Raw genomic sequence first — 56896 nt, forward strand, 5'->3', positions numbered from 1 at the left:
GGCGTGCGCGGCGATCGGACCGGCGAACACGCCACCGGCGAACGCGAGACCAGCAACAGACAGCATGCTCTTACGAATAATCGTGTTCATGAGAGATCAGCTCCTTCAGGGGGTAGACACCCACACGCCCGAGGGGAACGGCGCAAGGGTGCGAGCACCTCGTCCGGCGCTTTCAACAACACAGGGGAAAAGTCTTGGAGTTCGGCGGCCTACGGGCGGGGGCTCGTGGCGCCGGGACTCTGTGTAACGACCGCCGGGCCCGACCCATTCCAGGGGGTGGCCCATCCATCGGCACCCTGCGTGAACGGGGTGCTGGTGCGGTCGTTCGCGGGTCTGCAACGACCGGCCACCCGCGGGCATTCCAACCCGGGCCCGGCCGCCATCCCAACCCTGCGGGGGCGGGGTGCCGGGGCCGTGGTGCTGCGATCGTCAGGGGGCTGCAACGACCGCGGCCTCGCGGGCATTCCAACCCGGCGCTGGCTGCCATCCCAACCCTGCGGGGGCGGGGTGCCGGGCCGGTGGTACTGCGATCGTCAGGGTGTGTAACGACCCCCGGCCCGCCACGATTCCACCCCACGGGTGCACCCGGTCACAGGCAAGGGTCACCCGATACGGGACATTCGACGCGGGGATGGGCTCGTCCTCGCGCGCCAAACTCGGCCGGCTGGGGTTGATCGACTCGGTATCACCGATACCGGGCCATCCGGCCACCCGGGACACCCCGACATGCCGACATCGCTGACATCGAGTCGTCGACCACCGCGAACGGAGGATGAGGCGAACCTCGGGGGCGAGGTGGTCAACGAGCGGTATACCTCAGAGGCATATTTATGCCTCACAGGTATATCGCTCACAACAGCGACCGCCCCGAGAGGGCGGCGGGGCCGCGTCCACGGCAGGACAGAACGAACCGGCGAACACCACTGGGCCCCGCCAGCCCAGGCATCAGCACGAGTGGCGACCCCGCCGGGATGGGCCGCCGGACGTGGCACAGGAATCGGGCGGACGGCGATCGCCGCCGGATCGAAAGCGCGCCAAACCCCGCACGTGCAAGGCGGAACGACGACCATCGCCCACGGATAGGACTCGCCGCAAGCGCCGCAGGAATCGGGACGGCGATGACTGCCCGGATCACGGCTTGCCCAACCCGGCGCAGAGACCGGAACGAACCGACCATCCCGCCGGGGACGGGGCCTGCCCGATTCCGCGCACGGGTCGGAACGGACGGCTACCACCGACGGGGTGGCCCGCCGTGCCCGGCGCAGGGATCAAGCCTGACCGCCCGGAGCCGGGCACGGCGGGCCCCACCCCGCACCAACCCGGCACACCGGCCAACCGACCCCGCAGAACGGCAGGCCCAGCAGAGAGGCACGCCGCGGAAGGCGCACCGGCGTCAAGGCACAGGCAGGCTGGCGCCCGTCGGATACTCCGACGGACGCCAGCCTGAGGTGCTACCGGGCCCTGCCCGGGTTCGCGGTGCCGATCAGTGCGCGGCCCCACCAAAGCGCTGGCGACGACGCCACGCGAGGGTCAGCAGCAGCATGACCGCGCCGGCGCCGACCAGGCCGCCGCCGAGCTTCATGGGCGTGCTGAGGCTGCTACCAGTGACGGGCAGCGGCTGCTTCTTGTGCAGCACCCGAAGCTCCGTGCTGGCGCTCCGGTCGGACTCCCGACCGGCGGTGAAGGTCAGCAGACCCGTCACCGACGGCCGGTAGCTCTTGGTGAACCGGCCCTGGTAGTTGGTACGCGCCGTGAAGTTCAGCGGCGCGCTCGCCTGGTACGCCACCGGGGCCATCGCCACGGTGCTGCCGTCGCTGCGTCGGGCCGGCGCCTGACCGGCGGCCGGGGCCGCCAGCGGCGTGACCGACACGACGATGTTGACGGTCTCGTTCCGACCGAAGCCGGTGCCGGTCAGCACGACCGTCTCGCCGAGGTAGATCGTCGGCCGGTTGACGGTCAGCAATGGGGGTGCGGGCACGTACGGCGGCGGCTGTGGCGTGTCCGTGATCGACGGCGACGGCTGCGGCTGCGGCTGTGCCGCCCCCGCCGCGGTCGGCACGGCCACCACGGCCAGGCCGACCGTGAGCGCCATGACGATGCGGGATAGCCGCATGATTGGTTCCCTCCTACTGGTCACAGCTTGGTGCGGGATGAACTTGGGTGGTCCACGGGCTGGCGGTGGGGGTCAGCCACAGTTCGGCCTGTCCGACGCCGGTCTTCGCGGTCAACACGGTGACCTCTAAGACCCGTTCGGCGCCGGGGCTCGCCTCGACGTTGGCCGTGGCGACCTGCCGGCGTCGTTCGGTGCCGCTGCCCATGGCGATCTCCGTGCCGTCGAGGCGCGCGTCGAGCACACTTCCGCCCGCCGGACTGAAGATCGACACCAGCGTGCGGATGGTGTACGGGTCCCCTGCCATGCCGAGGCCGAGGACCGACTCACTGAGTCCGGACTTCGGCGCCGTCGAGCGCAGGGTCACCCGCAGCCGGAGCTCACGGCGGCCGTCGGGCCGGCATTCACCGACCGTGAGGTTCGCCGTCGGCCGCAGGTAGTAGCCGAGCTTCGCGCCGCTGCCGTCGTTGAGGAACACGCCGACCGTCGGCACGGTGTCCTGTTCCGGAAGCGTCCCGGCCATCCGGCTGTCGCCGAACGTCCGCTGTTCCTCCGGTCGGGCACTCCAGAACAATATCCGGCGTTCGGTGATAGCACGGTCGAAAGCGGACAACGACACCCGAGGGTTGACATTCTTCTTAAAAAAGGCGTCGAACACCGCTGCGGCGGACGCCGTGAAGAACGCGTCCTGCTCCTTGATGTCCAACCGCTGGTAGGTGTCGCTGAGCAGGGTCTGCACGACCTTTTCGCTGGCCAGCGGGACGCCGCCGGGCACCAGGACCGGGCCGGTCGCCTTGAGCAGGTAGGACAGCACCACCGGGTCGACGGCGAGCACGCCGTCGACCGTGGTGCCGGTCTTGCGGCGGATCATCTCCCGGTACAGCGCGGCGGCGGTCGGGAAGTGCGGGGTCAGATTGACGTCGGCGGGATAGATGCCGGGCAGATCGGTCCAGACCGCCTTGACCTCGGCGGGCAGCTTCAGTGCGGGGCTGAACCGGCCGAGGGAGGCGCTGCTGCCCTGCTGGCCCATCTTGACCTGGCCGTTCTCGGCCTCGATCATCGCGTACGCGCCGAACATGCCGCCGGTGGCGCGCAACTCGGCCAGGTTCTGCGAGACCAGCAGGTACCGACGCGGGCCGTTCGCGCCGAGTAGCGGCGGCAGCAGTCGTGCGCCCTGGTCGGCGGCCGTGGTGAGGCCGGCCAGCCGGTCGATCTCGCCGCGCAGGTCGGTCAACGCCTGCCGGATCTGGCTGACCAGCCGGTCGGCGGGCACCGCGGCCAGGTCGCGACGGGTGCGCTGCACCGCGCCGTCCACCCGGGACAGCTCGGCGGACGCCCCGCTGAGCCGTGCCAGATCCAGCCGACCCTCGGTCGGCACCAGGCTGGTCAGGTCCATCCGGAGCAGCGTCGGGAACGCCTGCCGGGCCAGTTCGTCGATGGCCACGGCGATCTGTCGGACCGCGCCGAGATCATCACCGGCGATCGGGGTACGTCGACCGAGCTTCCAGGCAGGGTCGGCGGTCGCGGCCCGGGCCGCGCCGGACTGCTCCTGGAGGGCGGCGAGGGTCCGCAGGGCACGATCGGTGTCCCCACCGACCACCTGGGCGCTCAGCTCGCGGGCCAAGCCAGCGGCGTTGAGCAGGTGGGCCCGGGCCTGCCAGCCGCGGAAGCCGATCCACCCGCCGGTCGCGAGCAGCAACGAGCCGACCACCAGGGCACCCAGGAGGGCCCGTCGCAGTCGGGCACGCCGGCGACGCCTGGACCGGCTTCGCCGCCGGCTCGGTCGTTCGCTCTCCTCCGTCACACCACACTCCCATTTGGTGGAATCGGACAGAAGGTCCGATATCCCTGACGTTCTTAGCATGCGTCGAGGGACTACGTACCGTTTTAGCGATTCTCGTCCTTTACGCGAGGTTCCCTCGCGGGTCGACGCGCTCGGTGACCCGGCCGGCCGCCTCGTGCAGCAGCCGCTCGATCCGGTCCACTCCGGCCGGCAACGACATCTCCCGCAGGTACGCCTCCCGGCCCCGGCGGCCCATCTCCGCGCGCGCGGACGGGGGGATGGTGGCGGCAAGCCAGAACCGGTCGGCCAGCGCGGCCCAGTCCTCCGGCGGGCAGGACAACCCGGCCCGGACGCGTTCCACCAGGTCGGCGGTGTCCCCGCCGGCCGACGCGACCACCGGCGCGGCGCAGGAGAGCGCGGCCTGCAGCTTGCCGGGCACCATGCCCCGCAGCTCCGGCAGGTCGCGCAGCATGACGAGCTGGTAGTCGGCGGCGGCGTACAGCTCGGGCATGTCCACCGGGGAGCGTCGCTCCACGAAGCGGACGTTCTCCGCGCCCAGGTCGGCGGCGAGCCCCCGCACCCGCCGCTCGTCGCTGCCCGAGCCGACCAGGACCAGCTCCATCGTGCGGTCCAGCGCCGCGGCGGCCCGTACCGCGGTCTCCAGCCCCTGCCGGGCACCGATGGTCCCGGCGTGCATCACCACGCACCGACCGTCGCGCCCGACCAGCTGGCGGGCCGCCGGCCCGGGCGTCGCCGGGTGGAAGATCCGCTCGTCGGTCCAGTTCAGCACCAGCCGGACCCGGGCCGGGTCCGCGCCGGCGGCGACCACCAGGTCCCGCATCGACGGCGCGGCCACGGCGACCCGCGCGGCGGCCCGGTAGACGCGGGCCATCGCGGCGCCCATCCGTGCCGCCCAGCGTCCGTCGCCGGCCTCGTCACCGCCGTCGCGCGCCCAGACGTCCTGCACGTGCACCACCGCCGGCACCCGGCCGAGCAGCCGGAGCACTCCGGCGGCGGCGAATGTGGTGGCCGGCAGCTGAAAGACGTAGAGCGCGTCCACGCCGCCGAGGAACCGGCGTGCGGTCAGCGTCGCGCTGCCGGCGAAGGAGAGATAGCTGGCCATCCTGCCGCCGGTGGACGCGCCGCCACCGGAGTACCGGGGCACTCGACGCACGGACAGCCGCTCGCTGTGCGTCTCGTGGTGCCAGTGCTGGCGCCAGCCCGGGTAGACGTGCCCACCCGGGTAGTCCGGGAACCCGGTGAGCACCCGAACCTCGTGCCCCCGTGCGGCCAATTCCTCGGCGAGGCTGCCGGGGATGAACGCCGGCTCGGGCGGAAAGTGGTACGACAGGATGCCGATCTTCATCGGGCCACCGCCGTCCACGATGGATCCGCCTCGGCCGGCGCGGCACCGCGACCGGCGGGGGCCCGGTCCGCGTACGATGCCGACAACCCCTCCCCGCGCGGCCACCGGCGTCGACACACCGCGCCAGCGGTGCGTCCGCCCGCGTCCGTACCGATGAAAGGGGCACCAATGGTCGACCGCGTGCTGTTCGTCTGCCACGCCAACCTGTGCCGGTCGCCGATGGCCGAGTACCTGGCCCGCCGACTGCTCGCCGACCGGCCGGTCACCGTGGCCAGCGCCGGCACCGACGCGATGGACGGACTCGCCATGCACCCGTACGCCATGGAGATCGCCGCCGAGGCCGGCGCGGACCCGGCGCCGTTCCGCAGCCGGGCGCTGCGCGCCGAGCATCTGGCGGACGCGACGCTGGTGCTGACCGCGACCCGGCGCCAGCGGTCGGTCTGCACCGCGCTGGCGCCGACCGCGCTGCACCGGACGTTCACCCTGCGCCAGTTCGGCCGGTTGGCCGCGGCGGCCGAGCCGCAGGCCGAGTCGGCCGACGACTCGCTGCGGGCCGCGATCGCCGCCGCCGCCCACGCCAGGGGGCGGCTGCAACCCGCCGCCCCCGACGCGGACGACCTACGGGACCCGATCGGCGGCACCGCCGCCGACTTCCGACGCTGCGCCGAGGAGATCGAACGATCGCTACGACCCCTCGCCGCGCTCATCGGGGCAGCCGGGTGAGTTCCTGGGTGCGGTCGCTGACGCCGTTGACCCCGGTGCTCTCGCTGTGCCGGGCGGACGTCGCCCGGTCGGTCGGGACCGACGGCGTGGCCGTGGAGGCGACCACCCGGTAGGCCTCGTACTGGTACGCCTCGGCCTTGGTCACCTTGGCCATGTTCAGCACGCAGCCGAGCAGCCGGACCGAGACCGAGTGCAGGGAGCGGGCCGCCGCGGCCACCTGGGTCCGGGAGGTCCGACCCTGCTGGGTCACCAGCAGCGCGCCGTCGGCCTGCACGGCCACCACCACGCCGTCGGTCACCGCGAGCAGCGGCGCGGTGTCGATGATCACGATGTCCGCCGACTCGCGCAGTGCCAGCAGCAGGTCCGCCATCGCCTTGGAGCCGAGCAGCTCACTCGGGTTCGGCGGGGCGGAACCGCTGGGCAGCACGAGCAGGGACTTGTCGCCCCAGCGCTGCACCACGTCGCCGACCTGGACGTCACCGACCAGTACGTCGGTGAGGCCGACCCCGGCGTCCAGGCCCAGGTACTCATCTACCTTGGGGCGGCGCAGGTCCGCGTCGACCAGCAGCACCCGCCAGCCCGCCTCGGCCAACGCGATGGCCAGGTTGCAGGAGAGCGTGGTCTTGCCCTCGCCCTGCAGAGCGCTGGTCACGGCGATGACCCGGGCCGGCTCGTGCACGTCCACGAAGCGCAGGTTGGTACGCAGCTTGCGGACCGCCTCGGCCCGCGCCGAGGTCGCGGCGTCGCCGACGATCAGCGGTGCGGAGCGGGCGCCGCTCTCGAACGGGATCTTACCGAGCAGCGGGCTGCCGGTGGCACGTTGCAGACCGGCGGCGTCGCGCAGCCGCACGTCGGCCACGCCGCGCAGGATCGCCAGGCCGACGCCGAGCAGCAGACCGGCCAGCCCGCCGAGAGTCATGTTCCGTACCGGCTGCGGCGAGACGGGGCTGGCGCTGACCCGGGGACCGTTGACCACCTCGATCTTGATCGGCGCCTTGCCCTCGGGTGGCGTCTCGACCCGCTGCACGAGCTCGACGAACTTCGCGGCGAGGGTCTCTGTCACCCGCAGTGCCCGACTCTGGTCGGTGTCGGTGATCGACGCGCGCAGCAGGACGGTGCCGGCCTCGGTGGAGGTGCTCACCCGGCGCTGCACCTCGTCCGCGGTGAGCCCGACCGGGTTCTCGGCCACCACGCTCTGCGCGAGTCGGTCGCTGCTGAGCAGGTCGGCGTACGACTTGACGCGCTGCTGAAGGAAGAGCCCACCCTGATAGGCCTCGGCGACGCCCTGGTTGGGGGTGGTGACGAAGAACGTCACCGAGGCGACGTACCGGGGTTGGGCCCGTACGGTCACGAACGCCGAGACGCCCAAGGCCACCATGACGGTGACCAGCACGACCCACCAGTGCCGACGCACGTGGCGCAGTTGGCGGAGCAGGTCCATCAGGCGCGCCTCCGTGCCGGTCCGGTTACGCCAAAGAACTTCACGAAAACCCCCAAGGTCGTTTGTAAACTCGTGAAACCATTAAAGCCGCTCATACGCCTTATGTCCGGGGTTATGCGTTTTCAGCGGTGACAAGTGCGCCCGCATGCCCAACCCGAGAAACGTCCATTCGGCAGCGGTGACATCGGGGAAAAGTCGACAGCCGATCGGCCGGCACCGGATCGCCCCTGTGGTCGCCGGCACGGACGAGCCCGGATAGGGTCGACAGCGGTGTGCCGGGAAGCCTGGTCGGCGAATGGATTCCTGCCGTCCCGACATCCCGAGGTGAGCGCCGCCGATGACCGACCGCACCCCACCGTCCGACCGGTCCCGGCCGACGCGGCTGTTCTCCCGATCGTCCTGGCCCGAGTCCCGGCACCTGGCCGACGTGCTGCGCACCGAGACCGTCGGCGGCGCGCTGCTGCTGCTCGGCGCCGTGCTCGCGCTGCTCTGGGCGAACTCCCCGTGGGCCGACTCGTACGCGCGGCTGAGCCACTGGGCGCCCTGGCCCGGCGGCGCACGCTGGCACCTCGACCTGGACCTGGCCACCTGGGCCGCGGACGGCCTGCTGGCCATCTTCTTCTTCGTGGTGGGCCTGGAGCTCAAGCGGGAGTTCGTCGCCGGTGAACTGCGCGACCCACGCCGCGCCGCGCTGCCGGTGGTGGCCGCGCTCGGCGGAATGCTGCTGCCCGCGCTGATCTACCTGGCGGTCGTCCTGACCGCGGGCGGGGAGGGGCTGCGCGGCTGGGCGATCCCGACCGCCACCGACATCGCCTTCGCGCTGGCCGTGCTCGCCGTGGTCAGCTCACACCTGCCCCAGGGCCTCCGCGCCTTCCTGCTCACCCTCGCGGTGGTCGACGACCTGTTCGCGATCACCATCATCGCGATCTTCTACACCGCCGACTTCCATCCGGCACCGCTGCTCGCCGCGCTGGCGCCGATCGCGCTCTTCGCCCTGCTGGTGCGGCGCGGGCGCACCTGGTGGTGGGCGCTGATCCCGCTCGCGGTGGCCACCTGGGCCCTGGTGCACGCCTCCGGGGTGCACGCCACGGTGGCCGGTGTCCTGCTCGGATTCACCGTGCCGGTGCTGGCCACCCGCAGCCGGGCGGGCGGCGCGCAGGCCGCCGACCGGCCGGCGGTCGGTGCGAGCGGGGATGCCGGCGGGCTCGCCGCGCACCTGGAACACCGCTGGCGACCGGTGTCGGCCGGCTTCGCGGTGCCGGTCTTCGCCCTGTTCGCCGCCGGCGTGACGCTGCGCGGCACCGACCTGGGCGCCCTGGTGACCGACCCGGTGGTGATCGCCATCGTCGCCGGCCTGGTATTCGGCAAGAGCATCGGAATCTTCGGGGCGACCTACCTGCTGGCTCGGTTCACCCGCGCCGAACTGGACGAGGACATCACCTGGTCCGACCTGCTCGGGATCGCGATGCTGGCCGGCGTCGGGTTCACCGTGTCGCTGCTCATCGGCGACCTGGCGTTCGGCGCCGGCAGCACGGCCGACGACCGGGTCAAGGCGGCCGTGCTGACCGGATCGTTGATCTCCGCCGGGTTGGCCGCCATCGTGCTGGTACGTCGCAACGCCGTGTACCGGCGGGTGGCGGAGCGGGAGCGGCTGGACGCCGACGGCGACGGCGTGCCCGACGTCTATCAGCGCAACGGCGACCGCTGACCGGGACGCCCAGCCCGGCGGCCGACCACAGCGCTTTCCCGGCGGCCGCCGTCGACCGGGGCCCGCCGCCGCCGTCCGGTCAGCGGCCGCGTTCGGCGGGCCGGCGCTCCTCGGTCTCCTCCGACAGCGCCTCGGCCGCCGGCTCGGTCAGGTCGTCGCCGGGCACCGCCACCTCCTCGGCGAGGTCCTGTTCGTCCGGCTTCCCGCCGGGCGGCGGCTCGGGAGCGGTGGCATCGCCGGCGAAGCCGTACTCGTTCGGTTCGTCGTGCCTGCTCATGTGGTCGTCCTTCCACGTGCGCCGGTTTCGCCTCGTACCGCCAACGGTAGGTGGTGACCGTCCGCGGCGCAGGGCCGCCGGAATTGTCGACGCGACCGCGGCGGGAAGGCGCCCAGCGCCACCCCGAGCAACTGGCGCAGCGCGACGATCGCCGCCGAGCCGACCAGGGAAGCCCAGCTCGGATCGCCGGCCAGCCGGAGCAGACCGGCCGCGGTCAGCAGGTCCAACAGCACCCGGACGGCGGTCCGGACGGCCCCGGTGCTGAGCAGGGTGACCACACCGGCGACCAGGGCCAGCGCGGTCACCGCGGTGACCAGCGCGCCCATCACGTGGAGCGCTCCCCCTCGGTCACCTGCCGCTGCTCCTGACGGATCTCCCGGCCCAGGAAGTAGTTCAGCGCCGTCCGGATCGTGGCGATCGCAGCGAGCTGGCCGATCTGGGTGAACGACGGCGACACCGCGGTGCGCAACACGTCGGCCGCCAGCTGGAACTCCAGGCCGAGGGTCAAAAACCGGCCCAGGGTGAGCCGGATCGGCGTGAAGACAGCGGCCGTGCGGTGTCGCAGTCCCTCGACCACGAACCGCACCGCCGCCCAGACCGCGCCGACGAAGATCACCAGAGCGCCCGCGACCTCCACCACGGCGACCAGCACCGCGTCACCCTGGCGCAGTAGCTCCCCCGCATCCACCCCGGGCCGTTACCCGCCGCATGGGCGGGTAGTCGGCGCTCAGGTCAGCTGGCTCACCGCCTCCAGGATCAGCCAAAGGCCGCAGATGGCGAAGAGCACCGCGGCGCCGTACTTGATGGCCTTCTCCGGCAGGCGGCGGCCGAGCATGCGGCCGACCAGGATGGCCAGCGCGTCCGCGGCCACCATGCCGATGGTGGAGCCCAACCAGGTGCCGAACCAGCCGTACTTGGTGGCCAGCGTGATCGTGGCGAGCATCGTCTTGTCGCCCAGTTCGGCCAGGAAGAACGCCACCGACACCGCGACGATCGCGGACTTGCTGGTCTTCTCGGCCTTGCGCTTCTCCTCGTCGGTCAGGCTGTCCCCGCGCAGGGTCCACGCGCCGAAGGCGAGGAACGCCACACCCGCCACCAGGGTGATCCACTCGGTGGGCAGCACGGAGCCGAGACCCGAGCCGATGGCGACCGACGCCAGGTGCACCACGGCCGTGGCGACGGTGATGCCGATCAGCACCGGAACCGGCCGGAACCGCGTGGCGAAGGTCAGCGCCATCAACTGGGACTTGTCCCCCAGCTCGGCGACGAAGATGACGCCGAAGCTGATGACCAGCGCGGCGAAGAATCCCTCCATGACACCCTTCCCGTTCACGCCGGGAGGAGGTGCAGGGGCGCCCTCGACCCGGCTCCAAAAGCCTGAGTCGAAGGTCTCGCCCGCCCCGGAGACCGGGGCCGCGTGGCCGGATGCGGAACGCACCAGTATGTCGACCACGACATTGGGGGCTACTCCCCTTCGCGCGACCAGCCTAGCCGATCACCATTCGGACCGGCGGGGGCGGGTGAACCAGCTCACCGCGCCCGGGCCAGGGTCACCCCGAAAAGCCCATCCGGGTCGGTCCAGAACTCCGCCGCGACAAAACCCGCCGCGGCCAGCTCGGCGGCGACCCCCGCCGGGTGGAACTTCGCCGAGACCTCCGTGCGCAGCTCCTCCCCCGCGGCGAACTCCACGGTCAGGTCCAGCACCCGGACCCGCATCGGCCGGGTCGCCCGCAGCCGCATCTCGATCCACTCATGGTCCGGATCCCAGCGGGCGACGTGCTCGAACGCCTCCGGATCGAAGTCGGCGCCCAGTTCCCGGTTGATCACGTGCAGCACGTTCCGGTTGAACTCGGCCGTCACCCCGGCCGCGTCGTCGTACGCTTGCACGATCACCGACGGGTCCTTCACCAGGTCGGTGCCGAGCAGCAGCCAGTCGCCGACCTCCAGCGCGGCGCGCATCGCGGCCAGGAACTCCGCCCGCTCGGCCGGCAGGAGGTTGCCGATGGTGCCGCCGAGGAACACCACCAACCGCCGGCCGCCGGTGGGCATCCGGTCCAACTGCCGGGTGAAGTCCCCGACGATGCCGCGGACCCGCAGCCCCGGATAGTCGGCGGCGATCTCGGCGGTGGACCCGCGCAGCGCGCTGACCGACACGTCGAGCGGGACGAACGTGCCCAGACCGCCCTGGCGGGTGAAGGCGTCCAGCAGCAGCCGGGTCTTCTCGGACGAGCCGGAGCCCAGCTCGATCAGTGTCTTGGCCCCGGTCAGCGCCGCGATGTCGGGAGCCCGCTCGGCCAGCACCGCCCGCTCGGCCCGGGTCGGGTAGTACTCGGGCAAGCGGGTGATCTCCTCGAACAGCTCGCTGCCCCGGGCGTCGTAGAACCACTTCGGCGGCAGCCACTTCTGCTCGGCGCTCAGCCCGGCGCGGACGTCCTGGCGCAGCCCCCGCTCCAGGTCCTGCTGTTCGAGGTAGATCTCCAGCGGTTCCGCCGTCATCACATCGCCTCTCTCGGATCGGTCAACCGTTGCGTGCCCCGCCGGTGCGGCTCACCGGGTCGGCAGTGGGCTCACCCGCACCTCGCTCGCAGTGGCGGTCACCAGGTGCCCCTCCGGCACCGGCCGCCAGCCGGGGTCGTCGTCGTGCGGCTCGGAGACGAGCAGCACCGAGCCGGCCCCCGCGCGTACCGACAGCGCGTGCCCGGCCACGCTGGCCACCGCCCGGCGCCCGTCGGTGAGCAGCAGGTTGAGCCGTGACCCCGGCGCCGCCGCGGCGACGTCGGCCACCGTCCGACCGACCGCCTCCACCGGATCGGCGCCGGCGCGCAGCCGCTGCCGGACCAGCGCCCAAAGCAGCGCCGAGTCGGTGGCGGCGTCCAGCGTGAGCAGGTCGCGCACCGGCAGGCCGGCGGCGAGCGGCACCACGGCGTCGGGCCAGCCGCGCACCACCCCGTTGTGGCTGAACAGCCACCGCCCCTCGGCGAACGGCGCGGCGGCGCCGTCGAGCACCGCCATACCGACGGTGGCCGAGCGGACCGCGGCGAGCACCGCACCGGCGCGGGTCACCGCCGCGAGCTGGGCGATGGTCGGGTCGCTCCAGATCGGCTGGGCACGCCGGTAGCGCACCGGGTCGCCGTCACCCGGGTACCAGCCGACGCCGAACCCGTCGGCGTTGATCGTGCCGCCGCCGCGCATGTCGCGGGGCGCCCACGACTGCCGCACCAACGAGTACGGAGGATCGAACAGCAACTCGGCCAGGGTGACCGGTGGCCCCAGGTAGGCCAGGTGGCGACACATCAGCGCCCCCGGCCGGCCGGCGTGCCGATCGCGCGGTGAATCACCGGTGCGACTCGTCCGGATGCGCGTCGCGGGCGCAGCGGAAGCCGCTGAAGATCTGCCGCCGGATCGGATAGTCCCAGTTGCGGAAGGTGCCCCGGCAGGCGGACCGGTCGGTGCCGAACGAGCCGCCGCGCAGCACCCGGTAGTCGTCGCCGAAGAAGGCCTCCGAGTATTCGCGGTACGGGAACGCGGTGAAGCCGGGATGCCCCCGGAATTCGGTCGAGGTCCACTCCCAGACGTCACCGATGAGCTGGTGCACACCCAACGGTGAGACGCCAGCCGGGTACGCGCCCACCGGCGCCGGCCGCAGGTGACGTTGGCCGAGGTTCGCGTGGGCGTCGGTCGGGTCGCCGTCGCCCCACGGGTAGCGGCGGGACCGCCCGGTCGCCGGGTCCCAACGGGCCGCCTTCTCCCACTCCGCCTCGGTCGGCAGCCGCCTGCCGGCCCACGCCGCGTACGCCTGGGCCTCGTACCAGCACACGTGCACCACCGGCTCGTCGGCGCGGACCCGGTCCCACCGGCCGAAGCGCTGGTAGGACCAGTTGTCGCCGTCGCGGCGCCAGTGCATCGGCGCGCTGAGCTCCTCCCGGAGCCGGTGGGCCCAACCCGCCGGGCTCCACCAGCGCGGATCGGTGTAGCCACCGTCGGCGATGAAGGCCTCGTACTGGCCGTTGGTGACGGGGGCGGCGTCGATGACGTACGCGGGCAGGTCGACGCGGTGCGCGGGGCGCTCGTTGTCCAGGGCCCACGGGTCGGTGTCGGTGCCCATGGTGAACGGGCCGGCCGGGACCAACACCTCCCCAGCGACCCCGGCGGGCGGCTCCGGCGGCGGCGGGGCGTGCAGCACCGCCGGCCCCGAGCGCAGCTGGTGGGTGGCGAGCATCGTCTCGTCGTGCTGCTGCTCGTGCTGGACGATCATGCCGAAGGCGAACCCGTCGGCGACCAGCGGCCGCTCCGTGAAGGTGACCGCGTCGAGCAGGTCGTGCACCTTGTCCCGGACCGTGCCCAGGTAGGCGCGCGCCTCGGCGGGTGGCAGCAGGGGCAGCGCCGGACGGTCCCGGCGGGGCTGCTTGAACGCGTCGTACAGCTCGTCGATGTCGCACCGGACCGGCTCGTGGCCCCCGACGTCGCGGACCAGCCAGAGCTCCTCCTGGTTGCCGACGTGTGCCAGGTCCCACACCAGCGGCGACATCAGCGGCGAGTGCTGGCGCATCAGGTCGGCGTCGTCGACCACCTCGGTCAGCAGCGTGGTCCGGGTCCGGGCCCGCGCCAGCTCCGCCGCGATCCGGACGCGCAACTGCTCCCCGTCGCCGCTCGCTCCCGACTGCGGGGCTCGCAACCCCGGCTCACTCCTCGCGCTCACCGCGTCGCCGTTCGTTCCCGACTGAGGGGCGCGCAACCCCGGCTCACTCCTCGCGCTCACCGGTCTCCCCTTTCTGCGGCGGACAGCCGCCGCCGTACGTCACGCTGGATCTCGTCGTGGGCGCCGGCCGGCAGGTCGAGCCGGGGCAGCGTGGTCAGGGCCAGGTCGAGAAGCGCCGCCGACGCGGCGGCCAGGGCGGGGTCGGCCAGGCCGTGCCGGGCGGCGGCCGACCAACGGTGCGCCACCGGCGTGCCGATCGCGTACGCCGCGCGCACGGTGCCCGGGTCGGCGAACAGGGCGGTCAGCACCGCCGTCGGGAGCCGCCAGTCCCGGCCGGGCTGGGCGTCCAGGTAACGCAGCTCCAGGTAGCCGCGTGGACGCACCGGCGGAAAGAGGGTGCTGACGTGGTAGTCGAGGTCGTCGGTGGTGGGTGGGTGGGGCAGCGCGCCGTCGAGCCAGTCGGCGAAGGTCACACCGGGTGGCGGGGTCCAGTCCGGGCCGTGCCGGCGCAGGCAGAGCAACGGCGCGGCGAGCACGTACCGGATCCAGGTGGCGGTCGGGTCCTCGCCGGCGCGGCCCGGCGCCCAGACCGGGCGGGTGCGGGCCGGGTCGATGGCCAGCCACGCGGCCATCCGGGCGGAGGCCCAGCCGGTGCGCCGCCCGGCGTGCCGACTGGCGGAGGCGAACGCCGCGAGCAGCGGCGGGCCGACCGCGTGGGCTGCGGACCACCGCGCGGCGACCTGGTCCGGTTCGCCGGCGTCGAGGCAGACCTGCAGGCCGGCGGTGCTGTACATCATTGTCCGGCCGGCCGGACCGCGCCGGTCGAAGGCGCCACGCATGGCGCGGTAGCGGGGAGTTTCGAGCACCGGGCGGGGCCGGCGGTGCGGGTCGATGCCGCTGCGGCCGAGGATCAGCCCGGCGGCGGCCAGCAGGTCGGTGACCTGGGCGATGTCGGCCTCAGTGGCCTGGATCAACGCGGCGATCGAGGAGCGCGGCGGGGTGGAGATCTCCAGCTGACCGCCCGGCTCAACGGTCACCGTGCCGCCGTGCCGCAGCGGCTCGGCGGGGCTGGTGGCGTCCAGTGTGACGGGGCTGTGCGGCCCCAGCGCCGCCCGCAGCCGCACCGGATCGACGGGACGGGCGGGGTCGGCGGCGTCGTGCACGGTCCATTCCAGTTCGACGCCGGTGTGGGTGGGTGGGCCGGTCTTGAAGCAGATCCGGGCGAGGTGCCGGCCTGCGGCACCGGACTCGCGCAGGATCGCGCTGCGGTCCAGCTCGGGCGACGTCACCACCGGTCGGGCTCCTCTCCCTGCGTCGGCGCCGGGACATCGTGCCACCGTAAACCCAGCCACCGACACCGTCGGGGGCCGTCCACGGCGCCACCAACCTCTGTCTAACAGACGAATTTCCCGGTGCAGGGCGGAACGAGCGGCCCCGGCCGTCGCTCGCTCACTCCGGGGCTGGCCGGCCGGTCGCCGGGTGTGACGGCTTGACCTTCGCCGATGTGGACGGCTTCGCTTCGGGCACCAGCCGCTGGCAGTACGCCTCGACCTCGCCGGCGCCGCCGGCGGCGGCCACCAGCATCTGGAAGGCCGGCGTCCGCAGCGCCTTGTCCCGCTGCTCGGGCTCCTTGGCCTGCCAGGCCTGGCACAGTCCGCGCAACTGCCCGGCGGGCGCCGCCCCTGCGGAGGGTGTGCCGATGGCGGACGGCGCGCTGGTGGCGGACGGCGTGGGAGACGTCGACCGGCTGGGCGCGGCGGTCCGCTCGACGGACGGGGTCGTGTCGACGTCGCCGGAGGTCGGTGACGGGCTGCTGCTGGGTGGCCACGGCACCGGGTCCGGCGCCCGGTCCAGGGTGACCGCCGCGAACGCGGCGCCGGCGGTGGCGGTGGCGGCCAGCGCGCCCATCCAGGCCACCGCGCTGGTGGTCAGCCGGCGGCGGTGCGGCCGGCGGACGGTCGGGGCCGGGTTGGCCCGAGCGGCCCGGAACGCGGCCAGTGCGGCATCCTCACCGGCCAGCTCGCGGGGGCGGGGCGGGGCGGCGGCCGCGGCGAGCAGCCGAGCCAGCGGGTCCGCCGCGTGCACGTCGGGATTGGCGGGGGTGGACGCGCGGATCTGGGCCGCCGCGGCGTCCGGGGCGGCGGGGCTGGAGGCATGGTCCCCGTCCGGCGCGGCTTCGGGGGTGGCCGGAGCGCCGGCGCGGGTCGCGTCGAGCAGCCGTTCGGTCTCGGCGAGCTCGGCCCGCCGGTTCGGCCGGTTCGGGTTCATCCGGAATCCCCTCACGTCAGCCGTCCGCCGGTTCAGCGTGCGACGTCCGCGGGGACCGGCCGGTGCGCGGACGGGGCGGTGGCACGCCCTCGGTGTCCACGGACGGCGCGACGCCCTCGGTGCCCACGGACGGCGCGACGCCCTCGGTGCCCACGGACGGCGCGACGCCCTCGGTGCCCACGGACGGCGCAATGCCGTCGGCGGCCAGGGACGGCGTGATGCCGGCGGCGTCCGGCGGTGTGGCCGGCTCCTGCCGTTCCATCAGGGCGGCGAGCCGCCGTAGGCCTCGGTGGGCGGCGGTCCGGACGGCGCCGGCCCGGCGGCCCAGCACACGGCCGGCGGACTCGGCGTCCAAGCCGATCACGGCCCGCAACAGGACCGCCTCGGCCTCGCGGGGCGGCAGGGTGGCGATCAGGGCCAGCGCAGCCTCGGTGCCGATCGTCTCGCCCGCCCGCTCGGCGGTGTCCGCGTCGCTGGCCAGGTCGGCGAGCGCCTGCACCGGAACGGGCAGCGACGGTCGGCGCCGCAGGCGGCGCAGGTGGTCCATCGCCCGGTTGCGGGCGATGGTGACGGTCCAGGCGCGGAACTCGCCGCCGGTGAAGCTGGGCAGGTCGCGGGATATCTGCAGCCAGGTCTCCGAGGCGACGTCCTCGGCGTCCGCGCCCACCAGGGCGGTCAGATAGCGCAGCAGGCCGGGTTGGAGGCTGCGGTAGAGAAAGCGGAAGGCGTCCTCGTCCCCGTCCTGCGCTGCGGTGACCGCCTCCGACAGCTCGCCGGTCATCCGCGGGCCACGGATCGTCCGGGACGCCCCGGCCTGATCCACCGCACCGGAGCATTCCGGGCGGCGTGGACCGTCGGCCAGACCAGCTCCCGCACCGCACCGCCCCTCCGCCGAACGTGATCGCGCCCGCGCCCTCGTTGGTCGGGGGCGGGAGGTCTGGACCAGCGCCACGGCGGTCTCTTCTCGACGCACTGCCCCCCCGGCCGGCCCGAGCCGGGCTAACGCTAGGAGGGAACCGAAGGGGGCGACAAGTCAGCACCACGTCACGGAAGAGTGACAATTATCTAGTCCCGTCGCACGGCGCGTCGTCGTAACGCCCGGCGACCAACGGACGCTCCGCACGCCAGGAGGCGTCTCCGCGCCGCCGCCGGGCAAGCGTACGCCGCCGTGTGTCGGATTTCGTCACAGGGTGTCGTCGAAGCGTCACAGACCGGGCCGGGTCCACACAGGTCAGACCGGATGGACCGGTGAGTACGGCCACCCGGCCGACCAGCCGCGGCGCGACGTTCCGCGCCTCTCTGGGTACGGTAATGCCGTGTTGTCATCGGAGGTCGTGCTCAGCGGTCGCTACCGCCTGGACGAACGTGTCGCCACTGGCGGCATGGGCGACGTTTGGCGCGCCTCTGACCTGGTCCTCGGTCGGCAGGTCGCGGTCAAGGTCCTGCTGCCAGCGCTGGTCTCCGACCCCGATTTCATCGCCCGGTTCCGGGCCGAGGCGCGGATCATGGCGGCGCTGCGGCACCCGGGCATCGTGCAGGTCTACGACTGCGGCGAGGACGACCTGCCCGACGGCGGCCGAGCCGACTACCTGGTCATGGAGTTCGTCGACGGCGAGCCGTTGTCCAGGCGGATCGAGGCGGCTGGCCGGCTCGACGTGGCCGAGACCATGTCGATCGTGGCCCAGGCGGCCCAGGCGCTGAACGCGGCACACCGCGGCGGCATCGTGCACCGCGACGTCAAGCCCAGCAACCTGCTGGTGCACGACGACGGCACGGTCGTCCTGGTCGACTTCGGCGTGGCCCGTTCCACCAACGTCACCAGCATCACCAGCACCAACGCGGTGCCAGGCACGGCTCTCTACATGGCACCCGAGCAGGCCGCCGGCCGGCCGGTCAGCGGCGCCACCGACATCTACGCCCTGGGCGCGGTCGCTTACTGCTGCCTCACCGGCGGGCCGCCGTTCACCGGCGACAACCCGCTCCAGGTCGCCGTCCGGCACCTGGACGACGAGCCGCCGGAGCTGCCGCACGACATTCCAGAGTCGGTCCGCGCGCTGGTGTCCCAGGCACTGGCCAAGGATCCGCTCGATCGGTTCAGCAGCGGCGCGGCGATGGCCGAGGCGGCCCGGTTGGCGGTGACCGGCGGCGAGCCACCCACCGCGATGGTGACGGCGGCTACCCCGCTGCGCGTCGCCGGACCGGGCACCCGCACCGACGTGCCGCTCGGCGCGGCGGTGGCCGGTCGTCGGCACCGCCGTGGTCCGCTGGTCGGCGCGGCCGCGGCCGCTCTGGTCGCGCTTGTCGGCCTGGGCGCCGCCCTGGGCGCGGCGCGAAACGCCGGCGAAGACCCGGCGATCACCGTGCCGACGACCGCGCCTGCGGTGGTGCCGACCGAGCAGGTCGATCTGCCGGTGGCGAACGACGAGGTCACCGTGGGTCCGGTCCGGCCGAACAGGCCGAACGTCCCCGCCAACAGGCCGTCGGCCTCCGTGACCGCGACGCCGAACGCCCAGCCCAGCGGGTCGGCCAGCCCACCGGCGCCGACCCCGAGCGCCACCACCGCGTCACCGACCGATCCGGCGACCACCCCGACCAGCGATCCACCGTCACCCTCGGCCGAGCCGTCCACCACCACGAGCCCGCCGCCGGCCAACCCGGAGGATCCGACCGGCTGAGCCGGCCGGCGCGGAGGGCTCGGCGAACCTCACCAGCACCGATATCCCCAAAACGGACTTACGTCGCCGAAGACTCCTCTAGGCTCTCAGCAGGTCATTTCCACCATCTGCCGCGGGAGCCGGGGTGAGCGCTGAGAAGTTGGTTGTGATCGGCCAGGGGTACGTGGGACTGCCGTTGGCCATGTGAGCCGTCGAGGCGGGGCTGGACGTGGTCGGGCTCGACGTCGACGCCGACCGGCTGGGCCGGGCGCTGGGCAGCGGCCGCTACCACCCGAGCACCGAGTACACCGACGCCGAGGGCTTCGACATCTGCGTCATCACCGTGCCCACCCCGCTGCGGGACGGCACCCCCGACCTGAGCTTCGTCGAGCAGGCCGGCATCGCAATCGGCCCGTACGTGCGGCCGGGCAGCACCGTGATCCTGGAGTCCACCACCTATCCGGGCACCACCGAGGAGCTGCTGCGACCCCTGCTGGACTCGGCCAGCGGCCTGCACAGCCCCGGCGACTTCCACCTCGGCTACAGCCCCGAGCGGATCGACCCGGGCAACCCGACCTGGCGACTGGAGAACACCCCGAAGGTGGTCTCCGGCGTGGACCAGGCGTCGCTGGACCGGGTGGACGGCTTCTACCGGCGCCTCGTGGAGCACACCGTGCCGGTGGACTCCACCCGGGTCGCCGAGCTGACCAAGCTGATCGAGAACACCTTCCGCCAGGTCAACATCGCGCTGATCAACGAGCTGACGATGCTCTCGCACCACCTGGACATCGACGTCTGGCAGGCCATCGACGCGGCAGAGACCAAGCCGTTCGGCTTCCTGCCGTTCCGGCCCGGCCCCGGCGTCGGCGGGCACTGCCTGCCGATCGACCCGTGCTACCTGTCCTGGCAGGTCAAGCGTCGCCTCGGTCGACAGTTCCGGTTCATCGAGCTGGCCAACGACGTCAACCACGAGATGCCCGAGCACGTCGCGCAGCGGATCATGGCGGGGCTGAACCGGAGTGGCCGCGCGGTCAGCGGCGCCCGGCTGCTGCTGCTCGGGCTGGCGTACAAGAAGAACACCGGCGACACGCGGGACTCCCCCGCGGTCGACGTGGCCCGGCGGTTGCAGGCCCTCGGCGCGGAGGTCCACGCGGTCGAGCCGTACGCCGAGGCGCACCACATCCCGGCCGGGGTGACCGTGGTCGGGCTGACCGAGCGTGAGGTGCGGGCGGCCGACGGGGTGGTGGTGGTCACCGACCACGATTGCTTCGACTACGACCTGGTGGTCCAGCACGCCCGCTACGTCTTCGACACCCGCAACCGGTGCGCCGGCCCGGTGGTCGAGCGCCTGTAGACCCGGCACCGCTGGCCGGTCCCGCCGCCGGGGAAGACGGCGGGGCCGGCCGGCGGATGTCCGTCCGCGTCGCCGCCGGTCACTGGTCGCCGAGCGCCTCGACGACCGGCCGGGACAACGCCCGGCGAGCCGGCAACACCGAGGCGAGCAGGGCGGCCAGCACCGCGACGCCGAGGATCAGCCCGAGCTGACCGAGCGGCAGCACCACGTGGAACTCCCCGCCGAGGCGGGCCAGCAGGGCCATCGCGGCGGCGCTGACCCCGGTGCCCAGCCCGACCCCGAGCACCGCGCCGACCAGCGCCGTCAGCACCGCCTCCAGGGCGAGCATGGCCCGCATGCGCCCCCGGGTGAGCCCGACCGCCCGCAGCACGGCGTTCTCCCGGGTGCGCTCCACCACCGACAGACTCAGCGTGTTCGCCACACCGACCAGGGCGATCACCACGGCCAGGCCGAGCATCGCGGTGACGAAGGCCAGCACCATGTCCACTGTGCCGGTGAGCATCTTCTTGTACGCGCCCTGGTCCAACAGGTTCACCGTCGGGTAGCGGCCCAGCACCGCCTCGATCGCGTCCCGGGCCTGCTCGAGGTCCACCCCGGCGGCGGGATCGATCTCGGCGAGGAAACCCCGCTTGTCGGGAAAGAGCACGGCGAAGTCCGCGTCGGCCATGTCGATGACGTGACCGGCGGGCACGCCGCTGGCGGGCGCGTCGTCGGTGACCACCGCGGCCACCCGGAACGGTCGTCCCCGGACGGTGACCGGGGAGCCGACCCGCCAGCCGCGCGCCTGCGCCAGCTCGCGACGCACCAGCACCTGCCCCGGTCCGAGCCGACCGACGTCACCGGCGAGCACACCGGTCAACGTCCGGCCGACCAGGGCCGGGTGGGCGGCGCGGAACTCGACGCCGGCGGTGACCGTGCTGAGCTGCTCGTGCACGACGCCCAGCTCGGGGCGGGCCGCCAGCTCACCGGCGAGCGGAGCGGGCAGTTCCTGGCCGATGCCACTGACCACGAAGTCAGTTCCGATCTGCGCGTCGACGCTGCGCTCGATGCCGTCCTTGGTGCTGCGCGCACCGACCACGAACGCCGACACCAGTCCGATCCCGATCACCAGGGCGGTGGCGGTCGCGGCGACCCTGCGCGGGTTGCGGACCGCGTTGGCCACCGCCAGCCCGGCGGTCGCCCCGGCCAGGCGGCGGGCCGGCCAGCCGAAGGTTCGGACCAGCGCCGGGACGAGCACCGGCCCGAACAGCACGATCCCGAAGAAGGCCAGTACGCCGCCGACGGCCACCAGCAGCAGCTGACCGGCGCTGGCGGCGCCGGCGAGTGCGGCGACCCCGGTGGCCAGCACCACCGCGCCGAGGGTCAGCCGGAGCCGACCGGCGCCCCGGCTGGGCTGCACCGCGGCGTCGGTGAGCGCCGCCACCGGGGCGACCCGGGTGCCGCGCCAGGCCGGCAGCATCGCGGCGCCGACGGTGAGCACGGTGCCGAGCAGCAGGCTGGTCAGCACGGTCGAACCGGCCACGGTGAAGCCGCCGGAGACGGGCACGTCCAGCCGGGACATCAGCAGTCGCATCCCGCCAGCGAGGGCCAACCCGAGCAGCACCCCGAGCGCGGAGGCCACCATCCCGACCACCGCCGACTCCAGCAGGGTGGACCGGAAGACCTGCCCCCGGGTGGCGCCGACCAGCCGGAGCAGCGCGGTCCGCCGGGTGCGTTGCGCCAGCACGATCGCGAAGGTGTTGGCGATCACGAAGCCGGCCACCACCACGGCGACGCCCACGAAGATCATCAGCAACATGGTGAACTGGTCCAGGTCGCGGACCGCGTCGTCGACGGCCTCGTCGAGGATCTGCGTTCTGCTCTTCACGCTGGTGTCCGCGCCCACGATGGCGCGCACCCGGTCGGCCACCGCCGTGGCGGAGGTTCCCGGCCGGGCCGCCACCATGATCCGGCCGTACCCACGCTCGCCGGTGACCGCGAGCGCGTCCGGGCCGACCAGGCCGATGAACGGCCCACCGATGTCGCGTGCGGTGTCGGCCACGTCGACGGTGCCGACGAGGGTGTACGGGCGGGCCGCGCCCCCGGTGCCGCCGATCCGGACCGGGGCGCCGAGGGTGAAGCGCTCCTCGGCGACCGTCGGCGCGTCGAGCACCACCTCCCCGGCGCGGTCGGGCAGCCGGCCGGCGACCACGTCGTACGAGCGCAGGGCGTCCTCGGTGGGGATGGCGGCGAGCACGGCGTAGCCGAGTACCGGCCGGCCGTCGGTGCCGACGACCCCGCCGGTGCCGATCAGTTCGCCGGCGGCGGCGGCCACCCCGTCCACCGTCCGGACCCGGTCGACCAGGCCGGCGGGCAGCGGCCGGTCGCCGGCCGGGTAGACGCCCAGGTCGGTGTGCCGGTCGAAGGTGCCGGCCCGGTCGTACGCGCCGGCACGCATCCCGTCGACGAGGATCAGGGTGCCGGCGATGAACGCGACACCGAGCACGACGGCCAGCGCGGAGAGCAGCATCCGCAGGGCCTCGGCGCGCAGTGAACGCAGGGTCAGGCGGATCATCGCGGCACCGCCCCCGTGCCGGCGTGGGGACGGGCCGGGTCGAGACCGGCGAGGGTGTCCAGCACCTGCTCGGCGGTGGGCGTGGCGAGGTCGCCGACCAGCCGCCCGTCGGCCAGGAAGACCGCCCGGTCGGCGTGCCCGGCGGCCACCGGGTCGTGGGTCACCATGATCACGGTCTGGCCCAGGGTGTCGACGGCCTCCCGCAGCAGCCGCAGTACCTCCGCCCCGGAGCGGGAGTCCAGGTTCCCGGTCGGCTCGTCGGCGAAGATCACCCACGGCTTGGTGATCAGGGCCCGAGCCACCGCGACCCGCTGCTGCTGGCCACCGGAGAGTTCCGCGGGTCGGTGCCGCAGACGGTCGGCCAGCCCCACCGCCGCCACCACCTGGCGCAGCCAGGCCGGGTCGGGCCGCCGGCCGGCGATGGCCAGCGGCAGCACGATGTTCTCCTCGGCGGTCAGCGCCGGCAGCAGGTTGAACTTCTGGAAGACGAAGCCGACCCGGTCACGGCGCAGCAGGGTGAGCCGCCGGTCGTCGAGCCGGCCGAGGTCGGCCGCACCGATGCCGACCGTGCCGGCGCTCGGCCGGTCCAGCCCCGCCAGGCAGTGCATCAGCGTCGACTTGCCGGAGCCGGACGGACCCATGATGGCGGTGAACCGGCCGGCGGCGACATCGAGGTCGACCCCGTCGAGCGCGACGACCGCGGCGGGGCCACTGCCGTAGCGTTTTTCCAGGCCACGGGCGGTGACCGCGACGCCGTTGCCGGCGTGGGTGGGAGGTGCGAGGGACATGGGGGCTCCCCGGTCAGGGTGCGGATCGGACCCCTCCGACGCTATGGCCGGCGCGAGTCAGTCGATCTCCACCTGCGCGCTCGACCTGTGTGCGTCCCGGGTCGCGGTGCGCCCGCCGTCGCGTACGACCCAGGTCGTACGCCGGGTCATCCGCCGGGCGTGACCAGCCCGCTCTCGTACGCCAGCACCACCGCCTGGACCCGGTCGCGCAGCTGGAGCTTGGCCAGGATCCGCCCGACGTGGGTCTTCACCGTCGCTTCGGCCACGTGCACCTGGGCGGCGATCTCCGCGTTGGACAGCCCCTGCGCGACCAGCAGCAGCACCTCCCGCTCCCGCTCGGTGAGTTGCGCCAGCCGGGGGTCGGCCGTGGGGCCGGCGCCGAGCTGCCCGGCGAACCGGTCCAGCAGCCGCCGGGTGATCGACGGCGCGACCACCGAGTCGCCCTCGGCGACCACCCGGATCGCGGCCAGCAGTTCCTCCGGCGGGACGTTCTTGAGCAGGAAGCCGCTCGCCCCGGCCTGCAACGCGGCGAACGCGTCCGCCTCGGTGTCGAAGGTGGTCAGCACCAGCACCCGGGGAGGGCCGGCGGGCCGGTCCGCGCAGAGTCGCCGGGTCGCCTCCACCCCGTCCATGGTCGGCATCCGGACGTCCATCACCACCACGTCGGCCTCGGTGCGGGCGAGCACCCGAAGCGCGTCCGCGCCGTCGATGGCCTCGCCCACCACCTCCAGGTCGGGCTGGGAGTCCAGCACCATCCGGAACCCGGCGCGCACCAGCGCCTGGTCGTCCACGATCACCACCCGGACCGTCATGCCGCGATCACCTCCGTTGCGGGTTCCGACGGTAGCGGCAGCCGGACCTCGAGCTGCCAGCCCCCGGCCAGCCGGGCGCCGGCGGTGAGGGTGCCGTCGTACACCGTCACCCGCTCGCGCATGCCGAGCAGGCCGTGACCGCCGGACGGCGCCGGGCTGACCACCGGCCGGCCCCGACCGTCGTCGACCACCCGGACCACGACGGCGTCGGCGCTGTACGCGAGGGTCAGCTCCACGCCGGCGCCGACGCCGGCGTGCTTGAGCGCGTTGGTCAGCGCCTCCTGCACCACGCGGTAGATGGTCAACTCCAACCCGGGTGGGAGCGGCGGCGGCTCGCCGTCGACGGTGTGCCGGATGCGCAGCCCGGCGTCGCGGAACCGGGCCAGCAGGTCGGGCAGCTCGGCCAGGGCCAGGCGGCGGTGTTCCGGGTCGGCGGCCACCACGGGCCCGTCCGGGCCACCCGCGCCGGTCGGGCCGGCGTCCCGCAGGACGCCGACCAGCCGGCGCATCTCCTCCAGCGCCTGCCGGCCGGTGTCGGCGACGACCTTGACGGCGGTACGCGCCTGCTCCGGGTCGCGGTCCAGCATGAACCGCGCGCCGTCCGCCTGGACGATCATCACCGCCATGCTGTGCGCCACCACGTCGTGCAGCTCGCGGGCGATCCGGGTGCGCTCCTCGGCGACGGCCGCCCGGGACTCGGCTTCCCGCCCGCGTTCCAGGGTGCTGGCCCGCTCCTCAAGACTGAGCACGTAGAGGCGGCGGGTCCGCACGTTCAGCGCGGCCAGCCAGACGGCGCCGGTGACCAGCGCGTACCACAGCGCGGTCGTCCACCAGCTCATGACGCCCCGGGTCTGCGCGGCGGCGAGCAGCACGCCCACGGCGGCGACGGCGCCCGCGAGCACGCCGTCGCGCAGCCGCTCGCCGTACTTCACCACGCTGTAGAGGGCGATCAGGACGGCGACGTCGAAGGCGAGCGGACCCCACTGGGCGATCACCTGGACCAGGGCGAGCACCGCGACGGCCACGGTCACCGCGCCCGGGTGCGAGCGGCGGAACAGCAGGGCCACCGCCATCCCCACGCCGACCAGGGTGGCGGCCCAGCCGCCCGGCTGGTTCGCCGCCCCGGCCAGGCCGAAGAGGACCACCAGGCCGGAGACGGCCACGTCGAAGGCGACGCCGCGCAGCGGGCGACCGAACATCGTGCGTCTCACGGTCACCCAGCGTACGTGCCGGGTGTCGGATCCCCTCCGCCGTCCCGGTCGGGCTGCCCCAGCTCCGGGGCGCGGTGCGGACGGGGCCGGGCGGGCCGGCTCAGCGACCGAGGACCTCGCGCATGCGGTCGATCTCGACGGTCTGCTCGGTGGCGACCGAGTTGGCGAACTCGCTGAGCGTCAGGTCGGAACCGACCGTGAGCAGGTCGGTGGCCATCTCGATGGCGCCCTGGTGGTGTTCGGTCATCATCCGGACGAAGAGGCGGTCGAAGTCGGCGCCGCGGGCGGCGGCCAACTGACGCATCGCCTCCGGTGACTGCATGCCGCGCATGGTGCCGTGATCGTGCCCCGGGGCCTCGGGCGAGAGACCGCGGGTCTGCAGCCAGCCGCGCATCATGCCCATCTCCGGCCCCTGGCTGGCCCGGATCCGGTCGGCGAGGGCGCGGATGCCGGGGTCGGCGGCCCGGTCTGGGGCGAGTTCCGCCATCTCCAGGGCCTGCGCGTGGTGCGGAATCATCATCCGTACGAACATGGCGTCCAACGCGTTGTGCGGGGCCGGGCCCGCGTCGCGGACCTCGTGGGCCGGGCGGGTGGCCGCCGACTCGCCCGGACGGCCCGGCACGATGACGGTCAGGTCGGTGGGAACGGGGCTGGCCGCCGGTGTCGAGGTGGCGGGCGCGGAGACCGGCTGCGCGGCGCTTGTCCCGGGGTCTCCGCCCGCGCGGACCAGGACGAAGGCCACCAGCGCCAGCACGATCGCCAGTGTGACGACCGCCAGTGTCCGTGCGCGCCGACTGGTCATGGGCCACTCCCTGGGGTCGAGGTCATCGCGATGTTATCCATTGAGGAGAACGATGTGATGTGACCCAGATCACATCGATGCTCGTCATCCGGCGGTAAGGTGTCGACCATCGTCTCCCCCTTGCGAAGGGCCTCGCCGATGATCAGACTCCACATGCCACGGTTACGACAACTCCGGATCGTCGGCCTCGCCGCGACCGGTCTCCTCGTCGCCAGCGTCCTCGTCGCCCCGGCAAGCAACGCCCAGGTCGTGCCGCAAGCGGCACCGGCGGCCGCCGCCACGAACACCATCCCCGGCGTCGATGAGATCGTGAGCAGCCCCAACCTGCGCCAGATCGCCAACCTGCCCAAGGTCGCTCCCCTGGACGCGACGAACAGCGACATCGCCTTCCAGGGCAAGTACGCGTTCGCCGGCAACTACAACGGCTTCGTCATCTACGACATCTCGCGGCCCAGCGCGCCGAAGGTCGTGTCCCGGGTGCTCTGCCCGGGGTCGCAGAATGACATCTCCGTCCACGGTGACCTGCTCTTCCTCTCCACCGACTCGTCCCGCAGCGACGACTCCTGCAACAGCACCGCGCAGGGGGCGGACGTGAAGGAGTCCTGGGAGGGCATCAAGATCTTCGACATCAAGAACAAGGCCAACCCGCGGTACGTCAAGTCCGTGGAGACCGCCTGCGGCTCGCACACTCACACCCTGGTGCCGGGCAAGAGCAGCAAGACGGTCTACCTGTACGTCTCGTCGTACAGCCCGCGGGCCGAATTCCCGGACTGCCAGCCGCCGCACGACTCGATCTCCATCATCAAGGTGCCGGTGAAGAAGCCCACCGACGCCTCGGTGATCGCCGCGCCAAACCTCTTCCCGGACGGCGGATTCCCGGGCAGCGGCACCGGGTCGGCGACGACCGGCTGCCACGACATCACCGTCTACCCGGCCAGGGACCTGGCCGCCGGCGCGTGCATGGGTGACGGCATCCTGCTCGACATCCGCAACCGGGAGGTCCCCCGGGTCATCAACCGCGTGCGGGACACGGTCAACTTCGCGTTCTGGCACTCGGCCACGTTCAACAACGCCGGCACCAAGGTGATCTTCACCGACGAGCTGGGTGGCGGCGGCGCGGCGACCTGCAACGAGGCCATCGGACCGAACCGGGGCGCGGACGCCATCTACGACATCACCGGTCGCGGCGACGCCCGGACGATGCACTTCCGCAGCTACTACAAGATTCCCCGCAACAACGCGGACACCGAGAACTGCGTGGCCCACAACGGCTCGCTGATCCCGGTGCTCGGGCGGGACATCATGGTCCAGGCGTGGTACCAGGGCGGCATCTCGGTCTGGGACTTCACCGACTCGGCCAACCCGAAGGAGATCGCCTTCTGGGAGCGCGGGCCGCTCTCGGCCGACACGTTCGTCGGCGGTGGCACCTGGTCCGCGTACTACTACAACGGACACATCTACTCCAACGACATGGTGAAGGGCCTGGACGTCCTGGAGCTGAACGACTGGCGCACCTGGACGGCGAAGCTGGTCAAGTACAAGGAGCTCAACGTGCAGACCCAGCCCAGCTACCTGAGCCGGTAGGCACCGAGCACTGAACCGGTAGGCACCGAGCACGACGCCGGGCCCGGTCCCCGAATCCCGGGGGCCGGGCCCGGCCACGTCACGAGGGGGTGCGTACGCCGGGGAGTCAGCTCATCGGCAGCTGGTAGCGCCGCTCGCCGCCACCGGTCGCGGTGACCAGCCGGACCTCGCCGCTGCGCAGGCCGTACGTGACGGACCAGCGGGTGTGCCCCTGGCGGACCGACGCCAGCACCCGGTGCGCCGCGGCGGCGTCCACCACCCCACCGGCCCGGGTCAGGGCGGTGGCGATCTGCCCGTACCGGCGGTCCTCGCGGCGACGCTGCTCGGGCACCCCGGCGACCGGCACGTTGGTCAGCGCCTGCCAGCCGCCCGTGCCCCGCTCCACCCGCAGCTCACCATCGACGAACTCGATCACCGCCGAGGCTCCGGTCGCGTCGGCCAGCAGGTAGTGCAGTGGCGGCCCGCCGTCGAAGTCGAGGTTGTGCCGGGTGAACACGGCGATCGCCTCGTCGACCGTGGCGGCCCGGTCCAGCACCAGCCGCAGGATTCGTACCGAGCCGACGGTGGGCTTGCCCGGGTCGGGGCGGGCCGTCGCGGCGTCGTCGGCGGCCAGCCCCACCGCGAGGCCCCGCTCGTTCATCCCGTCGAAGGGCAGCAGCGGCGCGTTGAGCAGCCGCCGGTCACCGGCCGGGTCCGCGCCGACCCCGAGGTAGGAGATGTCGACCAGCGAGACGGCCGCGTACCCGTGGGGCGGATCGGTCCGCAGCACCAGCGCCGGGTTGGCGTCCCAGTCGAAGTTGCGGGCGAACACCGGCCGGGCGGGGTCGCCCGCGGCGACGAACAGCGAGCAGCCGAACGGGCTGGGCGGGGTGGCGTCGGTGCCCACCGTCGGGTCGTACGCCCCGACGTAGGTCATCTCGTACAGCGGCAGGTCGTCCACCCGGCGCAGGCTGGCCAGGGTCTGCGCGGCCTGGGCCGCGTCCTGCCGGGAGGCGGTCGGCGTGGCCGGGGGCACCGGCGGCGCGGTGAGCAGCGGGCCTCCGGACCTGGGTGTGGTGCAGGAGGTGAGGGCGAGCAGCAGGGCCGTCGTGACGGCCGGCAGGGTCCTGCGCATATCCGTTGGACGCTATGGGACCGATCGACGGTTGTCCACCGCGCCGGTGCGGTCTGTCGGATTCCGTCGCCGCGGTGATCCGGCCGGTCCATGCCCGGCGACCCGTGGACCGCACCGGTGCCTATGGGACCGGTCACCAAGGCGGTCGCAGCGGAGGCGGCCGACGGGACATTGTGCCAGCGTGATTCGACGTGAAACTTGCCGTCGGCGCGCCGCCCGCCCCACCCGAGCCGACCACACGCCGGCGTCCCCAGCCGCTCGACCTGGTGGCGGTGTTCCTCGCGGTGGCCGGCGCGGCCTGCGCGCTGGGCGGGCTGCTGCCCCGCGCCGAGACCACCGCCACCCTGCACCGGATCCTGCCGCTGCTGCTCTTCCTCGGCTCCGTGATCGTGCTGGCCGAGCTGACCGCCGTGGCGGGCGTCTTCGACGTGCTGGCCAGTCGACTGGCCCGCGCCGCGCGGGGCAGCTGGGCGGCGCTGTTCCTGCTCTGCGGCGGCCTCGCCACGCTGACCACACTCGTGCTCAACCTGGACACCACCGCCGTGCTGCTCACGCCGGTGCTGCTCGCGCTGGCCCGCGGCCTGCGCGTCCCGGCCGCCCCGCTCGCGGTCACCACGGTCTGGTTGGCCAACACCGCGAGCCTGCTGCTGCCGGTGTCCAACCTGACCAACCTGCTGGCCGCCGACCGGATCGGGCTGGCGCCGCTGGCCTACGCGGCCCGGATGGCGCTGCCGCAGCTCACCGCGGTCGCGGTCACCATGGCGCTGCTCTGGTGGGCGTGGTGGTGGCGGGACCGGCCGGCCGGTGGCCGCTTCGTTCCACCCGCCCGCCACGTGCCGTCGGATCCGGTGCTGCACCGCACCGCGCTCGCCGGCTGCCTGCTCTTCGTCGCCGGCATCCTCGCCGGCGTGGAGATCGCCCTCGCCTCGACGGTCGCCGTCGCGGTGGTGCTGCTCGGGTTCGTGGTCCGCTCCCCCGCGACGCTGCGCCCGGGGCTGGTGCCGCTGCGGCTGCTGCTCTTCGTCACCGGCCTGTTCCTGGTGGTGCAGACCCTCGGCCGGTTCGGACTGGACGACCTGGTCGCCGGGCTCCTCGGCGCCGACGGCGGAGCGCTCGGCGCGCTCCGCGCCGGTGGCACCGGGGCGTTGCTGGCCAACGCGGTGAACAACCTGCCGGCCTACCTGGCCGGCGAGTCGGTGCTGCACACCGGTGACGGGACCCGGCTGCTGGCGCTGCTGATCGGCACCAACATCGGGCCGCTGGCCGCACCCTGGGCGTCGCTGGCCACCCTGCTGTGGTTCGAGCGGTGCCGGGCGGCCGGGGTGGCGGTGCCGGTGACCTGGTTCGTGGTGACCAGCGCCCCCTGCTGGCGGTCACCGGCACGCTCGCCGCGGTCGGCGCGCTGCTGTTGACGAGCTGAGCGCCGGTCACGCCACCGCCGGGGAGCGGGCCGGCGTCACGCGGCGGCCCGCTCCACGGCGAACATGAAGCAGCCGTACACCACGTTGCGACTGTGCAGCTCGTACACGGCCGGGTCGGCGAACAACTCCGCGATCACCGCCTCCGGGTCGGTGCCGTCGTGCAGGCGACCGCCGTGGATCCGGCCCTGCCGGTCGTACGCCCGCAGGACCTGGGGTCGCCCCCGCCAGTCCGGCGGGTGGCCGCCCGCCGGCTCCGGTCCCGGACAGGCGACGGCGTGCGCGAAGACCGGGCCGACCTCCCGGTACGGGCCGGCGGCGACCGGCGGCGCATAGCCGACGAGCAGCAGCGCCTCCCCCGCCTCGGCGTCGCGCAGGCAGCAGCGCAGCGGTTCCCCGCCGCCCGCCGGGAGTACCTCGACGGGTCGGTCGGCGGCGTCCCGGCGGGTACAGCGGACGGTGTCGAGCGTCCCGGCCGGCAGGGCGCGGATCAGGAAGGCGGTGCTGGTCGTCATGCGTCCAGCCTGGCCCGGCGACGACGCGGGTGCTGGCGGTGATCGGACCTGGCGCTGGGCGCCAACCGGTCAGTCCGGTGCGCGGTCACGCCTCGGGCAAACGGTCAGCCGACCGGCGACCGGCGGGGCGGCCGGGGGCCGACCAGCCGACGGACGATCGGCGCGGCGTTCCACTTCGCCGCCCCGACGAGGTCGCGGGCGTGCTCCAGCACGGTGTAGTCGGGTCGGGTCAACCCGTCGGCGATGGCCCGGTCCAGGTCGTTGCCGCACCGGCTCAGCACGGTGTCGAAGTCGCGGCGCACCGGCTCGAGCAGGTCGTAGCCGAACGAGCGGTGCAGCCGGGCGAACAGCGGCTTGTACAGCCGGACCCGCTCGTGCAGGCCGGTGGAGTAGGACATCGGGTTCTTGGGTCGCTGGCGGACGTAGTCGGGCAGCACGTCGGCGAACGCCCGCCGGACGATCCACTTCTCCTGCCCGTCGCGCAGCTTCAGCCCCAGCGGCAGGCGCATCGCCAGCTCCACCACGCTCAGGTCGAGGAACGGCAGCCGCGCCTCGACACCGTGCCCCATGGCCGCCCGGTCGACCCGCTGCAACTCGGTGCGGCACAGGTTGCGGATCCGGTGCAGGAACAGCCGACGGGACGCGGCAGCCTCGACCTGGTGGTACATCGGGTACCCACCGAACAGCTCGTCGGAGCCGTCGCCGGTCAGCACCACCTTGACGCCCAGGGCGCGCAGCCGCCGGAAGATCGGCACCGAGACCACCGCGTTGATGATGTCGCCGTACTCGGTCAGCTCGGAGATCCGGATGGCCTCGCGTACGTCGGTCAGCCGGATGTCCCGCGGGCGCAGCTCGATGACCTCGTGCGGCACACCGAGGTCGGCGGCGAACCGCCGCGCGTACGCCACGTCCGGGCTGTCCGGCACGCCGACCGTCACCGCCACGCAGTCCGGGTGCACGTCCCGCACCTGCCGCAGGGTCAGCGAGCTGTCCAGCCCGCCGGAGAGCACCACCCCGACGGTGAGGTCGGTCTCGACCCGCATCCGGATCGCGTCGGTCAGCGCGGCACGGACTAGCAGGGCGGCCTCGTCCGGGTCGTCGACGACCGGCAGACCGTCACCGAGGGTGAGCAGGTCAACGTACGGTCGCAGCCGCACGTGGCCGTCCGGGTCCGCCCAGCCGTGGTGTCCCGGCGGCACCTCGGCGATCGGTGCGCCGTGCCCGACCAGCGCCTTGACCTCGGAGGCGAGGTGCAGGCACCCGGGCTGCCGGGCCCAGTACAGCGGCTTCACCCCGAGCGGGTCGCGGGCAAGGTACGCCCGGCCGATGCCGCGTTCGACGACCACGAAGGCGTACTCGCCGCGCAGCCGGGTCACCGCCGCCTCGCCCCACTGCTCGAACGCGACGAGCAGCACCTCGGTGTCGCTCTCGGTGCGGAACACGTGCCCGAGCCGGGTCAGCTGCGCGCGCAGCTCCCGGTGGTTGAAGATCTCGCCGTTGAAGCAGAGCAGCCAGCGCTCGTCGATCGAGGTCCACGGCTGTACGGCCCGGTCCCGGTTCACCACCCGCAGCCGGCGGGTGCCGGCGAGCAGCCCGCTCTCCGAACGGGTCTCGGTGACCTCGCCGCGAGCGGCCAGGACGGCGAGCATCCTCCGGAAGGTCGTCGGGTCGGCCTCAGGGCCGATGCTCAACGCGATACCGCACATCGGCTCAGACCCCCATCTCGGTCTCGTACGCCCGACGCAGCCGACGCCGGGCGGTGGGCGCCAGGCAGAGATGCCAGGCCTGTCCCTCGTCGATCACGTTGAGCTCGCCGGCCTCCTGCCGGGCCAGCAGCAGCTCGCCGAGCGCCTCCCGCGCGCCGAAGCGCTCGTACCAGGCCAGCTCGACGTCCATCGAGTAGCCGAGGCAGTGCCCGCTGGGCAGCATCGCGGCGTAGCCCATGCGGCGCAGGCGGTACTGGTGCTCGGCGCTGCGGACCAGACTGGTCACCCACAGTGGCGGGGTGGCCGGCGGCGCCGCCGCGGCGAACTCCCGCCCGATGTCGTTGAGCAACGCGACCACCTCCCGCCGGGCCCGCCGGAAGAGGAGCCCGGCGGTGCGCGGGGTGGCGTCCGGCCGCAGTCGGCGACGCAGCCCCCGCGTGGCCCGGCCCAGCATTGTGGCGGGCTGCTCCTGGTAGCGGAAGCGCAGCAGGTCCCGCCGGCGCAGCCACTCCAGGTCGACCAGGTCGGCACTGCCGTTGACCTGATCGTCGGTGACGAAGGTGGGGGCGTCCTGCCACCACAGCACGTCGATGCGGGAGAGCAGGTAGATCCGGACCAGCGCGGTGAGGTCACCAGCCGAGGTGCGCTCGTTCGGCTGGTAGCGCGCCATCTCCAGCAGCAACGTCTCGCGCGCGCCGATCAGCCCCTGCGGGGTGGCGTCGAGCACCGCGGCGAGCGCCGGTTCGCGCAGCCGTTCGTCGATGAGCACCTGACGGGCGCGTGTGCTGGTCGCGTCGGCCAGGGCACCCACCTCGACCAGCAGGTCCGCGACGGCCGCCCGATAGGCGGCGAGGTCCGGCGCGGTGGCGGGGAGGCGGCGGGGGGCGGTGCCGGAGGGTCGGCGGCGAGCCGGGGCGGTGGGCGACACGGGCGGACCGGGCTGCTGTCCTGGGCTACGGCTGGGCACGCGCATGACGGGGTCCCTTCTCCGGTCACGACTCTGGGTGGATCGCCCTGAACACACCGTAATCAAGCGGGACCGGAATGGGGCGAACAATCCTCCTATCTGCCCCGAAGGGAGCGGCGGGGCTGACGCGCGGCATGCGGCTCCGGCGGTGACGAACCACCGCCGGAGCCGGCGGGGAAATCAGTCGCCGTCCGCGGGCACCAGGCCCTGCACCGTCGCGTACGACGGCAGCCCCGGCGACGCCGTGAACCCACCGGCAGCAATCGCGTCGGCGGTGGCGACGACGGTGGCCAGCGCGGCCCGGAACAGCAGCGAGCCGGTGCTGACCCGGGCGACCCCGGCCCGCCTCAGCTCGTCGAGCCCGGGGCCGCCCGGTTGGTACAGCGCGTTCAGCGGCGCGTCGATCCGTTCGGTCAGCATCCGCAGCGTCGCCAAGTCGACGGCGCCGGGGACGAAGATCCCGTCGGCGCCGGCGGCGCGGTAGGCCCGAGCGCGGGCCAGGGTCTGCGGCAGCGGATCGGCCACCCCGAGCCACCAGGTGTCGGTGCGGGCGTTGACGAACAGATCGGGCACCGCCGCCTTCACCGCCGCGATCTTGTCGGCGGTGCACTCCGGATCGGCCAGGGTGCCGTCGGCGCGCCCGTCCTCCAGGTTGATCCCGACCGCGCCGAGCCCGGCCAGCTCGGCCACGTACCCGGCAACCGCCGCCGGATCGTCGGAGAAACCGGCCTCCACGTCGACGGTGAGCAGGACCGGCAGCCGGGCGAGCCGGCGGGTCAGGGCCAGGGTCTCCGCGCCGGTGGCCGCCACGCCGTCGGGGCGGCCGGCGGCCGCGGCGACCCCGAGGCTGGTGGTGCCGATGGCCGGATGGCCGCCCGCGGCCAGTGCCGCCGCCGAGGCGTGGTCCCAGGCGTTCGGCAGCAGCAGCGGGCGGTCGGTGTGGTGCAGGGCGTGGAACGCCGCACGGCGGTCGGTCATCGGACCGTCACCTCCAGGATCGTCGGAACGCGCAGGGTCGGGTGTGGCTCGTGGCGCAGCACGACGTCGGTGCGTAGGCAGCGCTCGCGCAGCACGTCGAGCACCCCGGTGGCGAGGGCCAGCGCGTGCCGGTCGCCGGGGCAGCCGCGCTCCCCCGCGCCGAACGTGAGCCGCCCGGCCCTGGGCCGGCCGGGCCGGAACGCGGCCGGCTCGGCGAACGCCTCCGGGTCACGGTTGGCGGCGTCGAACCGGAGCAGCACGGGGCTGTTCGGCGGCAGGTCCTGGCCGCCCAGCCGTACCGCGGCGACGGTGACCCGTCGGGTGGCCCGCACCGGCGGGTCGAGCCGCAGCACCTCGGCCAGCAGGTCCGCCGTCGCCACGCCGGCCAGCGGATCCATCGCCCGCTCCGGGGCCGACGGGCCGGCGGACGCGCGGCGGGCGGGCGTGGGGAGCAGGTGGTGGGCGGCGGCGCCGATCAGGCCGGCGGTCGCGTCGCAGGCCTGGACCAGCAGGCCGATCAGGTTCGCCCGCACCTCCGGCCGTGCCGGTGGGCAGAGCTCCAGCAGCGTGGCGACCGCCCGGTCGGCCCGCCGGACCAGCGCCGGGTCGACCCCGGGGTGGTACGCGGCGGCGACGGCCGCGACCGCCGTCCCGGCGGCGGCCGGATCGGTCAGGCCGAGCCGGCCGGCCAGCACCCGTAGCGGAACCGGCCTGGCCAGTTCGCGCATCACGTCGAGGTGCGCACCGGCATCGTCCAGGGCGGCGGTGGTCCGTCGGGCCGCCTCCTGCCGTAGCTCGTCCGGGTCCAGCGCGGACAGTGCGGACGTCCCGATCGCGCGACGCTCGGCGTGCCACTCGGGCGGGCTGAACCGGCTGACCGCGCCGCGTAGCCAGGCGAGGGTGCCGGGCGGCCCGGTGTCCACGGGCGGTACCTGGAAGGCGGGATCGGTCAGCGCGGTCCGAACGTCGGCGTGCCGGGTCACCCACCAACCGCCGCCGGTCTCGAACGTGGGCGGTCCGCACGCCGGCGTCTCGGCAGCGGGCGGAACAACGGGCCAGTCATCAGTCACCGCCCGACCGTAGGACCCGAACCGTTCGCCCCTCACCGAACAATCCCGTCGCCCGCACCGCCGCGCCGCGCCGCCCACCAAGATCGTGCTTGATCGTGGATCGAGTGGCCTGCGGGCCTGGGGAAGCCACTCGATCCAGGATGTTGCGTCTGCGGCTCCCTCTGCCACGGCGTCCCCGGGGTTCAGGCGCGGCCGCTGGTGGTTGGCGCAGGCGGCGTGGGGCTGAGGGCGTGTTCGGGGATGTTCAGGGTCGCGGCCAGGGCCGATCGGCCGGTCGGGGTGAGGCGGACAGCACGGCCGGCGCCCCGGGTCGTCCAGCCCCGCTCGCCGAACCGACGGCAGAGCGCCGCGCCGAGCGCCCCTGCCAGGTGCGGCCGGCGCTCGGTCCAGTCCAGGCAGTCGCGCACCACCGGGCGCCGCGCGGTGCGCAGCACGTCCACGGGTACGCCCAGCCCGGCCGCCCACGCCCACCCGTCGGGCGTCAGCGTCAGCCCGCTGGCCCGGTCCAGCCGCCCGTCGGCCAGCAGCGCGTCGTACATCAACACGCCCAGCCGCCCGGCGAGGTGGTCGTAGCAGGTGCGGGCGTACGCCATCGCGGCACCAGCGGTGGACGCCCGCAGCGAACCGGTCGGCGCGGGTGGGGTCGGGGCGTGCCCGGCCAGGCCCTCGATCAGCTGGGCCACCGACGGCCCGGCCAGCCGCAGGTAGCGGTGCCGGCCCTGCCGCTCCTCGACCAGCAGCCCACCCCGGACCAGCCGGGTGAGGTGGTCGCTGGCGGTCGACGGCGCGACCCCGGTCCGGCGGGCCAGCTCCCCGGCGGTCCACGCGCGGCCGTCGAGCAGCGCGAGGCAGATGCCGGCCCGGGTGCCGTCGGCCAGCAGGGCGGCCAGATCGGCCATCCCCCGGCCCTCGGTGACAGCGCTCATCTCCCCATCATCGTCCTGCCCAGGGGCGTACCAGCCAGCAGGGTCCGGCATCGGCGGTCTTTACAACGTTGTATCCATCGTTATAGAAACGGTGGACACACCGCTCCTGTCGATGCACCGCCAACCTCCCCCCGAGGCAGGTCCACATGCGACATCTCCGCCGTGGCGGCGCGCTCGCCGCCGCGCTCGGTCTGATCCTGACCGCGACCGCACCCGCTCCCGCCGCCGGCTCCGACGGCCCGTCCCGCTACCGCAACCCGATCTCGACCGCCGTCGGCGACACCTTCGCCGACCCGGTCATCGTCCGCGGCGACGACGGCTTCTGGTACGCCTACGGCACCACCGACCCGCTCCGCGAGGGCGAGCGCGAGTTCCACCGGGTGCCCACCGCCCGCTCGGCCGACCTGGTCGACTGGACGTACGTCGGCGACGCGTTCGGCCCCGACCAGCGCCCGCCGTACGCGGCGCCCGGCGCGGCATTCTGGGCGCCGGACGTGCGCCGCCTCGGCGACCGGTGGGTCATGTACGTGACAGTCACCGACACCACCGTCTCCACCGAGGGCAGCGACTACGCCATCGGTGCGGCGACCGCGCCCACCCCGACCGGGCCGTGGACCTTCGCCGCCGAACCCGTCGTCGCCCCGCATCCCGGTGGTGGTGGCGGCTACCTGTGGACCATCGACCCCAGCCAGTTCACCGACGTCGACGGCCGCAGCTACCTCTACCACGGCAGCTACTACGGCGGCATCTCGGTCACCGAGCTCAGCCCGGACGGGCTCACCGCGGTCGGCACACCGACCCTGGTGGCCATCGACAACAAGTTCGAGGGCAGCTACGTGCTGCGCCACGACGGCTGGTACTACCTGTTCGCCTCCACCGCGAACTGCTGCGCCGGCCCCGCCACCGGCTACTCCGTCCAGGTCGGACGCGCGCGCAGCCCGCGCGGCCCGTTCACCGACCGCGACGGGGTCGCGCTGACCGCGTCCCGGGCCGGCGGCACGCCGGTGCTCACCCAGAACGGCAACCGGTGGATCGGCACCGGGCACAACGGGTTCCTCACGGACCTGTCCGGACAGGACTGGATCGTCTACCACGCGATCGACCGCGCCGACCCGTACCTGGACGAGCCGTTCGGCATCAACGAACGCCCGATGCTGCTGGACCGGCTCGACTGGATCGACGGCTGGCCGACGGTGAACGCCGGCGCCGGCCCGTCCGAGGGCAACCGACCCGCACCGGTGACCACCGGCCGGGTCGACGACCGGTTCGACGCCGCCGGGCTGTCCGGCTGGCGACGTGGCGCCGGCGAGTGGCGGGTCACCGACGGTCAGCTCACCGGCAGCGGCGCGCTGTCCAGCCGTACCACTGTCGGCGGCGACGTGCGGGCGGAGGCCGACCTGCGGTTGACCGGCGCGGCCACCGCCGGGATCACCCTCGGCGGCCGGGTCGAGGTCCGGGTGGACGCGGCCGGCGGCCGGCTGGTGGCCAGCGACGGCGACCGGCGTGCTACCGCGCCGCTGCCCGCCGGGCTCGACCTGGCCGCCCGGCACAACCTGGCCACCGAGGTACGCGGCCAGCAGCTGGTCGCCGAGCTGAGCCCGGCCCGCCTCGGTGATCAGCTCGCCGTGGTGTCGCTGCGACTGGACCGTCCGGTCGCCGGTCGCCCCGGACTGGCCGCCACGGGCGGCACGGCCGTGTTCGACAACGTCAGCGTGGCCCGGCTGTACCAGCCGGCGAAGCGGGCGGTGCCGGAGCCCCGGGTCGGCGCGCCGCTGCGGGCGTACTCCGACGAGTTCGGCGACGGGCTGGACGGCGGCTGGCGGTGGGTGCGCGAGGACTCGGCGGCCACCGTCGCCGGCGGCGCGCTGCGCTGGCCGGTGCAGAACGCCGACCTGACCGGCACCGGCAACACCGCAGGGGTGCTGCTGCGTGACGCGCCGCGCGGCGACTACGTGGCGGAGACGAAGGTGACGCTGGACCTGGGCGAGGAGACGGTCCGCAACTACCAGCAGGCCGGGCTGGTCGCGTACGTGGACGACGACCGGTTCGCCCGGCTGGCCCAGGTGGCGATCTGGAACACCCGGCAGGTCGAGTACGGCTACGAGTTGCCCTTCGCCGGCCAGCCGGTGTACGGCGGCAGCATCGTCGGCACCCCGGCCACCACCACCTGGCTGCGGCTGGCGCACCACGTCGACCCGGCCACCGGAGAGCACGAGTTCCGGGCCGGCTCCAGCCGGGACGGGCGGAGCTGGACCTGGGGTGCGGTGTGGACCTTCCCGGCCGACACCACCCCGCGCATCGGGCTGGTCGCGCATGGCGGCGCCGTGCCGCCGGTCACCGCCGAGTTCGACTACCTGCGCTTCTATCGCTGACGCAGTCGGGGGGCCTCCGTCCCGAGGACGGAGGCCCCCCGAGGCCGGTGCCGACGAAGATGGCGGCGCGGTGGACACATCCGAACAGGACGGTCGCGCGGGATCAGATCTGCCGGCGCGTCAGCGGTGCCACCGACCGGTCGGTGCCGTCGTAGCTACGGGCCCCGACGAACGCGCCCGTCGGCCGCTGACCGCCGGCGACGGCGCGGGCCAGCCGCAGGTCCGCGTTGCGGAACCGCAGCGCCACGCTCAGGTGCGGCACCCACCCACCCGGCGCGTGCCACGGACGATGTCCGGCGGCGTCGGCGAGCACGTCCCAGACGGCGGCGTGCAGTGCGGTCAGCGCCGGCGTGGGTCGCACGAGCCAGACCAACGGCGCACTGCCGTCGAGAACGACGATGCGGTCGAGCGTGACCGGCACCGGCAGCGCGGCGTCGAACAGGTCGGTCAGGCGGTGCTCGGCCCCGGGCGGGAACTCGTCCACCGCGGCGAGGGTCAGGTGCGGCCGGTTGGTCGGGTGGGTGTTGCGGGCCAGGCTGGGCAGCCCGGCCGCGGCCAACCGGTCCCAGGCGGACCGGACCGCCGCGTCCAACCCGGCCGAGCAGACCAGTTCCACCGTACGCACCAGGCCACCGTAACCGTGCCGGCGACGCGGTCAGAGCCAGCCGTTGTCCCGGGCGGTGCGCACCGCCTCCGACCGGTCGGCCGCCCCGAGCTTCTGCACGGCGGCGGAGAGGTGGTTGCGCACCGTGCCGGTGGACAGGTGCACCCGGCGGGCGATCACCGCCACCGGGGCGCCGAACTCGGCCAGCCGCAGGGTCTCCAGCTCGCGGGGGGTCAGCGGGCAGGTGGGCAGGGTCAGCGCGTCGGCGGCGAGCGACGGGTCGACGTACCGGCCGCCGCCGTGCACCCGGCGGATCACGTCGGCGAGCGCCCCGCCCGGCGAGCCCTTGGGCAGGAATCCCCGCGCGCCCGCCGTCAACGCCTGCCGCAGGTGCCCCGGCCGGCCGTGCCCCGTCAACACCACCACCGCGCAGGCCGGCAGTGCCCGGGTCAGCTCGGCGGCCACCTCGATGCCGTTCAGGCCGGGCATCTCCAGGTCCACCACGGCCACGTCGGGACGATGCGCGAGCGCTGCGTCGACCGCGGCCCGGCCCTCGGCGGCCTGGGCCACGACCTCGATGTCCGGTTCCAGCCCGAGCAGCGCGGCGACGGCCACCCGCATCAGCTCCTCGTCGTCGGCGAGCAGGACGCGGATCACGGGACCACCGGCAGGGTGGCTTCCAGGGTGAACACCGCGTCCTCGCGGCGCACCCGCAGCTCCCCTCCGGCGGCCGCGAGCCGTTCGGCGAGCCCTCGCAGGCCGTGGCTGTGCGCGTCCGGACCACGGTCGTCGGCGCCGTCGTTGGCCACCGTCATCCTGGCCACGTCGTCCTCCCGGTCGATGCTGATCCGGCACCAGCCGGCGCGACTGTGCCGCAGCACGTTCGTCCCCGCCTCGCGCAGCACGGCGGCCAGCTCGGTGGCGGCGGCCTGCGGCAGGTTGGCCGGTGGCTGAGGCACCGTGCAGCGCACCCCACAGGAGCGCAGGACGCCCGCCACGGCGGCCAGCTGTTCGCCGAGGTCGACGGTCCGGTAGCCGTGCACGGTCTCCCGTACCTTGGTCAGCGCGGATGCCGCGAGCCGCTGGACGTCGGTGGCCTCCTGGCCGGCCCGTTCGGGGTCGATCGGGGCCAGCCGGGCGGCGAGTTCGGCCTTCAACGCGATCACGGTGAGGTTGTGGCCCAGCACGTCGTGCACGTCGCGGGCGAAGCGCAGACGCTCCTCGGCGGCGGCCAGCCGGGCGCGGGCGGCCTGCCCCTGTCGAGCCTCCACGAGCAGGTCCCAGAACCAGACCTGGAACCAGTTGACCGCGGCGACGGACAGCCCGATCCCGCCGGTGACAGCCAGGTGGCGCCCGACGGAGCCGTCGGTCCACCAGGCCACTCCCGCCGACGCCAGCAGGGCGCCGACCGCCACCGCCACCGCGGCCGGGAGCCGGACCAGCAGCGGGGCCATGCCGATCAGGGACGCGCCGAGCCAGGCCCAGGTCGGCCAGGCACCGGCCGCCACCGGCCCCACCAGCGGGACGGTCAGCACCGCCACCCCGGCCAGGCTGAGCTGTGCCCGACGCCGCCAGCGGTGGTCGAGCCACGGCGTCACGGCGGCGTACAGCACGGCGGTCTGAGCGGCCGCGAAGGCGAGGATGCCGGCCGCGCCGAAGGAGACGCGGCCGGGATCGGGATCGCGGGTCAGGCCGACCGCGGGCAGCAGCACGCTCGCCCAGACTCCGGTGGCCAGCGACAGCAGAGTCGCCTGCCGGGCCCGGTGCAGCCGCCGGTCCGCCCGGGGAGTCACCGCCTCGCTCGCCACGGCACCGATACTAGGGCCGCTCCGCGCCCGGTCCACCCCAGCGGATGTCACGGTCGAGCCGTGCAGTCCGCACGGTTTTCCGGTGACGGATGGAACTGCCGGCTGCTCGCGTACGCCACCAGGGTGGACGGCATGGAGATGACACGGACAGACATTGACGCTCTCGCCGTACCGCCGACCGGGCCGCTGCCGGCCGAGCGGCCGGCACCGCCGGGCAAGACGCCCGCCACCGTGGCGGGCGGCGGCACGCGGCACCTGCTGCGGCACCTCGCCGAGATGGCGCTCGCCATGGTCGCCGGGATGCTGCTGCTCGGCCCGTTGTGGGACGCGGCCGGCGCCGCGCTGGGGCTCGCCGGCCCGCTGGGCCGGCCGGAGGTGGCCGCCCTGGTGATGGCCACCGACATGACCATCGGCATGACGGTCTGGATGCGCTACCGCGCGCATCGCTGGCTCGCGGTCGGCGAGATGGCCGCCGCGATGTACGTCCCGTTCCTGCTGCTCTTCGCGCCGATGTGGGCCGGCCTGCTGGACGCCGACGCGATGCTGCTCGGTGGCCACCTGCTGATGGTGCCGGCGATGGTGCTGGTGGCGGTGCGACACCGTCACGAGGCCCCGGTGCCCGTACGTCGGCATCCGGCCGTGGTGGCGATCGCCCGCCGGTGGCCGACCGGGCTGGCGCTGCTGATGACCGTGGACAACTGGGTCGACCCGGGCGTGCTCACCCCGTGGGCGATGTTGGTGCTGCCCGGCGGCTACCTGGTGATCGGTCTGGCCCGCGGCACACTGCGCGGACCGGGCGTGCTCACCACTCAACTGCTCGGCCTGGCCGGCTGGGTCACCCTTACCCTGGTCGCGGTGACGGCCGGCGGACGGACCGCCGCGTGGCTGGTGGCGTTCGGTTGGCTGGCGCACGCCGCCTGGGACCTGGTCCACCACCGCATCGGGCGGGTGGTGCCGCGCGGCTACGCCGAGTGGTGTGGGGTACTCGACGCGGCGGTGGGCGTCACCGTGATCCTGGCGATCCTGACCACCGGGTGAACGGACCGCCCGCCGGCACGGGGCGGCGGGCGGCCGGTCCTCCCGCGGCGCGTTGTGCCGGTCGCCGCAGCGGGTGCGGCGGCGTGATGAAAGGCTTGGCGCATGAGTTCCGCACCTGCACAGCACGACGCACCGACCGACACCACCCCCGACGGCACCGACGAGGCGAACGCCTTCACGGAGCTGGGGCTGCGCACCGAACTGCTGGGCGCGCTGTCCGCTCTCGGTTACGAGGAGCCGACGCCCATCCAGCGGGAGGCGATCCCACCGCTGCTGGAGGGTCGGGACCTGCTGGGCCAGGCGGCCACCGGCACCGGCAAGACGGCGGCGTTCGCGCTGCCGCTGCTGCACCGGATGCCGGCTCACGGCGACGGCGGGGACCCGGTCGCGTTGGTGCTGGTGCCGACCCGGGAGCTGGCGGTGCAGGTGTCCGAGGCGTTCCACCGCTACGGCAAGGACCTGGGCGCCCGGGTGCTGCCGATCTACGGTGGGCAGCCGATCGGGCGGCAGCTGCGGGCACTGGACAGCGGGGTGGACGTGGTGGTGGCCACCCCGGGGCGGGCCCTCGATCACATCGCCCGGGGCACGCTGCGGCTGGGTGGGCTGGCCACGGTGGTGCTCGACGAGGCCGACGAGATGCTCGACATGGGCTTCGCCGAGGACATCGAGGCGATCCTGGAGCACGCGCCGGCGCAGCGCCAGACCGTGCTCTTCTCGGCCACGATGCCGTCCCGCATCGACGGGATGGCCCGGCAGCATCTGCGCGATCCGGTGCGCATCGAGATCGGCCGGGAGCAGCCGGTGGCCGGCGAGGCGCCCCGGGTGCGGCAGAGCGCGTACATCGTGACCCGGGCGCACAAGCCCGCCGCGCTGGGCCGGGTGCTGGACGTGGAGTCGCCCACCGCGGCGATCGTGTTCTGCCGCAGCCGGGAGGAGGTGGACCGGCTGACCGAGACGATGAACGGCCGGGGCTACCGCTCCGAGGCGCTGCACGGCGGGATGAGCCAGGAGCAGCGGGACCGGGTGATGGGGCGGCTGCGGGCCGGCACCGCCGACCTGCTGGTCGCCACCGACGTGGCGGCCCGCGGGCTGGACGTCGAGCAGCTCACCCACGTGGTCAACTACGACGTGCCGTCGGCGCCGGAGTCGTACGTGCACCGGATCGGTCGGGTTGGCCGGGCCGGGCGCGAGGGCGTGGCGATCACCCTCGCCGAGCCGCGCGAGCACCGGATGCTGAAGACCATCGAGCGGGTGACCGGTCAGCGGATCACCATCGACAAGATCCCGACGGTGGCGGACATGCGTACCCGCCGGCTGGAGCTGACCCAGGCGGCGCTGCGGGAGAGCCTGCTGGAGGACGACCTCGACCCGTTCCGGGTGATCGTGGAGACGCTGACGGACGAGTTCGACCTGATGGAGGTGGCCCTCGCCGCGGTGAAGCTGGCACACGAGGTGACCTCCCCGGGCTCGGACGACGAGGAGGAGATTCCGCAGGCGCCGGTGCGCGGCCCGCGCGAGGGCCGGCCCGAGGCCGGCGGTCGGGGCGGCGATCGGCGCGGTGGCGGTCGGCCACGGATGGCCGGCAACACCGTCCAGGTCTTCGTCGGCCTGGGCCGGCGCGCCGGGGTGCGCCCGCAGGACCTGGTCGGCGCGATCACCGGGGAGACCGGGATCAGCGGCCGGGACATCGGCTCGATCGAGATCGCCGACCGGTTCTCGCTGGTGGAGGTGCCGCAGGGCGTGGCGGACGAGGTGATCTCCGGGTTGCGCTCCAGCACCATCAAGGGCCGCAGGGCCACCGTGCGCCGGGACCGCGGCGGCGACCGCTGAACGACCGCCGGCGACCGTCGGGTACGACGGTCGCCGGCGCAAGGATCAGAAGGAGTACGGGCCGAACCGGCCCCACGCCACGACCGCGGCGAGGACGAGCAGCACCGTGCAGGTCACGGCGCCCTGCAGCTCCGTCCGGCGCCGGTCGTCGGTGTCCTGCCTCTTCATGTCGCGCAGGTGCACCAGGATGCCGCCGATCATGACGATGACCAGGCCGACCGCCGCGAGCGGGGTGAGCACGGTGGCGATGCCGGTGAGCGGCGGAAGCACCAGCCCGGCGGCGGCCAGCAGCTCGGCGGCGCCGAGCGCCTTGACCTGGTGCGGCGGGACCGGGTCCACCCAGCGCATCAGGTCGCGCAGCTTGTCCTTGGGCTGCGTCAGTTTGGCCGTGCCGGCGCCGGCGAAGACGACGGCGAGCAGGATCTGGATGATCCAGAGCACCAGGTTCACGGGGGTTTCCTCCGGGGGTACCGCCTCGCGGCGGAGAGGTAGTTGAGGGTTCAAGCGAGACAGTAGCCCCGTGCGGCACAGCAGTGACCCCCGCCGTCGGAGAGACGGCGGGGGTCGCTGTGGTGTTGGGTCAGGCCGCGAAGAGAGCCGGACCGTCCAGCGCCTTCACGTCGGCCGGGCGCAGCGCCAGGGCGAGCACGTCGGCCACGTCGGCCAGGGTGTGCACGGTCAGCGCCTCGCGCACCTCGGCCGGCAGGTCGTCCAGGTCCGGCTCGTTGCGCGCCGGGATGATCACCTCGGTGAGGCCGGCCCGGTGCGCGGCGAGCAGCTTCTGCTTCACCCCGCCGATCGGCAGGACCCGACCGGAGAGCGTCACCTCGCCGGTCATTCCAAACTCGGGGCGGACCGGACGACCGGTGACCAGCGACGCCAGGGCCGTCACCATGGTGATGCCGGCGCTCGGGCCGTCCTTGGGCACCGCGCCCGCCGGGAAGTGGACGTGGATCCGACGTCCGGCCAGAACGTTCGGGTCGATGCCGAAACGCCGCCCGTTGGAGCGCAGGTACGACAGGGCGATCTGTGCCGACTCCTTCATCACGTCACCGAGCTGGCCGGTCAGGGTCAGGCCCGGCTCGCCCTCCATGCTGGTCGCCTCGATGAAGAGCACGTCCCCGCCGGCGCCGGTGACGGCGAGGCCGGTGGCCACACCCGGCACCGCGGTGCGCTCGGCCGACTCCGGGGTGAACTTCGGCCGGCCCAGGTAGTCGGCGAGGTTGCCGGTGTCGACGCGTACAGGCGCCGGGTCCGTCGCCAGCGCCACCGCCACCTTGCGCAGGATCTTGGCGAGGGCACGCTCCAGCTGCCGGACGCCGGCCTCCCGGGTGTACTCCCCCGCGATCAGCGCGAGAGCCTCGTCGGCGACGCTGACCTCCTCGACCGTCAGCCCGGCCCGCTCCCGCTGCCGGGGCAGCAGGTGGTCCCGGGCGATGGCGACCTTCTCGTCCTCGGTGTACCCGTCCAAGGTGACCAGCTCCATCCGGTCCAGCAGTGGACCGGGGATGGTCTCCACCACGTTGGCGGTGGCCAGGAAGAGCACGTCGGACAGGTCCAGGTCGACCTCCAGGTAGTGGTCCCGGAAGGTGTGGTTCTGTGCCGGGTCGAGCACCTCCAGCAGCGCGGCGGCCGGGTCGCCGGCGTAGCCGGCGGCCAGCTTGTCCACCTCGTCGAGGAGCACGACCGGGTTCATCGAGCCGGCCTCACGCAGCGCGCGGACGATCCGGCCGGGCAGCGCGCCCACGTAGGTGCGCCGGTGACCGCGGATCTCCGCCTCGTCACGGACGCCGCCGAGCGACACCCGCACGAAGTTGCGGCCGAGCGCCCTGGCGACGGACTCGCCGAGGCTGGTCTTGCCGACCCCGGGCGGACCGGCGAGGGCCAGCACCGCGCCGGAGCCGCGACCGCCGACCACGCCGAGGTTGCGCTCGGCCCGGCGGTTGCGCACCGCGAGGTACTCCAGGATGCGGTCCTTCACGTCGGCCAGGCCGGCGTGGTCGGCGTCGAGCACCGCCCGCGCCGCGGCCAGGTCGGTGTTGTCCTGCGTACGCGTGCCCCACGGCATCTCGAGCACGGTGTCCAGCCACGTGCGGATCCAGCCGGCCTCCGGGGAGGCGTCACTGGCCCGCTCCAGCTTGCCGACCTCGCGCAGGGCCGCCTCGCGGACCTTCTCCGGGAGGTCGGCGCCCTCGACCCGGGACCGGTAGTCGGCCGAGCCGTCCGGCTCGTCCTCACCCAACTCCTTGCGGATCGCGGCGAGCTGCTGGCGGAGCAGGAACTCCCGCTGGGACTTCTCCAGCCCCTCGCGGACGTCGCTGTTGATCTGCTCGGTGACCTCCTGCTCGGCCAGGTACGCCTTCACCCAGCCGACCAGCAGCTCCAGCCGGGCGGTGACGTCCGGCGCGGCGAGCAGCTCGGTCTTCTGCTCCAGGGTCAGCCAGGGCGCGTAGCCGGCCGAGTCGGCCAGCTCGGACAGGTCGGTCATCCGCTCCACCGCGTCGATGACCTGCCAGGCGCCACGCTGCTGGAGCACGGAGGTCACCAGGGCGCGGTACTCGCGGGCGAGTTCCCGGGCGCGGCCGGCGGGAGCGGGTTCGTCGAGTTCGGTCGCCTCGACCCAGAGTGCGGCGCCGGGGCCGGGCACGCCAGAGCCGATCCGGGCCCGGGACAGGCCACGGACGACGGCGGCTGGCTCACCATCGGGCAGCCGGCCGACCTTCTCGATGGTTGCGACCACACCGACCGGGCCGTACTCACCGTCGATACGCGGCACGGCCAGCAGCTTGCGGTCGCCGGTCGCCCGCGCCGCGTCGATCGCGGCCTGGGTGGTCGGGTCGAGGGTCACCGGGATGACCATGCCGGGCAGCAGAACGGCGTCGGTCAGGGGAAGTACCGGAAGAGTTGCCATCGAACACCTGCTATCGCGTTGACTTGAGCGTGTCTCACTCAAGTAACAAAGCGTTCCCCTTGTTCCGGACTGTGACCCAGGCCACTGTCCCGCGTCGGACGACGGACCGGAAACAGCAGCTCACGCGCCAGCCGCCCACCACCGGCCACCGCCACGGCGAGCGGAATCGCCAGGCTTATCACGGCCAGGGCGACCACGATCCGGCCGGGCAGCCCGGCGCCGGCGGCGAGCAGGGTCAACCCGGCGAAGACCACCAGCTTCATCCGGGTGCGGGCCACGGGGACCACACCGGCCTCCCGGGTGGGTGCGGCGACCGACGGCATCGTTCCTCCTTCGGGGTACGGGCGAGCGGCGGGCACGTCGGCGTTAGGTGGCGCCGTCGTCGAGCAGTTCGTCCGCCAGATCCGGGTTGGTGCCGTACAGGCGGGGGTCGCCGGGTGCGAGCACCGGCTCGGGGGCGTGTGCGCGGGGGTTGTCGTCGTATCGGAACTCGCCCCTGCCGTCCGGGGTGGGGCCGGAGGCCCAGCGGCCCCGCGCGGCGTCCCGGCCGGGAGAGAAGTCCAGGTAGGTGTAGCTGAACTCGTCGGTGAACTGCGGGGAGTCGGTGAAGGCGTCCGGCACCGGCATCTCCTCCAGGCCGTCCTGTTTGAGCTGCTCGATGGCGGCCATCCACATGTTCTGGTGCATGGTGTCGCGGGCCAAAAGGAAGCGCAGCATCTGCTTGACCCCGGGGTCGTCGGTCATGTTGAACAGCCGGGCCACCTGCAGGCGGCCCTGCGCCTCCGCGGTGACGTTGAGCTGGAAGTCGGCCATCAGATTGCCGCTGGCGGTGATGAACGCGCCGTTCCAGGGCACGCCGTTGCTGTCGGTGGGCAGGGCGCCGCCACCACCGTGGATGAAGTGCGCCGGGTTCGACCCGCCGTAGACCGCGGCGACCATCGGGTTGTCGTCGGCGGCTTCCTGCAGTGACAGTGGGGCGTTCTCCAACAGGCGGGTGATCATGGTGGCGATCATCTCGACATGGCCCATCTCCTCGGTGCCGACGTCGAGCAGCAGGTCCTTGTACTTGCCGGGCAGCCGGCAGTTCCAGCCCTGGTAGAGGTACTGGTTGGCGACGGTCATCTCGCCCCACTTGCCGCCCAGGATCTCCTGCAAGCGGCGGGCGAACGCGGCGTCCGGGCCGTCCGGCTTGGCCTCGAACTGCAGGTCCTTGACGTGGCCGAACATCGGGTCCTCCTCGCTGCCGGGAGCTGGCGCGAGGAGGATCCCCACCCCGGTGACCCGGCCGGGCCAACCCGTGTCCCGGCGGGGTCAGCGCACCGGGCGGACCACCGGCAGCAGCACCTCCAGCGCCACACCACGCGGCCGCAACCGGTGCGCCCGCAGCACTCCCCCGTCCGCCGCCAACAACTGCCGCACGATCCAGAGACCGAGGCCGGACATCCCGACCGCCGGCGCCGGGCGGCGCATCGCGGCCAGCAGCGCGTCGTCCACCCGCCCCTCGTCGGTGACCAGGATGCTCAGCCCGCGGCGGCCCAGCTCGGCGTGGAGGCCGACCTGCCCCTCCGCCGGCCCGTGCCGCACGGCGTTCTCCACCAGGTTCACCAGCACCTGCCGGGTCCGGCCGGACGGCACCGGGCAGGAGCCGGCGCGCCGGGTGGCCCGCGCCCGCCGCCGGTACGCCGGCACCAGCGCGGCGGCCTCGCGCAGGATCCCGGCCAGCGGTACGAGCGGCTCCGGCTGGGGAGCCAACGCCAGCGCCCCGGTGCCGGCGGTCGCGCCGCGCAGCAGGCTCTGCAGGTGGGCGGCCTGATCGCGGGCCAGCTCGGTGATGGCCCGCCGGTCCGCGCCGGTCAGCTCCCGGCGTTCGTCGGCGAGCGCCCGGGTCAACGAGGTCAGGGTGCTGACCGGGGTACGGAACTCGTGACACAGCACGCGCAGCAGCAACTCGGAGTCGGCCGCCGAAGGTCGCAGCTCACCGGGTACGGGCTCGGTCCGGCGCAATCCTCGCAGCAGGCCGTGCAAACCGCTCCGTGCGCGCATCCACTCGACTCCCCTCGTTCGGTGCGTACCCGCATGATCAGTACCCGCTGGGGAACGGCGCAGACATGCCGGACGCCGCCACCATCCGACTCGCCGTCGTGGACGATCACCCCCTCTTCGTCCGCGGCCTCGAGTTGCTGCTCGCGGCGACCACCGACGGCCGCGCCGAGGTGGTCGGCTCGACCGGCGACGCCGCCGCCGCGGCCGCCCTGGTCAGCCGTTGCCGCCCCGACCTGGCCCTGGTCGACCTGCACATGCCACCACCCGGCGGCATCCGGGCGGTGGCCGCGATCCGGCGGACGACCCCTCGCGTACGAGTGGTCGCGATGTCCGGTTCCTCGGACCCGGCGCCCGCGCTGGAGGCGCTGCGGGCCGGCGCCGAGGGGTTCCTGCCGAAGACCAGCGAGCCGGAGGAGCTGCTCCCCCCGCTGGTCGCCATCCTCGACGGCTGGGCGGTGCTGCCGGCCGAGCTGCTGCGCGCCGTTCTGCGACCGTCGCGCGCCGCACCGGTCGACCTCGATGGCGAGGAGCGTCGGCTGCTGCGGGCGATCGCCGCCGGTCGCAACACCGTCGACATCGCCGAGGAACTGCACGTCTCGGAGCGGACGGTGAAACGGATGACCGCCGCACTGCTGCGCAAGCTGCGGGTGTCCAACCGGGCGGAGGCCGCCGCCGTCGCCGGACACGCCGGCCTGCTCGGCGAATGAGGCGGACCCCACGATTCAGCTTCCGTTCGCGGTTTTGCGAGCGTGAAATCGCGACGCGCCGAAATGAATGGGACGCATATTGTTGCGGATTCCCGTGGTGATAGGTCAGACTTTGGACACATCCCGCCACACACAGGGAGTAATCGGCAATGGCGAGAAAAGTAATCACGGTGCTGACCGACGACCTCGACGGTGGGAAGGCCGACCGGACCGTCGAGTTCAGTCTTGACGGCGTGGCCTACACGATCGATGTCTCGGACGAGAATGCGGGCGTCCTGCGCAAGACGCTGGATCCGTACATCAATGCGGGTCGGCGGATCGGCCGGGGCCCGGTGGAGAACACCCGGACAGTTCGGCGGCCGGGGCGGCCCAGCGGCGCCGGAATGGATCGGGAGCAGAACCGGGCCATCCGGGAATGGGCCGTCAAGAACGGCTACAAGATATCCGAGCGGGGCCGGATCCCGGTCGAGGTCGTCGAGGCGTACAAGAGCCGCTGACCGAACGACATGGGGACGGGGTCTCGCCGGCAACGGCGTGGCCCCGTCAGATTTTTCGCCGGCCTCCTCGCCCGGAAAGACACGCGGCGGCCGGTCACCTGGGCTGTCCGCCCCGGTGACCGGCCGCCGTTGGTCGGCTCGATCTGTTTCCGACTCAGTTGACCTCGATACGCACCGCATCGAACGCCGGGGTCTGGTTGGCCCTCTCCATCATCGGCAGACGGTGCGAGCCGTCACCGGCCCATACGGCGCACTGCGCGGTGCCCGTCTCGGGCAGACCCGGGATCTGGATGGTCACCTCGTCCGGCTGGGCACTACCGCGCCCGTCCTCGGTGGCGACGAAGAACGCGGGCACCTCCTGCGGCTCCGGCGGAGTGGTGAGGCTGTCCAGCATCCGGCAGGCGGTGTGGAAGTGTCCACGGACCAGGCCCTGGTCGTTGAGCAGCGAGCTCTCCACGTAGTACCCGCCCTGGCCGGCGGCCAGGAAGCGGTCCCGGATCAGGTTGCGGGTGCTGACCCGCAGGGTGAAGGCCTGGTTCTGGCCGACCTGGTCGGGGAACTGGGTGATCAGCAGCGAGGGGTTGTTGGCGGCCGCGCCGACCTCACCGAACTCGGTGCTCACGCAGCGGTTGCCGGTCTGGAAGCCGTCGTGCGGCTGGAGCTGGCTCTCGTCGCAGTTGTTGGCCAGCACGCCGAGCCCGGCGCCGGGAGCGTTGCCGCCGCCGTTGTCACCGCCGCCGTTGTCACCACCGCCGTTGTCACCGCCGCCATTGTTGCCACCGCCACTGTCACCGCCGCCGTTGTCGCCACCACCGCTGTTGCCGGTCGGCTGCACCTGGCATTCGGCGAGCTGCGCCAGACCCTGCGGGCGTGGCCCGACACGGTCGATGGCGGTCGTGATGCGGCTCAGCACCGCGCGCCGCTTGGCCGCCAGCGGCTGCAGGATCGCGTTGCGGATGAAGGCTTCGCCCTTGCTGCCCTCGGCGGCCAGCCGGCGGTCGGCCTCGGCGATCTGGGTCTGCAACTGGGCGAGGTTGCGGTCCACCTCGGCCCGGGCCCGGTCCGGCACCTGCGGCAGCTTGGCCGTCACGTCCGGGCAGGCGATGGCCGAGCCGCTGCCGACCGTGCCGTCCTTGCCGTCCTCACACTCGGGCACCGACTGCTGCCCGTCACCCCAGTGGTTACGCACCCAGCGACCGTTCTGCCACGTCCGGGTGGTTGAGCCGCCGCCATTCGGCGCGGTGGCGCCCGGGCTCGGCTGCACACACTGTCCAGAGGCCGGCCGGGGATTGTTCGGCCGCCGGTCCTGGGCCGACGAAATCTGGGTCACGGCGACTACTCCGCCGAAGACCACGAGCGTGCCGACAACGGCCAGCAGACGCTTGCTCCGCGCGTTGCCGGATGACCGGCGCGCCCGTGTGGACCTGCGCATCGAATTGCTCTCCTTCTCGATCCGGTAGTGGATTCCTGCCCTCGGCGGACCGACGGATGTGAGATGGCACGCCACGGCGACGACCACCGCGACCTACCCGGTGACGTGTCGATGGCCGACGATGCCCTTTCCGCACCGTCTCCCGCGTCCCGTCGACGCGGATGGGAGATCCTCTTCATTCGCGCAGGAGTACGGGACGGTGCGCGGGAAGGTTCAACCGACGCACAGGAAATTGCCGGATCTGGCGCGAGCCGTGCGGGAAGGGCCGACCGGATGCGGTGGGTGACGGATCAGTCGACGCAGAGGTGGTCGAACGCGAAACCGCCCACCAGTTCATGCCGGCGCCGGCTCAGCGCGACGATCTCCGCGGTGAGCTCGACGCGCGGCAGCAGGTCCGGGTCGACGGGTCCGGCGGCGCGCAGCCGTTCCCCGACGGCGACCGTGGCGAGGTCCTCGGCCAACCGGGCCGCGTCGACACCGCAGGAAAAGCGCTGTTCGGTCACCGACACCCGCTCGACCAGGCACGCGTCCGGGCGCACCTGCACCCAGCTCCACCCCTGGGCCGGGCCGTCCGCCCAGCTCACGTGCAGCCCCCGCACGATCGGGTCGGCCAGCCGCCGGGCGACGTACGCCTCGACCGCCGCCGCACGGGTCAGCGCGCCAAGGTCGTTGACCGGCCCGGTCCGGCCGTCCGGCAGCCGGCCGAGAATGTCCCGGAAGCCTACCGGGTTCAACTCGTCCCCGGCGCCGCCCGCCGCGTAGTCCCGCGCGTCGATCACGTACTCCACCAGGCGTCGGCCGTGCTCCGCCGCACGCAGGGTTGGCGAGCCGATCCGCAGCACGGGCAGCCCGACCGCCGCGCTCACCGCGTCCTTGAGTCGCTCGGCCCGCTGCTCCGCGGAGCCGGCGGCCGGGACCGGGCCGATCTCCACGGCGACGACCGGCCGGCCGGTGTCGGCGGCGCACACCACGAGGTCGAAGCCGGCCCGGCTGGCCGAACTCCACTGGCTGCCGGTGACACCGGGCGGACGCCCCTGGACCAGTTCGCTGAGCCGGCGCGCCGGGTACACCCGGTGACCGGCGCGGGTGAGCAGCGCGTCCTGCTCACCGTCGGCGGGCAACGCCCGCAGCCAGCCACGGTCGTCGCTGACGGTGCTCGTCATCTGCCTGATCCATCCGCCGGTCGGTCGAGCCGCGCCGAGTCTAGGCGGTCGATCATGGTGCGCGCCTCGGCGGTGCGGCCGGGACCGCCCGGCCGGCCGGACCGGCGGTTACTCGGCAGCGCCCATCACCAGACCCTCGATGGTGTGCTTCTGCCGGATCGGCTCCAGCCGGTCCACCACCGGGCAGGGCAGGTGCTCCCGGACCAACGCCGGCAGGCGCTTCCAGTAGCCGTGGGTGATGGCGATGTCGTGGTGGGCGGCGTTGCCCGCGCCGGGGGCGTCCACGCCGAGCACCAGCACCGGGCGGGCCGACCGGGAGACGTTCGGGGTGCCGCGGTGGATGGTCAGCGCCGACCGGGCGGAGATGTCCCCGCGCCGCGGGTACTTGCGCACGGCCCGCTGCTGGTAGCGGGGGTAGCGCTCCCGGGGCGGGAACATCTCGTGGTCGAAGTCGACGCCGTCGTCCCACTGTGTGCCGGGGGCGATCTCGAACGGCCCCATCTCCTCCACCGTGTCCACGGTGGTCAGGTTGAACGCCAGCGAGGTGAGCCGCCGCTGCCGCCGGGTGTCCTCCGGCATCGGGAAGTCCCGGTGCCAGGGCTGCATCGCCGCCCCGGGGAAGGGGATGTCGAAACCCAGTTCGACGATCTCGCACTCCGGGCCGAGCACCGCCCGGCAGACCGACACCACCCACGGGTGGCTGACCAGCTCGACGAAGCCGCGCAGTTGCTCCGGATGGATCTCCAGGTACCAGCGCTGCGGGCCGCGACCGACCGCGCCGTCGGCTCGGGAGCGCGCCTCCTCGAACGCGACGGCCACATCGTTGCCGACCTGCTCCGCCCAGGCCGGGTCGAAGGCGCCCCGGCAGGCGGTGATGCCGTCGCGGTAGAGGTCGCCGAGTGCCTCGACCGGCACCTCGTCGTCGCCGCCGGGCACGGGGTGGGCGGCGGGTGTCGCCGGGGGCGCCGGGGGAACACGCATGGGGTCTCCTCGGGACGGAAGCGAGCGTTACAACGTTGTAGAAGCGTGGTCAAGGACCGCCGGAGCGCGCCAGCGCCCGGACCAGTGCTGTGACCCGGATCACAGGCGAGCCCGGGTTCCAGGGTCACCGCAGGGTGTATCCAGCGGAGGGCACCGGTACCGGACCGGCCGGGAGGTCAGCATGTCGCGACAACAGTTCGGCGTCCTCGCCGGTAACGGCGCGGGCCGGCGGGAACACGGCACCGCCGGATCGGCGGACGTCGCACGGATCGCCGCCGACGCCGCCGGCCGGGTCCCTGGCGTGTCCGGCGCCCACCCGGCCACGGTCCGCGTGGACGAGCGGTCCGTGAGCCTCGACCTGCACCTGGTCACCTGGTACGGGCACAGCGTCCCCGCCGTCGCCGAGGCGGTCCGGGTGGCCGTCGCCGACCGGGTGGCGGCCGACACCGGGCTCACCGTGGCGGCGGTGACCGTCACGGTGGACGACCTGCTCGTCCCCGGCGTCGACGGCCCCCGGACCGGGTGGACGGCTGGAGGCTGACATGCGGACCGCCAACCGGGTCGCCTCGCTGCTGCTGGCCGTCGCGCTGCTGGCCGGCGGCACACTGCTGGCCGCGCAGGCGCTCCTGGTGGCCCTGGATCGCCCGGCGCCGCTGGGCACGGGGACCGGCTGGTACGAGACGCTGACCAGCACCCGCTGGCGCGACCCGGGCGTCCGCGCGGTGGCCGGCGGGGCCGTGCTGCTCGGCCTGGCCGTCCTGGCCGCCCAGTTGCGACGCTGGGCGCCGGTCCGTCTGCGCGTCGACGAGCGGGACGGCTGGTACCTGCACCGCCGCTGTGTGGAACGCCGGCTGGCCGACGCGGCGGGCACCGTGCCGGGCGTACGCCGGGCCCGGGTCCGGGTCCGCCGACGCGGCGCCGAGTGGCGGCCCCGGGTACGCGCCACCGGCGACCCGGCGGCCCGTGCCGAGGTGGAGTTCGCGGTGCACCAGGAGCTGCACCGCCTCGCCGCGCCACGCGCCGGCCGGATCGAGGTCCGGCTGCTCCCCCGCGGGCGGCCGGTATGACGGACGCCGCGCACCGACTGCTGTGGACCATCGTCGCGCTGCTGCTGGTGGCGGGCGGCTCAGCGGCGCTGGCGGTCAGCTTCGGTGTGCTGCCCGGCGCGTTCGGTGTGCTGCCCGGCCCGGACCCCGGCGCGGCGCTGCTCGGTGCCGGTCTCCTGAGCCGGTGGCGGCTGGCCACGCCGTGGACCACCCTGGCCGCGGCGGTCGCCGGGGCGCTGCTCGCCCTGACCGGTTACCAGCTGCTGGCCTGGGAGCTGCGCCGACCCGGCTCCGCGGTGCGGGGCACGCTGACTCACCCCGGGCGGCGCCCAGGTCGCACCCGACTGGCCGCCGACGTCCTCGTCCACGCACTGGAACGCGACCTGACCGGCGCCCCGGGAGTACGCCGTGCCCGGGTGGTGCTCACCGGCGCGCCGCCGCGACCCGACGTGTGGATCCGGGTGGACCTGACGGCCGACACCCCGACCGCCGGTGTACGCGAGCACGTCCGCGCGGCGGTCCGCCGGTTCGCGGCCACCGCCGGCTGCCAACCGGCGCACCTCGACGTGACCGCCCGGGTCGAGCCCGGACGACCCTGACCCGCGCCGCACCGGCCCGGCCGGCATGATCGGTACCGGATGACCGACGGAGGTGCGCGGGTGCGGGTGGTGTCGCTGGTGCCGTCACTGACCGAGGCGGTGGCGCTGACCCTGCCCGGTGCGCTGGTCGGGGCCACCGACTGGTGCAGCCACCCGGCCGGGCTGGACGTCGCCCGGGTCGGCGGCACCAAGTACCCGGACCTGGACCGGGTCCGCGCGCTGCGGCCGGACCTGGTGCTGCTGAACGTGGAGGAGAACCGCCGGGACGACGCGGAGGCGCTGCGGGCCGCCGGCGTGCCGGTGCGGGTCACCTATCCGCGTACCGTCCCGGGTGCGTTGACCGAGCTGGCCGAGCTGTTGGCCGAGCTGGGCGCGCCGGCGGAGCCGGCCTGGCTTCGGGCGGCCCGGCGGGCGTGGGCCGAGCCGCCCCGCCTGGAACCGGCCCGCCGGGCGGTGGTGCCGGTCTGGCGCCGGCCGTGGGTGGTGCTCGGCGGCGACACGTTCGCCGGCGACGCGCTGCACCGGCTCGGCGTGGTCAACGCGTACGACCAGCACGCCGAGCGTTATCCCCGTCCGAGTCTGGCCGAACTGCGCGACCAGCGGCCCGAGCTGGTGGTGCTGCCCGACGAGCCGTACCGGTTCACCGGCGGCGACGGGCCGGAGGCCTTTCCCGGCGTACCGTGCGCTCTGCTCTCCGGACGACACCTCACCTGGTACGGCCCGTCCCTCGCCGAGGCGCCCGCGCTGCTGGCCGACCAGTTGTCCCGTCCGGTGCTGAGCGGCTGAGGTCGAGCGGGGTCAGCCGGTGGCGCGGGCGCGCCGGGCGGCGATGAGGCTGGCCACGATGGAGGCCGCGAGGGTCAGCACCACCACCGTGAGGGTGAGCCAGACCGGCAGCTTGCCCACCGGCGTCTCGGCCAGGATCAGCTTCAGCCCCGCGAAGGCGAGCAGCAGCGCCAGCCCGTAGCGCAGGTAACCGAAGTGGCGCAGCAGGCCGGCGAGGCAGAAGTAGAGGCTGCGCAGCCCGAGCACGGCGA

General features: G+C 73.7%; 51 protein-coding genes and 2 pseudogenes (1 of these 53 cut by a window edge). 15 read left to right on the forward strand and 38 right to left on the reverse strand.

Annotated elements, in window-relative coordinates; all coding sequences use genetic code 11:
• Positions 1–1483 precede the first annotated feature (1483 nt).
• From ABZU69_RS00005 to ABZU69_RS00015, 3 genes are all read right to left on the reverse strand, one after another.
• On the reverse strand, positions 1484–2113 hold the full coding sequence (locus ABZU69_RS00005; protein WP_354962173.1) for a hypothetical protein: 630 nt from the start codon (positions 2111–2113) through the stop codon (positions 1484–1486).
• Positions 2114–2126: 13 nt separating this feature from the next.
• Positions 2127–3821: a DUF4012 domain-containing protein gene (locus ABZU69_RS00010; RefSeq protein WP_354962174.1), complete on the reverse strand. Its 1695-nt coding sequence runs from the start codon at positions 3819–3821 to the stop codon at positions 2127–2129.
• Between the two features lie 193 nt (positions 3822–4014).
• Positions 4015–5259 (reverse strand): glycosyltransferase family 4 protein, encoded by a 1245-nt coding sequence (locus ABZU69_RS00015; protein ID WP_354962175.1) that lies wholly within the window; start codon positions 5257–5259, stop codon positions 4015–4017.
• A 168-nt stretch (positions 5260–5427) separates the two neighbouring features.
• Here ABZU69_RS00015 and ABZU69_RS00020 point away from each other — a divergent pair, with 168 nt between their 5' ends.
• Entirely contained in the window at positions 5428–5982 is a 555-nt protein-coding gene (locus ABZU69_RS00020; RefSeq protein WP_354962176.1) for a low molecular weight phosphatase family protein, read from the forward strand.
• On the opposite strand, the gene ABZU69_RS00025 is transcribed toward ABZU69_RS00020, so the two are convergent.
• Positions 5963–7423 carry a polysaccharide biosynthesis tyrosine autokinase gene (locus ABZU69_RS00025; RefSeq protein ID WP_354962177.1) on the reverse strand — a complete coding sequence of 487 codons (1461 nt, stop codon included), beginning with the start codon at positions 7421–7423 and terminating at the stop codon, positions 5963–5965. The two genes, ABZU69_RS00020 and ABZU69_RS00025, sit on opposite strands and share 20 nt — an antisense overlap.
• Positions 7424–7760: 337 nt before the next feature.
• Between ABZU69_RS00025 and nhaA the strand changes: the two genes are divergently transcribed.
• The gene (nhaA, locus tag ABZU69_RS00030) at positions 7761–9131 is read left to right on the forward strand and encodes a Na+/H+ antiporter NhaA (RefSeq protein ID WP_354962178.1); all 1371 of its coding nucleotides are present in this window, start codon (positions 7761–7763) and stop codon (positions 9129–9131) included.
• Between the two features lie 79 nt (positions 9132–9210).
• Here nhaA and ABZU69_RS00035 read toward each other — a convergent pair whose 3' ends face one another.
• From ABZU69_RS00035 to ABZU69_RS00080, 10 genes and pseudogenes are all read right to left on the reverse strand, one after another.
• Positions 9211–9408, reverse strand: coding sequence for a hypothetical protein (locus ABZU69_RS00035; protein ID WP_354962179.1), 198 nt, complete (start codon positions 9406–9408; stop codon positions 9211–9213).
• Positions 9405–9734: a hypothetical protein gene (locus ABZU69_RS00040; protein ID WP_354962181.1), complete on the reverse strand. Its 330-nt coding sequence runs from the start codon at positions 9732–9734 to the stop codon at positions 9405–9407. Before ABZU69_RS00040 ends, ABZU69_RS00035 begins: the two co-directional genes overlap by 4 nt.
• The gene (locus tag ABZU69_RS00045) at positions 9734–10096 is read right to left on the reverse strand and encodes a DUF1622 domain-containing protein (protein ID WP_354962182.1); all 363 of its coding nucleotides are present in this window, start codon (positions 10094–10096) and stop codon (positions 9734–9736) included. The genes ABZU69_RS00040 and ABZU69_RS00045 overlap by 1 nt, the downstream gene beginning before the upstream one ends.
• A 39-nt stretch (positions 10097–10135) precedes the next feature.
• Positions 10136–10723: a TMEM165/GDT1 family protein gene (locus ABZU69_RS00050; protein ID WP_354962183.1), complete on the reverse strand. Its 588-nt coding sequence runs from the start codon at positions 10721–10723 to the stop codon at positions 10136–10138.
• Between the two features lie 215 nt (positions 10724–10938).
• Positions 10939–11904 carry an L-histidine N(alpha)-methyltransferase gene (gene egtD, locus ABZU69_RS00055; RefSeq protein ID WP_354962184.1) on the reverse strand — a complete coding sequence of 322 codons (966 nt, stop codon included), beginning with the start codon at positions 11902–11904 and terminating at the stop codon, positions 10939–10941.
• 51 nt (positions 11905–11955) lie between these two features.
• The gene (gene egtC, locus ABZU69_RS00060; RefSeq protein ID WP_354962185.1) at positions 11956–12702 is read right to left on the reverse strand and encodes an ergothioneine biosynthesis protein EgtC; all 747 of its coding nucleotides are present in this window, start codon (positions 12700–12702) and stop codon (positions 11956–11958) included.
• A 40-nt stretch (positions 12703–12742) separates the two neighbouring features.
• Positions 12743–14083 carry an ergothioneine biosynthesis protein EgtB gene (gene egtB, locus ABZU69_RS00065; RefSeq protein ID WP_354962186.1) on the reverse strand — a complete coding sequence of 447 codons (1341 nt, stop codon included), beginning with the start codon at positions 14081–14083 and terminating at the stop codon, positions 12743–12745.
• Between the two features lie 80 nt (positions 14084–14163).
• A complete protein-coding gene (egtA, locus tag ABZU69_RS00070; protein ID WP_354962187.1) occupies positions 14164–15399 on the reverse strand; it encodes an ergothioneine biosynthesis glutamate--cysteine ligase EgtA in 1236 nt (411 codons plus the stop codon).
• A 157-nt stretch (positions 15400–15556) separates the two neighbouring features.
• Positions 15557–16375, reverse strand: a complete 819-nt coding sequence (locus ABZU69_RS00075) for a hypothetical protein (RefSeq protein ID WP_354962188.1) — start codon at positions 16373–16375, stop codon at positions 15557–15559.
• A 253-nt stretch (positions 16376–16628) separates the two neighbouring features.
• A pseudogene (locus ABZU69_RS00080) lies at positions 16629–17156 on the reverse strand (RNA polymerase sigma factor); the annotation flags it as partial.
• Positions 17157–17691: 535 nt separating this feature from the next.
• On the opposite strand from ABZU69_RS00080, the gene ABZU69_RS00085 reads away from it, so the two are divergent.
• Both ABZU69_RS00085 and ABZU69_RS00090 read left to right on the forward strand, forming a co-directional pair.
• A complete protein-coding gene (locus tag ABZU69_RS00085) occupies positions 17692–19050 on the forward strand; it encodes a protein kinase (protein WP_354962189.1) in 1359 nt (452 codons plus the stop codon).
• Between the two features lie 124 nt (positions 19051–19174).
• Positions 19175–20383, forward strand: a pseudogene (locus ABZU69_RS00090) (nucleotide sugar dehydrogenase).
• A 79-nt stretch (positions 20384–20462) separates the two neighbouring features.
• Here the strand turns inward: ABZU69_RS00090 and ABZU69_RS00095 are convergent.
• The 5 genes from ABZU69_RS00095 to ABZU69_RS00115 form a co-directional block, all read right to left on the reverse strand.
• Positions 20463–22937 carry an ABC transporter permease gene (locus ABZU69_RS00095; RefSeq protein WP_354962190.1) on the reverse strand — a complete coding sequence of 825 codons (2475 nt, stop codon included), beginning with the start codon at positions 22935–22937 and terminating at the stop codon, positions 20463–20465.
• Complete coding sequence (locus ABZU69_RS00100) at positions 22934–23725, reverse strand: ABC transporter ATP-binding protein (RefSeq protein ID WP_354962191.1); 792 nt, start codon at positions 23723–23725, stop codon at positions 22934–22936. Before ABZU69_RS00100 ends, ABZU69_RS00095 begins: the two co-directional genes overlap by 4 nt.
• Before the next feature lie 146 nt (positions 23726–23871).
• Positions 23872–24537, reverse strand: a complete 666-nt coding sequence (locus ABZU69_RS00105; protein ID WP_354962192.1) for a response regulator transcription factor — start codon at positions 24535–24537, stop codon at positions 23872–23874.
• Entirely contained in the window at positions 24534–25754 is a 1221-nt protein-coding gene (locus ABZU69_RS00110; RefSeq protein ID WP_354962193.1) for a histidine kinase, read from the reverse strand. Before ABZU69_RS00110 ends, ABZU69_RS00105 begins: the two co-directional genes overlap by 4 nt.
• 94 nt (positions 25755–25848) lie before the next feature.
• On the reverse strand, positions 25849–26550 hold the full coding sequence (locus ABZU69_RS00115; RefSeq protein ID WP_354962194.1) for a DUF305 domain-containing protein: 702 nt from the start codon (positions 26548–26550) through the stop codon (positions 25849–25851).
• A 138-nt stretch (positions 26551–26688) separates the two neighbouring features.
• Here ABZU69_RS00115 and ABZU69_RS00120 point away from each other — a divergent pair, with 138 nt between their 5' ends.
• The gene (locus ABZU69_RS00120) at positions 26689–28134 is read left to right on the forward strand and encodes a hypothetical protein (RefSeq protein ID WP_354962195.1); all 1446 of its coding nucleotides are present in this window, start codon (positions 26689–26691) and stop codon (positions 28132–28134) included.
• A 106-nt stretch (positions 28135–28240) separates the two neighbouring features.
• On the opposite strand, the gene ABZU69_RS00125 is transcribed toward ABZU69_RS00120, so the two are convergent.
• Positions 28241–29248 carry a linear amide C-N hydrolase gene (locus ABZU69_RS00125; RefSeq protein ID WP_354962196.1) on the reverse strand — a complete coding sequence of 336 codons (1008 nt, stop codon included), beginning with the start codon at positions 29246–29248 and terminating at the stop codon, positions 28241–28243.
• Between the two features lie 191 nt (positions 29249–29439).
• On the opposite strand from ABZU69_RS00125, the gene ABZU69_RS00130 reads away from it, so the two are divergent.
• Positions 29440–30660 carry an SLC13 family permease gene (locus ABZU69_RS00130; protein ID WP_354962197.1) on the forward strand — a complete coding sequence of 407 codons (1221 nt, stop codon included), beginning with the start codon at positions 29440–29442 and terminating at the stop codon, positions 30658–30660.
• Between the two features lie 44 nt (positions 30661–30704).
• Here the strand turns inward: ABZU69_RS00130 and ABZU69_RS00135 are convergent, their stop codons facing one another.
• The 6 genes from ABZU69_RS00135 to ABZU69_RS00160 form a co-directional block, all read right to left on the reverse strand.
• On the reverse strand, positions 30705–31181 hold the full coding sequence (locus ABZU69_RS00135) for a DUF1203 domain-containing protein (RefSeq protein ID WP_354962198.1): 477 nt from the start codon (positions 31179–31181) through the stop codon (positions 30705–30707).
• A 104-nt stretch (positions 31182–31285) separates the two neighbouring features.
• A complete protein-coding gene (locus ABZU69_RS00140; protein ID WP_354962199.1) occupies positions 31286–32887 on the reverse strand; it encodes an asparagine synthase-related protein in 1602 nt (533 codons plus the stop codon).
• A gap of 4 nt (positions 32888–32891) precedes the next feature.
• A complete protein-coding gene (locus ABZU69_RS00145; protein ID WP_354962200.1) occupies positions 32892–33860 on the reverse strand; it encodes a DUF5715 family protein in 969 nt (322 codons plus the stop codon).
• 174 nt (positions 33861–34034) lie between these two features.
• Positions 34035–34832: an isocitrate lyase/phosphoenolpyruvate mutase family protein gene (locus ABZU69_RS00150; protein ID WP_354962201.1), complete on the reverse strand. Its 798-nt coding sequence runs from the start codon at positions 34830–34832 to the stop codon at positions 34035–34037.
• A complete protein-coding gene (locus ABZU69_RS00155) occupies positions 34829–35902 on the reverse strand; it encodes a cytochrome P450 (RefSeq protein WP_354962202.1) in 1074 nt (357 codons plus the stop codon). The genes ABZU69_RS00150 and ABZU69_RS00155 overlap by 4 nt, the downstream gene beginning before the upstream one ends.
• A 182-nt stretch (positions 35903–36084) precedes the next feature.
• Positions 36085–36828: a winged helix-turn-helix domain-containing protein gene (locus ABZU69_RS00160; RefSeq protein WP_354962203.1), complete on the reverse strand. Its 744-nt coding sequence runs from the start codon at positions 36826–36828 to the stop codon at positions 36085–36087.
• 146 nt (positions 36829–36974) lie between these two features.
• Between ABZU69_RS00160 and ABZU69_RS00165 the strand changes: the two genes are divergently transcribed.
• Complete coding sequence (locus tag ABZU69_RS00165; protein WP_354962204.1) at positions 36975–39200, forward strand: family 43 glycosylhydrolase; 2226 nt, start codon at positions 36975–36977, stop codon at positions 39198–39200.
• Positions 39201–39303: 103 nt separating this feature from the next.
• Here ABZU69_RS00165 and ABZU69_RS00170 read toward each other — a convergent pair whose 3' ends face one another.
• Genes ABZU69_RS00170 through ABZU69_RS00180 form a run of 3 tightly spaced genes read right to left on the reverse strand, consistent with a single transcriptional unit; the run spans position 39304 to position 41612 of the window.
• A complete protein-coding gene (locus tag ABZU69_RS00170; RefSeq protein WP_354962205.1) occupies positions 39304–39825 on the reverse strand; it encodes a 2'-5' RNA ligase family protein in 522 nt (173 codons plus the stop codon).
• Positions 39826–39855: 30 nt separating this feature from the next.
• Positions 39856–40461, reverse strand: coding sequence for a response regulator transcription factor (locus tag ABZU69_RS00175; protein ID WP_354962206.1), 606 nt, complete (start codon positions 40459–40461; stop codon positions 39856–39858).
• Entirely contained in the window at positions 40458–41612 is a 1155-nt protein-coding gene (locus ABZU69_RS00180; protein ID WP_354962207.1) for a histidine kinase, read from the reverse strand. The genes ABZU69_RS00175 and ABZU69_RS00180 overlap by 4 nt, the downstream gene beginning before the upstream one ends.
• Positions 41613–41672: 60 nt before the next feature.
• Between ABZU69_RS00180 and ABZU69_RS00185 the strand changes: the two genes are divergently transcribed.
• Together ABZU69_RS00185 and ABZU69_RS00190 are read left to right on the forward strand one after the other, a co-directional pair.
• Entirely contained in the window at positions 41673–42650 is a 978-nt protein-coding gene (locus tag ABZU69_RS00185; protein WP_354962208.1) for a hypothetical protein, read from the forward strand.
• A 102-nt stretch (positions 42651–42752) separates the two neighbouring features.
• Positions 42753–44480, forward strand: coding sequence for a DEAD/DEAH box helicase (locus ABZU69_RS00190; protein WP_354962209.1), 1728 nt, complete (start codon positions 42753–42755; stop codon positions 44478–44480).
• A 45-nt stretch (positions 44481–44525) separates the two neighbouring features.
• Here the strand turns inward: ABZU69_RS00190 and ABZU69_RS00195 are convergent, their stop codons facing one another.
• The 5 genes from ABZU69_RS00195 to ABZU69_RS00215 form a co-directional block, all read right to left on the reverse strand.
• Positions 44526–44930 (reverse strand): DoxX family protein, encoded by a 405-nt coding sequence (locus ABZU69_RS00195; protein ID WP_354962210.1) that lies wholly within the window; start codon positions 44928–44930, stop codon positions 44526–44528.
• A 130-nt stretch (positions 44931–45060) separates the two neighbouring features.
• Positions 45061–47391, reverse strand: a complete 2331-nt coding sequence (lon, locus tag ABZU69_RS00200; protein WP_354962211.1) for an endopeptidase La — start codon at positions 47389–47391, stop codon at positions 45061–45063.
• 38 nt (positions 47392–47429) lie between these two features.
• The gene (locus ABZU69_RS00205) at positions 47430–47714 is read right to left on the reverse strand and encodes a hypothetical protein (protein WP_354962212.1); all 285 of its coding nucleotides are present in this window, start codon (positions 47712–47714) and stop codon (positions 47430–47432) included.
• Positions 47715–47757: 43 nt separating this feature from the next.
• A complete protein-coding gene (locus tag ABZU69_RS00210; RefSeq protein WP_354962214.1) occupies positions 47758–48618 on the reverse strand; it encodes a manganese catalase family protein in 861 nt (286 codons plus the stop codon).
• A gap of 84 nt (positions 48619–48702) precedes the next feature.
• Entirely contained in the window at positions 48703–49434 is a 732-nt protein-coding gene (locus ABZU69_RS00215) for a sensor histidine kinase (protein ID WP_354962215.1), read from the reverse strand.
• 65 nt (positions 49435–49499) lie between these two features.
• On the opposite strand from ABZU69_RS00215, the gene ABZU69_RS00220 reads away from it, so the two are divergent.
• Positions 49500–50141 carry a response regulator transcription factor gene (locus ABZU69_RS00220; RefSeq protein WP_354962216.1) on the forward strand — a complete coding sequence of 214 codons (642 nt, stop codon included), beginning with the start codon at positions 49500–49502 and terminating at the stop codon, positions 50139–50141.
• 149 nt (positions 50142–50290) lie between these two features.
• Positions 50291–50638 (forward strand): Lsr2 family protein, encoded by a 348-nt coding sequence (locus ABZU69_RS00225; RefSeq protein ID WP_354962217.1) that lies wholly within the window; start codon positions 50291–50293, stop codon positions 50636–50638.
• 154 nt (positions 50639–50792) lie between these two features.
• On the opposite strand, the gene ABZU69_RS00230 is transcribed toward ABZU69_RS00225, so the two are convergent.
• The 3 genes from ABZU69_RS00230 to ABZU69_RS00240 all read right to left on the reverse strand — a co-directional run bounded on the left by ABZU69_RS00230 (position 50793) and on the right by ABZU69_RS00240 (position 54214).
• Positions 50793–52070 carry a hypothetical protein gene (locus ABZU69_RS00230; protein WP_354962218.1) on the reverse strand — a complete coding sequence of 426 codons (1278 nt, stop codon included), beginning with the start codon at positions 52068–52070 and terminating at the stop codon, positions 50793–50795.
• Positions 52071–52360: 290 nt separating this feature from the next.
• Positions 52361–53233, reverse strand: coding sequence for a DUF2726 domain-containing protein (locus tag ABZU69_RS00235; RefSeq protein ID WP_354962219.1), 873 nt, complete (start codon positions 53231–53233; stop codon positions 52361–52363).
• 108 nt (positions 53234–53341) lie between these two features.
• Positions 53342–54214, reverse strand: a complete 873-nt coding sequence (locus ABZU69_RS00240) for a phytanoyl-CoA dioxygenase family protein (RefSeq protein WP_354962220.1) — start codon at positions 54212–54214, stop codon at positions 53342–53344.
• Positions 54215–54395: 181 nt separating this feature from the next.
• On the opposite strand from ABZU69_RS00240, the gene ABZU69_RS00245 reads away from it, so the two are divergent.
• The 4 genes from ABZU69_RS00245 to ABZU69_RS00260 are packed head-to-tail and all read left to right on the forward strand — an operon-like array spanning position 54396 to position 56645.
• Positions 54396–54755 (forward strand): Asp23/Gls24 family envelope stress response protein, encoded by a 360-nt coding sequence (locus tag ABZU69_RS00245; protein WP_354962221.1) that lies wholly within the window; start codon positions 54396–54398, stop codon positions 54753–54755.
• Position 54756: 1 nt separating this feature from the next.
• Positions 54757–55281 carry a DUF6286 domain-containing protein gene (locus ABZU69_RS00250; protein WP_354962222.1) on the forward strand — a complete coding sequence of 175 codons (525 nt, stop codon included), beginning with the start codon at positions 54757–54759 and terminating at the stop codon, positions 55279–55281.
• Complete coding sequence (locus ABZU69_RS00255) at positions 55278–55859, forward strand: hypothetical protein (RefSeq protein WP_354962223.1); 582 nt, start codon at positions 55278–55280, stop codon at positions 55857–55859. The genes ABZU69_RS00250 and ABZU69_RS00255 overlap by 4 nt, the downstream gene beginning before the upstream one ends.
• A 60-nt stretch (positions 55860–55919) precedes the next feature.
• The gene (locus tag ABZU69_RS00260) at positions 55920–56645 is read left to right on the forward strand and encodes a helical backbone metal receptor (protein WP_354962576.1); all 726 of its coding nucleotides are present in this window, start codon (positions 55920–55922) and stop codon (positions 56643–56645) included.
• A 12-nt stretch (positions 56646–56657) separates the two neighbouring features.
• Here ABZU69_RS00260 and ABZU69_RS00265 read toward each other — a convergent pair whose 3' ends face one another.
• Positions 56658–56896: the end of a TerC/Alx family metal homeostasis membrane protein gene (locus ABZU69_RS00265; RefSeq protein ID WP_354962225.1), read on the reverse strand. The gene runs 706 nt beyond the window's last position; the window shows 239 of its 945 coding nt (coding positions 707–945); the start codon falls outside the window, past its right edge; it ends in the stop codon at positions 56658–56660.

This window comes from Micromonospora sp. NPDC005206 (assembly GCF_040608175.1).
In the GTDB taxonomy this organism is placed as follows: domain Bacteria; phylum Actinomycetota; class Actinomycetes; order Mycobacteriales; family Micromonosporaceae; genus Micromonospora.

Bases quoted from the DNA above. Each gene is read 5' to 3' on its own strand.
- ABZU69_RS00005 (WP_354962173.1), bottom strand. From the start codon at position 2,113: ATGCGGCTATCCCGCATCGTCATGGCGCTCACGGTCGGCCTGGCCGTG.
- ABZU69_RS00015 (WP_354962175.1), bottom strand. From the start codon at position 5,259: ATGAAGATCGGCATCCTGTCGTACCACTTTCCGCCCGAGCCGGCGTTC.
- ABZU69_RS00020 (WP_354962176.1), top strand. From the start codon at position 5,428: ATGGTCGACCGCGTGCTGTTCGTCTGCCACGCCAACCTGTGCCGGTCG.
- ABZU69_RS00025 (WP_354962177.1), bottom strand. From the start codon at position 7,423: ATGGACCTGCTCCGCCAACTGCGCCACGTGCGTCGGCACTGGTGGGTC.
- nhaA (WP_354962178.1), top strand. From the start codon at position 7,761: ATGACCGACCGCACCCCACCGTCCGACCGGTCCCGGCCGACGCGGCTG.
- ABZU69_RS00035 (WP_354962179.1), bottom strand. From the start codon at position 9,408: ATGAGCAGGCACGACGAACCGAACGAGTACGGCTTCGCCGGCGATGCC.
- ABZU69_RS00040 (WP_354962181.1), bottom strand. From the start codon at position 9,734: ATGGGCGCGCTGGTCACCGCGGTGACCGCGCTGGCCCTGGTCGCCGGT.
- ABZU69_RS00050 (WP_354962183.1), bottom strand. From the start codon at position 10,723: ATGGAGGGATTCTTCGCCGCGCTGGTCATCAGCTTCGGCGTCATCTTC.
- egtD (WP_354962184.1), bottom strand. From the start codon at position 11,904: ATGACGGCGGAACCGCTGGAGATCTACCTCGAACAGCAGGACCTGGAG.
- egtC (WP_354962185.1), bottom strand. From the start codon at position 12,702: ATGTGTCGCCACCTGGCCTACCTGGGGCCACCGGTCACCCTGGCCGAG.
- ABZU69_RS00075 (WP_354962188.1), bottom strand. From the start codon at position 16,375: ATGAACCCGAACCGGCCGAACCGGCGGGCCGAGCTCGCCGAGACCGAA.
- ABZU69_RS00095 (WP_354962190.1), bottom strand. From the start codon at position 22,937: ATGATCCGCCTGACCCTGCGTTCACTGCGCGCCGAGGCCCTGCGGATG.
- ABZU69_RS00100 (WP_354962191.1), bottom strand. From the start codon at position 23,725: ATGTCCCTCGCACCTCCCACCCACGCCGGCAACGGCGTCGCGGTCACC.
- ABZU69_RS00105 (WP_354962192.1), bottom strand. From the start codon at position 24,537: ATGACGGTCCGGGTGGTGATCGTGGACGACCAGGCGCTGGTGCGCGCC.
- ABZU69_RS00115 (WP_354962194.1), bottom strand. From the start codon at position 26,550: ATGACCAGTCGGCGCGCACGGACACTGGCGGTCGTCACACTGGCGATC.
- ABZU69_RS00120 (WP_354962195.1), top strand. From the start codon at position 26,689: ATGATCAGACTCCACATGCCACGGTTACGACAACTCCGGATCGTCGGC.
- ABZU69_RS00125 (WP_354962196.1), bottom strand. From the start codon at position 29,248: ATGCGCAGGACCCTGCCGGCCGTCACGACGGCCCTGCTGCTCGCCCTC.
- ABZU69_RS00135 (WP_354962198.1), bottom strand. From the start codon at position 31,181: ATGACGACCAGCACCGCCTTCCTGATCCGCGCCCTGCCGGCCGGGACG.
- ABZU69_RS00140 (WP_354962199.1), bottom strand. From the start codon at position 32,887: ATGTGCGGTATCGCGTTGAGCATCGGCCCTGAGGCCGACCCGACGACC.
- ABZU69_RS00145 (WP_354962200.1), bottom strand. From the start codon at position 33,860: ATGCGCGTGCCCAGCCGTAGCCCAGGACAGCAGCCCGGTCCGCCCGTG.
- ABZU69_RS00150 (WP_354962201.1), bottom strand. From the start codon at position 34,832: ATGACCGACCGCCGTGCGGCGTTCCACGCCCTGCACCACACCGACCGC.
- ABZU69_RS00160 (WP_354962203.1), bottom strand. From the start codon at position 36,828: ATGAGCGCTGTCACCGAGGGCCGGGGGATGGCCGATCTGGCCGCCCTG.
- ABZU69_RS00165 (WP_354962204.1), top strand. From the start codon at position 36,975: ATGCGACATCTCCGCCGTGGCGGCGCGCTCGCCGCCGCGCTCGGTCTG.
- ABZU69_RS00190 (WP_354962209.1), top strand. From the start codon at position 42,753: ATGAGTTCCGCACCTGCACAGCACGACGCACCGACCGACACCACCCCC.
- lon (WP_354962211.1), bottom strand. From the start codon at position 47,391: ATGGCAACTCTTCCGGTACTTCCCCTGACCGACGCCGTTCTGCTGCCC.
- ABZU69_RS00205 (WP_354962212.1), bottom strand. From the start codon at position 47,714: ATGCCGTCGGTCGCCGCACCCACCCGGGAGGCCGGTGTGGTCCCCGTG.
- ABZU69_RS00210 (WP_354962214.1), bottom strand. From the start codon at position 48,618: ATGTTCGGCCACGTCAAGGACCTGCAGTTCGAGGCCAAGCCGGACGGC.
- ABZU69_RS00215 (WP_354962215.1), bottom strand. From the start codon at position 49,434: ATGCGCGCACGGAGCGGTTTGCACGGCCTGCTGCGAGGATTGCGCCGG.
- ABZU69_RS00220 (WP_354962216.1), top strand. From the start codon at position 49,500: ATGCCGGACGCCGCCACCATCCGACTCGCCGTCGTGGACGATCACCCC.
- ABZU69_RS00225 (WP_354962217.1), top strand. From the start codon at position 50,291: ATGGCGAGAAAAGTAATCACGGTGCTGACCGACGACCTCGACGGTGGG.
- ABZU69_RS00230 (WP_354962218.1), bottom strand. From the start codon at position 52,070: ATGCGCAGGTCCACACGGGCGCGCCGGTCATCCGGCAACGCGCGGAGC.
- ABZU69_RS00235 (WP_354962219.1), bottom strand. From the start codon at position 53,233: ATGACGAGCACCGTCAGCGACGACCGTGGCTGGCTGCGGGCGTTGCCC.
- ABZU69_RS00240 (WP_354962220.1), bottom strand. From the start codon at position 54,214: ATGCGTGTTCCCCCGGCGCCCCCGGCGACACCCGCCGCCCACCCCGTG.
- ABZU69_RS00245 (WP_354962221.1), top strand. From the start codon at position 54,396: ATGTCGCGACAACAGTTCGGCGTCCTCGCCGGTAACGGCGCGGGCCGG.
- ABZU69_RS00250 (WP_354962222.1), top strand. From the start codon at position 54,757: ATGCGGACCGCCAACCGGGTCGCCTCGCTGCTGCTGGCCGTCGCGCTG.
- ABZU69_RS00255 (WP_354962223.1), top strand. From the start codon at position 55,278: ATGACGGACGCCGCGCACCGACTGCTGTGGACCATCGTCGCGCTGCTG.